We start from the raw sequence: 57,082 nt of genomic DNA, 5'->3' as shown, positions 1-57,082 counted from the left end.
GGAGCGCGACGAGGGTCGGCACCTTGACGACGAAGATCAGGAACACCGAGAGGGGGATGAGCAGCCCGGTGGCTGCCTGCAGGAACGGCATGGCGAGCATGTACCGCGCGAAGAGGCGCTGAGAGCGGGTCGGCAGCGCGCGCCACTCGCCCTTGCGGAGCACCTGGAGAAAGCCCTGATTCCACCGGGTGCGCTGCTTGTAGAACGACTTCAGCGTGCCGGGGGTCTCCTCACGGGTGACGTACTCGGGGCTGTAGGCCACGACGACCTTCTCGCCCTGGCTCGACAGTCGCACACCGAGTTCGCAGTCCTCGGCGAGGCACTCGGCATCCCAGCCGTCGTTGCGCACCAGCGCATCCTTCTTCACGAAGACCGTGTTGCCACCGAGCGGGATGAACCGCGCACCGGCGTGGAAGTGCAGGCGCGAGCGGAACCAGAAGTAGTACTCGAGCACGTTCCGCAACGACCACCAGGTGGTGCGGAAGTTCATGAGCTGGACCCCGCCCTGCACGACGGTCGCGCCGGTCTCGGTGAAGCGGGAGTCGATGTGCCGGAGCAGCTCCGGGTGAACCTCGTCCTCGGCGTCGAACACGCCGATGATCGAGCCGGCGGCGTAGGGGAGTGCGCGGTTGAGCGCTTTCGGCTTGTTCTTGGGCACGCTGTCGTCGACGACGACCTCGATGCGGTCCGGATGCCGCGCGGCGGCGGCGCGCACCACGGCGGTGGTTCCGGGGTCGTCATCTCCGACGATCGCGATGATCTGCACGTCGGGGTGCGTCTGCGCGGCGAGGGCATCGAGCGTCTGGCCCATCACCTCTTCCTCGTGCCGTCCCGGAACCAGGAGAGTGAACGTGTGACGCGGTGCGTGCGGCTCCTTCGAGAACGCGGTGCTGTCGTACGTCGTCTTGGAGCGCCACGCGTAGAGCATCCACCACAGAGTCGTCACGGCGATGATCGTGAGAGTCAGTGCGACGGCAACGAGCCCGCTGTAGCCGACCACGGCCGCCCAGTCCGTGGAGGTCGCGCTCTGCGCCGCGTCGGTCAGGCCGGAGTCGATGACCTCGCGGTTCGGAACACTGCCCGGCGCGGGAGCCTGATCGGGGGCGGGCGTGAGGAGAGGATTCGGTGCCGTGTCGTTCTCGAAGGGCCGAAGCCAGAGGGGAGTCATCACGATGTTGCCTCCTGCGGAGACCGGAACACGAGGAACCGGTAGGTGAAATAGCGGAAGAGCGTCCCGAGGACGAGCCCCACGACATTGCCCGAGATGTTGTCGGCAAGCGTGGAGGTGAGGCCGAGCACGTAGTGCGAGACGAACAGGCAGCCGGACGCGATCAGCAGCCCACCGCCGTTCGCGAGCCCGAAGAGCAGCAGCTCTTTCATGACGGCCGGCCGGCGGGTGCGGCGGAAGGTGAGGTAGCGGTGACCGAGCCATGCGACGCCGGTCGCGACGGTGACCGACACGACCTTCGCCCAGATGACCTGGTCGGGCATGACGGTGATGCGGAGCAGGTTGTAGCCGCCGACGTCGACGACGAAGGCGAGCAGACCGACACCACCGAAGGTGGCGAGCTGAGGGATGGCATCTCTCACCAGAGCGACGATTCGAGACAGCGTGAGAAATGGCGCAGAGGGGGAGAGCGTCATAGCGGCTGTTCGGAGGTCGGCCTCTCACGGATTGGATTAATTCGATGGGCGGAGAAACTCACAGCCTGCTCATAAGCTCGTCTCGACGCATGCCACATCCGGTCTCGACCGCGCAAGGGGGGAGCCTGATGTCGCACCGGCCGCATAGTGTTCACGAGTGAACGATCCCCACCCAGCCCCCTCCGACGTCCTCTGGGCGTGCGTCGAGGAGGGCTTCCATGTCGGCAGCCGCAGCGGCGATTTCCTGGGCTACGTCGACCGCCAGCCGGACGGCACCTACTCCGCCTTCGATGCGCGGTCGCACCTCATCGGCAGCTTCGCCACTCTCGTCAGCGCAACCGCCGCCGTCTCCTCCTCGGACAGTGAGACGTCGGCGGATGCCGGGACAGATGACCAGCGAAGGGGAGTGGTCCAGCGATGAGCACCGAAGACAACGCATTGATCTCGCTCGTCTACACCAGCACGGCGTCCGCGCCGTTCCGGGAGACCGCCCTCGCCCACCTGCTCGATCAGGCCAGAGTCCTCAACGCCGCGCGCGACATCACGGGAATGCTGCTCTACCGCGGCGAACGGTTCATCCAGGTGCTCGAGGGTCCAGCGCACATCGTGCGTCGGCTGGCCCGCACCATCGGTCAGGACGCGCGCCACCGTGACATGAGGATCCTCATGGACGAGCCGATCGAGGAACGACGGTTCGACGATTGGACGATGGGATACCGGAAGCTCCAGGACGATCGTGAGGGGGCCCCGGCGGGGTTCCGCGACTCGTTCGCAGACCTCGAAGACGCCGCCGAGCGCTCGACGACTCTGCGCGCGTTGGCGGAGCTGACCCTGTGGTTCCGGGTGCGGGCCGGCCAGGATCTCGCCGCCTGATCGCTCGCGGCGACGTGCTGCCGTCTCCTAGAGTGAGCGGGTGACTCGCGTTCCCGACACCCGTCCCCGGACGAGTCGCGTCGCAACTCTGGCAGATGACCTCGTGTCACTGCTGGAAGTCAGCTTCTGCGCTCAGTGGTTGATGTTCTGGTTGTCGCGTCCGCTGCGGTGGACGGCAGTGATCACGCTCGCATTGCTCGTCGGCGAGATCGGTGTGCTTGTCGTCATCGGTCAGGTCTTGGTCGCCATCGCCGTCCCGATGGCCCTCGCGGCCGTGATGACGTTGGCCGCCTGCATCGTGGTCGCCGATGCCGTGTTCAGACTGGTCGACCGGAATCGCCTCGTGCTGCTGTCGCGTGATCGGCAGGTATCCATCGATGTCGTGTTCCGACGGAACGGTCATGTATCGCTCGCCGAGCATGCCCGCCTCATCGGCGCGACGAGGGCAGGGGCGTTGCGCACCGACGTCGCCGAGTGGATCAGCACGTTGGATGCGGCGGTCGATGTGCGCACCTGGAACGCCTCCATCGCGGCCCTCTGCGTCAAGGAATTCCCAGAGCTGCACGTGCGCGGCCGAGACGGTATCGGCCGGATTCGCCTCGTCCGGGGGCGGGAGAGCCCTGCTTCCGCTGCTCTCAGTCGAATCGGGTCGGCCGGAAACGAGCCAGTTCCGGCGCAGCCGCCGAGGTCGTGATCTCGGCGGCCACGATACGACCGATCGTCGCAGCGAGACAGACGCCGGGGTGCGCGACGGCGACGTGGACGCCCGGCACGCGTGTGGCACCGATCGCGGGCTCGCCGTCGCTCATCATCGGGCGCCAGCCGACGTCGACGCTCTGCAGGCGCACGTCATCGGCATCTTCGAAGGAATCGACCAGCAGGCGACGCACTGCCTCGCCCGTGCGCGCCAGCGCTTCGTCGGAATCCTCGCCCGAGTATCCGCGCGGCAGGAGGATCGTGCCGTCGGGGCCCTGCCTCGCCTCGAACTCGTCGTTCGCGACGATGCGCGCGATCAGCCCGGGAGGGGCCGAGAGCCGCACCATGATCGCGGGCGCCGACGTCATAGGCAGGTCGACCTCGATCGAGCGGCAGAGCGCGGAAGAACCCGTTCCGGCCGCCACGATGACGTTCTTCGCTGCCAGCACGACGTGACCGAGGTCGACGCCGACGGTCCCTGCGGCCTCGTCCCGGATCAACCGCAGCGCAGGGGCGCCGAACAGGGTCTGTGCGCCGTGACGACGGGCGGCATCGATGAGCTGCTCGGTCACCCGGACAGGATCGATCCATCCCTCCTCCGGGCTGAATCGGGCCCGTACCGGAAGATGCGCGAGGCGTGGCTCGACGTCGATCGGCGGCGCGATGGCCGAGCTGCGTCCGAACTCGTCGCCCCAGGTGAGGGCTCCTGACCAGACCAGCTCGAGCCCGGGAATCTCCGTGCCGAGGCGTCTCCAATCCTCCACCGCGAAGTCCCGAAGTCCGAGAGCGGGTCCGTCGGGGCCGCCGCCGTCACTGATCCACGCGAACGAGTGCCGGGTCGCGCCGGATGCCGGAAGTGCCGCGTCGACGACCGTCACGGCCTCGCCGCGGGCAGCCAGGTGGTAGGCGATCGATGCGCCCACCACTCCGGCACCGATGACGACGCTGTCGTGCAGCTCCCACGGGCGCATGGTCTTCACTTCCCGCTGCGCCCTCCGCGCTTGACCTGGTCGTACGCGGCGAGCGCGGCCTTCCGGGTCTCTCCGAGGTCGACGATCGGCTCGCTCGGCGCGTCCGCCGCCCACTGGGAGATGTACGTGCTCTGCGGATCGAACTTCTTCGCCTGCAGCTCCGGGTTGAACACACGGAAGTACGGCGCGGCATCGGCACCCGATCCGGCGACCCACTGCCAGTTGAACGGGTTGTTGGCCTCGTCGGCGTCGACGAGCGTGTCCCAGAACCATTCCTCGCCGAGACGCCAATCGATCAGCAGATTCTTGATGAGGAACGATGCCGTGACCATCCGTACCCGGTTGTGCATGTATCCGGTGTGCCAGAGCTCCCGCATCCCGGCATCCACCAGGGGGATGCCGGTCTCGCCGTGCTGCCAGGCATCCAGTTGCGGCGGATCGAGCGGCGGCCAGGGGAAGGAGTCGAACTCCTGCCGGAGGTTCTTCGTCGCCAGGTCGGGGAAGTGGTACAGCGTGTGCCAGGCGAACTCGCGCCAGCCGAGCTCGGACAGGAATCTGCCCGCCCCGTCGACGCCGACCGACTCGTGCCACACCGTGAAGGGGCTCACCTCTCCCCAGCGCAGGCGAGGAGACATCAGCGATGTGGCGCCGGCGGAAGGCTCGTCGCGTGTGCGGTCGTAGTGGGGGAGGTCGTCCGTGAGGAACTCCTTCAGGCGTCGGCGCGCGGCCGGCTCGCCCGGTTCCCAGGTCTCGCGCAGCCCTCCCGCCCAGTCCGGCTTCGAGGGGAGCAGCTCCCAGTCTTCGAGGGCGTCGGATGCCGGTGGTCGCGGCACGCCCGGGATCTCGCGGGGCTCGGGGAGGGGAGATCGTGGAGCGGGAAGAGCCCGACAGGCCCGCCAGAACGGTGTGAAGACCGAGTAGTGCGTGCCGCTGCCCGTCGTCACGGTCCACGGCTCGTGGAGGAGCGACCCGGCGAACGACGCCACCGTCACGCCGTCTTCCCGCAGGGCCGACTTGATCCCCGCGTCGACCGCTCGCTCCGGCCCTCCGTAGCGGCGGTTCCAGAACACGGCTCCGGCACCGGCATCCGTCACGAGCTGTCGCACGATGCCATCGGCAGCGCCCCGCCGCAGGACGAGAGTCGCCCCCTTGTCGTGGAGATGTTCGGCGAGCGAGGCGAGCGAATGATGCAGCCACCACCGGGCGGCACCGCCGAGTGGACGGATCCCGTCGGACTCCTCATCGAGAACGAACAGGGCGATGATCGGTTCATCGCGGTCGATGGCGGCGCGGAGGGCCGGGTTGTCCGCCAGCCGCAGGTCGTCGCGGAACCAGACGATCGATGGGGAAGCCATCGCTCCATTCTTGCGGACGCCGCCGACATTCGGGCGCCGCAGCGAAGCTCAGCGCCGCCGGCGAACCTTCTCTTCGCCCGTCGCCCAGAGCGCCCACAGCACGAGCAGCGGCTGCAGGAAGAGGCGTCCGAGGCGGCGGGCATCCGTGTCGAGCCCCGGGGTCGAGCGGCCCGTGCGCCACTGGTGGATGTTGCCGGGAAGAACCGCGACGAAGAAGGCGGCCGTCGCCCATCCGATCCGGTGACGCTCGCGGGGGAGCGCGAGCAGCCCCGTGGCCAACGCGATCTCGGCCGCGCCCGAGGCGATGACGATGTCGTTCTTGTCGAGCTTGGTCACCTCCGCGGCCCAGTCGGGAACGACGACGCGGAAGCCCCTGGTCGACCGGAAGTGCATGATTCCGATCGCGCCGAGCGCGATCGCGAGGATCCATCGGGCGACTGCTCTCATGCCCTCACGCTACGTGATGGGTCGACGTTTCGTCCGAACGGCACTCATACCGGGGAGCGAGAGCATGTCGATACCTCGGTAGCTGTCGGAGCCGGAGACCCGCTTCCTACCGTGAGGGCATGCGCTCACGTCTCCTCCTCGCCTCTGCCCTCGCCATCGTCGTCGCCTCGGCCCTGACCGGCTGCGCGTCCATCGACCCGGGCCCCACGGTCACCCAGGCCCGCGTCATCACCGATGTCTCCGCGGTGGAGCTCGACACGTCCGGCGATCTCACGGTGACGCTGGGGGCGACGCCCTCCCTCACGGTGATCGCGGGCGAGCGGATCATCGACCGCCTCACGGCCGACATCGACGGCGGGGTCCTGCGCCTCGGCATGGACGGCGACGGGATGCTGCGCAGCGGGGAGATCCGTTACGAGCTCACGGTCTCGTCTCTCGAGTCCATGACGGTGCTCGGCTCGGGCGACGCTGTCGCGGACTTCTCCGGGGCGACGGCACCGACGATCACCGTTCGCGGTTCGGGCGACGTCGAGGCCACCGGGCTCCGTGCGGCTGAAGCCGTCCTCACGATCGACGGCTCCGGTGCGATCGCTGTGCGTGATGCCGCAGTGGCCGACCTCCGCGTCCGCATCGACGGCTCCGGGGGAGTCGCGATCGACGGCACGGCGGACGCCCAGCACGTCGAGATCCACGGCGACGGCGGGTACGAGGCGGCGGGCCTCCGCAGCACGGATGCCGTCGTCGCCATCGCGGGAGCCGGTGGCGCAGCCGTGACGGCGGACGGCACGCTCGACGCGACCATCGACGGCAGCGGCGACATCGAGTACGGCGGCCACCCCCGTGTCACGGAGGACGTGTCTGGTTCCGGCGACGTCATGCGTCGCTGAACGCGCACAGCGCACCTGCCACACTGACGGTGTGACCGTCTTCCGCATCGCCATCCTTTTCGTGCTCGCCGCCGCGGCGGAGATCGGGGGAGCCTGGCTCATCTGGCAGGCCGTCAAGGAGGACCGCGGGTGGCTCTTCGCCGTCCTCGGCGTGATGGCGCTCGGTGCGTACGGATTCATCGCCGCGCTGCAGCCCGACGCGAACTTCGGCAGGGTCCTCGCGTCGTACGGCGGCATCTTCATCGCCGGTTCCCTGGCGTGGGGCATCATCGTCGACGGGTTCAAGCCGACCGCGTGGGACTGGATCGGATCCGCCGTCGCGCTCGTCGGCGCGGCGATCATCATCCTCGCGCCGACGGCCTCGAGCACGGCATCCGACGCCGTCGCATAGCGGTCCGGACCGCCTGAGCGGAGCGGTAACCTGGGTACCGACCCAGATGGAGAGTTTCTGTGCCTGAAAACGCCCGGCCGCACGATGGCTTCGCCCTGTTCACCGATCGAAACGTCGTCGCCATGCGCGTCAACGGCGACCTCAAGGATCTCGCCACGACCGTGACGGATGCCGACGAGGTCGAGCCGGTCACGATCGACAGCGCGGACGGGCTGAACATCCTCCGCCACTCGGCGGCCCACGTGCTCGCGCAGGCGGTGCAGCGCATCAACCCGCAGGCGAACCTGGGCATCGGCCCGCCCATCACCGACGGCTTCTACTACGACTTCGGCGTGGAGACCCCGTTCACCCCCGAGGACATCAAGGCCATCACGAAGGAGATGCAGCGCATCGTCCGTGAGGGACAGCGCTTCGTCCGCCGCGTCGTGACGGATGAAGAGGCTCGCGCCGAACTGGCCGACGAGCCGTTCAAGCTCGAGCTGATCGGACTCAAGGGTCCGGGCAAGGAGGTCGCCGAGGGCGCCTCCGTCGAGGTCGGCGAGGGCGAGCTGACGATCTACGACAACACCACGCGTGACGGCGAGGTCGTCTGGAAGGACCTCTGCCGCGGACCGCACCTGCCGAACACCCGCATGATCGGCAACGGCTGGGACCTGACCCGCATCGCCGCGGCCTACTGGCGCGGCAGCGAGAAGAACCCGCAGCTGCAGCGCATCTACGGCACCGCATGGCCGACGAAGGACGAGCTGCGCGCCTACCAGCACCGTCTCGAGGAGGCGGCCAAGCGCGATCACCGTCGCCTCGGCAAGGAGCTCGACCTCTTCTCCTTCCCCGAGGAGATCGGCTCCGGCCTGTCGGTCTGGCACCCGCGCGGCGGCATGATCCGCGGCGAGATGGAGCAGCACGCCCGCAAGCGCCACATCGAGGGCGGCTACACCTACGTGTACACGCCGCACATCTCGAAGGAGGACCTCTTCCTCACCTCGAACCACCTCGTCACGTACAAGGAGGGCATGTTCCCTCCGATCGTCATGGATGAGGAACGCGACGACGAGGGCAACATCACCAAGCAGGGCCAGGACTACTACCTGAAGCCCATGAACTGCCCGATGCACATCCTCATCTACAAGGAGCGTGCGCGCAGCTATCGCGACCTGCCGCTGCGGTTGGCCGAGAACGGCACGGTCTACCGCAACGAGCTCTCCGGCGCGCTGCACGGTCTCACCCGCGTGCGCGGCTTCACCCAGGATGACTCTCACCTCTTCGTCACGCCCGATCAGCTCGAGGACGAGGTCGCGAAGGTCCTGGACTTCATCCTCTCGATGCTGCGCGACTTCGGTCTGACCGACTTCGAGCTCGAACTGTCGATGAAGGACGACGAGAAGTCGAAGTGGATCGGATCGGACGAGTTCTGGGAGTCGTCGACCGATGCCCTGCGCCGCGTCGCCGTGGCATCCGGCCTCAAGCTCACCGAGGTTCCGGGAGAGGCCGCGTTCTACGGGCCCAAGATCGACCTGAAGACGCGCGACGCGATCGGTCGCACCTGGCAGCTCTCGACCGTCCAGGTCGACCCGAACCTGCCCGAGCGCTTCGACCTCGAGTTCATGGACAAGGACGGGCAGAAGAAGCGCCCGATCATGATCCACCGCGCGCTGTTCGGCTCGATCGAGCGGTTCTTCGCGATCCTGCTCGAGCACTACGCCGGCGACTTCCCGGTGTGGCTGTCGCCCGTGCAGGTCGTCGGCATCCCCGTCGCCGAGGACTACGCCGACTATCTCGGCGAGATCATCACCACGCTGCGCGACTCGGGCGTGCGCGCCGAGCTCGACACGTCCGACGACCGGATGCAGAAGAAGATCCGCACGCACACGACCGGCAAGGTCCCGCTGCTGCTGATCGCCGGCGAGCAGGACCGCGCCGCGGGCACCGTCTCGTTCCGCTACCGCGACGGCACGCAGGAGAACGGCGTCCCGATCGCGGATGCCGTCGCTCGCATCCGCGCGGCCATCGACTCGCACGCGCTCGTGCACACCGCCGGGGATCTCGTGTGACCGTTGCGGAAGACGGCGGCCTCTTCGCGGGGGTGCCCGACGAGTTCCAGCGGCTGTGGACCCCGCACCGGATGGCGTACATCCAGGCGGGGCCGGAGCCGCTGCGCGAGGAGTGCCCGTTCTGCGAGGCGCCGAAGCACCCGGATGCCGAGCGGCTGATCGTGGCGCGGGGAGAGACGGCCTACGTGCTGCTGAACCTCTTCCCGTACAACTCGGGCCACCTGCTGGTGTGTCCGTACCGTCATATCGCGACGTACGACCAGGCGACTCCGGAAGAGGTCGCCGAGATCGGCGCGCTCACGCAGGTCGGCATGCGTGTGCTGCGCGAGGTGTCGCGCTGCGACGGCTTCAACCTCGGCATGAATCAGGGCGCCGTCGCAGGAGCGGGCGTCGACGGCCACCTGCACCAGCACGTGGTGCCGCGGTGGACGTCGGACGCGAACTTCTTCCCGATCATCGCGAAGACCAAGGCGCTGCCGCAGCTCCTCGGCGAGGTGCGCGAGGCCGTGGCGAACGCCTGGCCTCAGCGCTAGCGCACCTGGCGCGCGGTGAACTGCATCTGCGGGTTGGCGTAGAACTCCTGCGCCTCGACGAGCTGCAGCTCCCGCGCACCCGACTCGAGGGTGGCCTTGAGCAGGTCGTAGACGCTGGACGCCGTGCGCTCGAGCGCGGACTGCGCGCTGCCGGTCTCGACGTAGTGGGCCGTGAACAGGGCGGCTGTCACATCGCCGGAGCCGTTCGCCTTCATCGGCAGGTGCGGGGTCTGCACGATCCAGGCACCCGCGTCGTCGACGACGAGCATCTCGATCGTGCCCTCCTCGCGGTCAGGACGCTCGACGCTCGTGACGAGGATCGTTCGAGGACCCATCGCCCGCGCCAGGTCGGCGGAGGCGAGGGTCGACTCGAGCGTGTCGGGCTCGGTCTCGGTGAGGAAGCCCAGCTCGAACTGGTTCGGCGTGATGATGTCGGCCACCGGCACCACGCGCTCGCGCAGCAGCACAGGGATGGCCGGCGCGACGAAGCATCCGGACTTCGCGTTTCCCATCACCGGATCGCAGGCGTAGACGGCCTCCGGATTCGCGGCCTTCACACGCGCGACGGCGTCGATGATGACGTCACCGATGCCCTCGCCGCCCTGGTAGCCGCTGAGCACGGCATCCACCTGTCCGAAGACGCCGCGCTCCTCGATGCCGGTGATGACCTCACGGACGTCGTCGGGCGCGATCAGCGGCCCTCGCCACGCGCCGTAGCCGGTGTGGTTGGAGAAGTTCACCGTGTACACGGGCAGCACCTCGACGCCGATGCGCTGCAGCGGGAACACCGCGGCGGAGTTTCCGACGTGGCCGTAGGCGACGGCGGACTGGATGGAGAGGATCTTCATTCTCCGATCCTTTCATTCAGGGCGGACGGGTGTCCGCAGCGGGTGATCATCGGACGGCGGCGACGAGATCGTCGACGAGGGTCGCGGCATCCGCATCGTCGAGATCGTGCACGGTGAGTCGCAGGTGATGCGAGGGTTCGGCGCGGTCGTCGAGAGCGAACTCGTCACCCGTGCGAGCGAGCCAGCCGCGGCGCATCAGGCGCTCGGTGACCGTGCGGGCAGGCTGCGGGAGCTCGACCCACAGACTGAGCCCGTCGGATGACGGTGCGTCGATGCCGTGCACGCGCAGGCGCGCGGCGAAGGCGGCGTTGCGCTCGGCGTAGTGTGCGGCGGCCGCGGCGACCTCGGCCGTGACGGTCTCATCCGTCAGCTGCGTGAGCGCGAGTCGCTGCAGCAGGTGACTCACCCAGGTCGTGCCAGGGCTCAGCCGCATCGCCAGCCGGTCGGCGGTCTCCGCGTCTGTCGCGGCGATCGCGAGGCACATGTCGGGACCGAGGAACTTCGACACCGAGCGCACCAGGGCGAATCGACGATGGCCCGGCCCGATGAGCGACTCGTAGGGGCGCTGCGAGAGCATCGAGAAGTGGTCGTCCTCGATGATGAGCACGTAAGGGTGATCGGCGAGAACGGTGCGGAGCTCGGCGGCGCGCTCGGCGGTGAGGCTCGCGCCCGTCGGATTCTGCGCACGCGGAGTGCAGATGACCGCGCGGACGCCGGCGTCGAGGGCCGCGCGGAGCCCGTCCACCGTCATGCCCTGGTCGTCGACGGGCACGGCGACGGCGCGGTAGCCGCCGAGCCGCACGGTGTGGATGCTGGCGAGGAAGCACGGGTCCTCCAGAGCGACCGCGTCATCTCGCGTCAGGGCCTGCGCGAGGAGGCGCTCGACCGCATCGACGGCGCCGCTCGTGACGGTGATGCGGAAATCCGCATCGAGGTCGGCGGCGATCCACCGGCGTGCCCACTCGTCGAGATCGCGATCGATCACGGGTTCGCCGTAGAGCACGGGCCTGCTGGCGATGTTCATCAGCGCAGGGGACGGATCGGGGATGAGACGCGGATCGGGGTTGCCCGTCCCGACGTCGCGCAGCACGGTGTCGGGCGCGTAGCCCTCCTGAGCGACGGTCTCGTGACCGGCGAGAACGGTGCCGGCGCGACCCCGCGAGACGACCAGACCTGCTTGCGCGAGCTGCCGATAGGCGGCTACGGCGGTGTTCCGGTTGACGCCCAGACGGGCCGCGAGCTCTCGGACCGGGGGGAGCGGGCTGCCCGGACGCAGGATGCCGCGGTCGCGGAGTCCGCGCACGCTGTCGGCGATGTCGGACGCCGTGGTTCCTGTGATCTCTTCGCTCATGCTCCTCGATTCTAGGTCGTATCGGACAGTGCTATGTTTGGCCTAGATCAATCAAGACTTTGGTTCACTCGACAGGAGCCCTTTCATGACCGACCTCCCCACGACCGGATCCTCGCGCGTCAAGCGCGGCCTCGCCGAGATGCTCAAGGGCGGCGTCATCATGGACGTCGTCACCGCCGAGCAGGCGAAGATCGCCGAGGACGCCGGCGCCGTCGCGGTCATGGCGCTCGAGCGGGTGCCGGCCGACATCCGCGCCCAGGGCGGCGTCTCGCGGATGAGCGACCCCGACATGATCGACAGCATCATCGACACCGTCTCCATCCCCGTGATGGCGAAGGCGCGCATCGGCCACTTCGTCGAGGCGCAGATCCTGCAGGAACTGGGTGTCGACTACATCGACGAGTCCGAGGTGCTGTCACCCGCCGACTATGTGAACCACATCGACAAGTTCGGGTTCACGGTGCCGTTCGTCTGCGGTGCGACGAACCTCGGCGAGGCTCTCCGCCGAATCAACGAGGGTGCGGCGATGATCCGCTCGAAGGGTGAGGCCGGTACCGGCGACGTCTCCGAGGCGATGAAGCACATCCGCAAGATCCGTGGTGAGATCGCCGCGCTGACGGCCCTGCCCAAGGACGAGCTGTTCGTCGCGGCGAAGGAGCTGCAGGCACCGTACGAGCTGGTCGCCGAGATCGCCGAGACCGGGAAGCTGCCCGTCGTGCTGTTCGTCGCCGGCGGCGTCGCGACCCCTGCCGATGCCGCGATGATGATGCAGCTCGGTGCTGACGGCGTCTTCGTGGGCTCGGGGATCTTCAAGTCGGGCAACCCCGTCGAGCGCGCGAAGGCGATCGTCAAGGCGACGACGTTCTACGACGACCCGAAGGTCGTGGCCGAGGCCTCGCGCGGCCTGGGCGAGGCGATGGTCGGCATCAACGTGTCGGACCTCCCCGCTCCGCACCGTCTCGCCGAGCGTGGCTGGTAACCCCCGAGTCGGCGTTCTCGCGCTGCAGGGCGACGTGCGCGAGCACGCCGCCCTGCTCGCGGCGCTGGGCGCCGACGTCACCCTCGTGCGGCGCCCCGCGGAGCTCGCGTCCGTCGACGGCCTGGTCATCCCCGGGGGAGAGTCGAGCGTCATAGACAAGCTGTCCCGGATCTTCGGCATGCAGGAGCCGATCCGCGCCGCGATCGCCGCGGGGATGCCCGTCCTCGGTACCTGCGCGGGCCTCATCATGCTGGCCGATTCGGTGGTCGACGCGATCGACGGACAGGAGTCCTTCGGTGGCATTCACGCGGTCGTGCGCCGCAACGCCTTCGGCCGTCAGGTCGAGTCCTTCGAGGCCGAACTCGTCGTGCCCGAACTCGGCGACGAGCCCGTCAAGGCCGCTTTCATCCGCGGCCCCGTCGTCGAATCGGTCGGGCCCGCTGCGACGGTTCTCGCGGCGCTGCCGGACGGACGCGTCGTCGCGGTCGAGCAGGGCGGCTTGCTCGGGCTGAGCTTCCACCCGGAGATCACGGGGGAGAAGCGGTTCCACCTCCGGTTCCTCGATCGAGTCCGCAGCCGCGAGGCCGCTGCCGCCTAGCCCCTCATCAGGCGCCGGACCGCCTCGACCGTACGGATGATGTCATCCGGAGTCGTCGCCCACGACGACATCGAGCACCGGAGCGCTGCTCGGCCCCGCCATTCGGCGCCGGTGACCGCTGACGTGCCGTCGACGAGGATCGCCTGACCGAGTGCTCGGGTCGCAGCATCGGATGCGGCCCGGAACATGACCTGGGTGTAGCCGACGTCGTTGAGGATCTCGATCTGGTCGATCGATGCGAGTCCCGTGGCCATGGCGACGGCGTTGTCGTGCAGACGGTCGATGAGCGCGGCGATGCCGGAGCGACCGAGGCTGCGCATCGCCGCCCAAGCGGGCACCCCGCGCGCCCGCCGCGAGAGCTCGGGCGTCACATCCCACGGGTCGAGCCCGGAGTAGATCAGGTAGTCGCCGCCGGTGCGGAACGCCGCGATCGAGTCGGCGGGGTCGCGCACGATCGCCATCCCGCAGTCGTAGGGCACGTTCAGCGTCTTGTGGGCATCCGTCGCCCAGGAATCGGCCTGCTCCATCCCGGTGGTGAGAGGACGCAGGGTGTCGGATGCCGCGGCCCAGAGGCCGAACGCGCCGTCGACGTGCACCCAGGCTCCGTGGTCCTTCGCGATGGGGATCAGGGCACGGAAGTCGTCGAAGGCGCCCGTATGCACCTCGCCGGCCTGCAGGCAGACGATCAGCGGGCCGTCGGCATCGGCGAGCGCCATGGCCAGCGCATCCGGCCGCATGCGCCCCTGATCGTCGGACTCGACGACGGTCAGCTCCGCACGTCCGATCCCGAGGAAGCGGGCGGCGCGATCGATGGAGCCGTGCCGGTCTGCGCCGACGGCGAAGCGCAACGGGGGAGCACCGTGGAACCCCTGCTCTGCGATGTCCCAGCCCTTACGTGCCATGACCGCGTGGCGCGCGGTGGCGAGACAGGTGAAGTTCGCGAGCTGCCCTCCCGTGACGAAGCCGACGCTGGCGGAGGAGGGAAGCCCGAACAGCTCCAGCATCCACTGTCCGGCGATGCGCTCCAGGGCGACGGTCGCCGGTGTGAGGGTGGATGAGCCGGAGTTCTGGTCCCACGCGGACACGAGCCAGTCCGCGGCGAGAGCTGCGGGGTGCGTGGCACCGATCACGAAGCCGAAGAAGCGTCCGCCGGGGATCGCGACGAGACCGGGGTCGGCGCGCTCGGCCATCGCGGCGATCACGTCCGCCGGATCCACGCCCTCGTCGGCGAGAGGGCCTCCGAAGACGGAGAGCATGTCCTCCAGCGACGCACGCGGCCACACCGGGCGATCGTCTATCGAATCCAGGAAGGTCGAGGCGGCGCGGTGAGCGGCCTCGAGTGCGCGCGCCCGGTCGTCGAGATCATTCGCGTTCATGCGTCAGGACTACACCCGTGCGTTGCTCCGCACCAGGGGTCTGGAGCCGCAGACCGGACGGCCACGGAGCGGGGGCCCGGTTCGATAGAATGGACGACGCCCTGGGTGCGAGCTCCCGGGCGGATACGACGAGCGGAGACTTATGTCCGGGCATTCCAAGTGGGCGACCACGAAGCACAAGAAGGCCATCATCGACTCCCGTCGGGCGAAGTCGTGGGCCAAGCTCATCAAGAACATCGAGGTCGCGGCCAAGCTCGGCGGCGCCGACATGGCCGGCAACCCGACGCTGTTCGACGCGGTGCAGAAGGCGAAGAAGACCTCCGTCCCCAAGGACAACATCGACCGCGCGGTGAAGCGCGGTGCGGGCATCGGCGGCGAAGCCGTCGAGTACCTCTCGATCATGTACGAGGGATACGGACCCAACGGTGTGGCTCTGATGATCGAGTGTCTGACCGACAACAAGAACCGCGCTGCCGCCGAGGTCCGCACGGCTCTCACCCGCAACGGCGGCACGCTCGCCGACCCGGGCAGCGTGGCCTACAACTTCAGCCGCAAGGGCGTCATCGTCGTCGGCTCCGAGGGCACGACCGAGGACGACGTCATGATGGCGGCGCTCGAGGCGGGCGCCGAGGAGATCGAGCCGCACGCCGAGGGCTTCGAGGTCATCACCGAGGCCACCGACCTCGTCGCGGTGCGCACCGCGCTGCAGGAGGCCGGGATCGACTACGAATCCGCCGATGTGGAGTTCGTGCCGAATCTCAAGGTCGAGATCGACGTCGACACCGCTCGCAAGATCTTCCGACTCATCGACGCCCTCGAAGACAGCGAGGACGTGCAGAACGTGTTCACGAACTTCGACCTGACGCCCGAGGTCCAGGCCGAACTCGAGAACGACGACGAGTGAGGCGAGCCTGACGCTCGTCGCCGATCGTCCGGCTTAGCCTGGGGGAGTGAGCTCCTCCCTGCGCGTCCTCGGCATCGACCCCGGTCTCACCCGGTGCGGAGTCGGCGTCGTCGACGTCGACGGGTCGCGCCGAGGCACCCTGGTGCATGTGAGCGTGATCCGTTCCTCGCCTGATGCGGAGATCGGGGACCGCCTTGCCGTCGTCGCCGCCGGGATCCGCGCGGTGATCGCCGAACACAGGCCGGATGCCGTCGCGGTCGAGAGGGTCTTCGCCCAGCAGAACACGCACACCGTGATGGGCACGGCGCAGGCGAGCGGCGTCGCTCTCCTCATCGCCGCCGAATCCGGGCTGCCGGCCGCCACGCACACGCCGAGCGAGGTGAAGGCGGCCGTCACCGGATACGGCTCCGCCGACAAGCGGCAGGTGCAGGCCATGATCGCCCGCATCCTGCGCCTGGATGCGCCGCCGCAGCCGGCCGACGCGGCCGACGCTCTCGCGATCGCCCTGTGCCATGCCTGGCGCCGCGGCGGTGCGGTCGCCACGCAAGGGGCTCTGACTCCCGCCCAGCGGGCCTGGGCCGACGCCGAGCGTGTCGCTCGAACATATCTACGAGCCACGCCCTAGGCTGGTCGGATGATCTCCTCTCTGCACGGTGTCGTCCTGCATACGACACCCGATCAGGTCGTCATCGACGTGGGCGGAGTCGGTTTCTCCGTCGCCGTGCCGACCGATGTCGCGCACACGGCGACCGTGGGGGAGCGCCTCCGACTGCACACCAGCCTGATCGTCCGCGAGGACTCGCTGTCGCTGTACGGTTTCGCCGAGCGCGACGAGCTGGAGATCTTCGGTCTCCTGATCAGCGTCACGGGCGTCGGACCGAAGTCGGCGCTGGGCGTGCTGTCGCACCTCACCGTGGATCAGATCGCCGAGGCCGTCACGGCGGAGGAGGACGCGCCGTTCCGGAGGGTCTCCGGAATCGGTCCGAAGACCGCGAAGCTCATCGTGCTCCAGCTCGCCGGCAAGGTGCACCCCACCGCGGCGCCGAAGCGCGGAACGGCGTCGGCAGGCGACGACGTCGTCTCCCAGGTCGCCGCCGCCCTCGTGGGTCTCGGGTGGTCGGAGAAGGTCGCCACGGAGGCCGCGGCGCAGACGGCCGCCGACGCGACCGAAGCCGAACGCACCTCGGTCTCGTCGCTCCTGCGGCGCACGCTCGCTCTCCTGGGGCCGGCACAGGGAGGCCCGGCGCGTGTCTGACGCCCGCGATGCCACCGAGCCGGTCGACGACACCGAGCTCGCGATCGAGGGCGCCCTGCGCCCCGCCAGTCTCAGCGAGTTCGTCGGTCAGCAGAAGGTCCGCGGTCAGCTGCAGCTGCTGCTCGAAGCCGCCCGCATCCAGAGCCGCCCCGCCGATCACATCCTGCTGGCGGGGCCGCCCGGGCTCGGCAAGACCACGCTGGCGATGATCGTCGCGCACGAGAGCGATCGTCCGCTGCGGCTCTCCAGCGGTCCGGCGATCCAGCATGCCGGCGACCTGGCTGCTCTCCTCTCGAGCCTCGTGCCCGGCGAGGTCCTCTTCATCGACGAGATCCACCGCATGGCCCGGTCCGCCGAGGAGATGCTGTACCTCGCGATGGAGGACTACCGCATCGACATCATGGTCGGCAAAGGCGCCGGCGCGACGAGCATCCCCCTCGAACTCGCCCCCTTCACGCTGGTGGGCGCGACGACGCGGTCCGGTCTGCTGCCCAACCCGCTGCGCGACCGCTTCGGGTTCACCGGCCACCTCGAGTTCTACGAGGAGCACGAGCTCGAGCAGGTCATCGCGCGCTCCGCGGTCGTGCTCGGCGTCGACATCCCTCGCGACTCGCTGGCCGAGATCGCCCGGCGCTCGCGGGGCACCCCCCGGATCGCGAACCGTCTGCTCCGCCGCGTACGCGACTATGCCCTGGTCCACGGCGACGGCTCAGCCACCATGCACGACGTGCGGGCCGCCCTGGAGCTCTACGACGTGGACGCGATCGGTCTCGACCGGCTGGATCGCGCTGTCCTGGAGGCGTTGGTCCGACGCTTCCGCGGCGGACCCGTCGGGCTCAGCACCCTCGCCGTCGCTGTCGGCGAGGAGGGCGAGACCGTCGAGAGCGTCGTCGAGCCGTACCTCGTCCGGATCGGCTTCCTCGGCCGCACTCCGCGGGGCCGCGTCGCGATGCCGGAAGCGTACGCGCACCTCGGGGTGCCGCACCCGGACGGGACGCTTCGCCTTGATGACCTATAATCGCTGGAGACTTCCCCCGGATATCCTTGTGCGCCCAAAGGCTGGTGCGTGCACCTGAGAAAGGCGCTTCCCCCATGCCCATGGAATTCATCCTCTTCGGCCTCCTCGCCGTCCTCCTCGTCTTCATGATCTTCAACACGCGCAAGCGCACGAAGGCGATGAAGGCCGAGCAGGAGGAGAAGGCCACGAAGACCGTTCCCGGCGTCAAGGTGCTGCTCCAGGGCGGCATCTACGGGACGATCGTCGCCTACGACCCGGAGGACCTCGACTCGCCGGCCCTCGTCGAGATCGCGCCCGGAACGATCATCGAGGTCCACAGCCAGGCCATCCTCCGCATCGTCGAGCCGAAGGACGTCGTCGTCGAGGACGCCCTCGTGCAGGAGCCCGTCGTCGACGGGCCGGTCGACGCGGTCGACGACATCGCGGTGAACAAGACCGACGCTCCGGCGATCGAGACGACCGAGGAGACGCGCGCGCGCCTCGAGCGGGACGCAGACGACAAGTAAGACCGCCGCCAGCGCTGCCTCCCGCATCTCCGGCATCTCAGAAAGCTGAACACACGTGGCTTCATCCTCTCCGGTCCGTCACGCCTGGCGGGTCCTCCTCGGCCTGCTCCTCGTGACGGGCGTGCTCTTCGGCATCAACTCGCTGGGCGTCTACGTCATCAAGGACGCCAACGGGGAAGCGGCCAGCTCGTGGGCACCTGAGCTCGCCCTCGACCTCCAGGGCGGCACCCAGATCGTCCTCAGCGCCGAGACCGAGGACGGCGCCGCGCCGTCGGCTGAGCAGCTCGACCAGGCCGCGGCGATCATCCGCCAGCGCGTCGACGCGTCGGGTGTCGCAGAGGCCGACATCACGACCGAGGGCGGACAGAACATCGTCGTCCAGATCCCCGGTGTCGCCGACGAGCAGACCCGGGAGCGGATCCAGTCCAGCGCGCAGCTCGAGTTCCGACCGGTGCTGTACACCGACGCGGCATCCACGTCTTTCATCGGTGAGGACGGCAACGAGACTCCTTTCCCGACGCCCGATCCGAACCTCGAGGCGACGCCCACGGCTGAGCCGACCGACGCCAGTGACCTGGCGTGGATCACCCCGAAACTCCAGGCGGAGTTCCAGGCGTACGACTGCGCGAACCCCGACAACGACCCGGCCCGCGCGCCGAAGGACCAGCCGGTCATCGCCTGCTCGCCGGACGATGCCCAGAAGTTCCTCCTCGGTCCGGCCGAGCTCGACGGCACGGCCATCACGGATGCCACTGCCGGACGTGACCCGAAGTCGGGTGCCTGGCTCGTGCAGCTCACGATGAGCGGGGAGGGCGGCGACGCCTTCGGCGTGGTCAGCACCCGCCTGAACCAGAACCGCATCGACGGTCTCTCGCCGCGCGACCAGTTCGCGTTCGTGCTCGACGGCGACGTGCTCAGCGCGCCGCGGATGAACGGTGTGATCCTCGACGGACGACCGAGCATCTCGGGCAGCTTCACCCAGGAGAGCGCGACGACGCTCGCCGATCAGCTGAAGTTCGGCGCGCTGCCGCTCAGCTTCGTCGTGCAGAGCTCCGACACGATCTCGGCGACCCTGGGCACGCAGCAGCTGCAGATCGGCCTCATCGCCGGCCTCATCGGTCTTGCGCTCGTCGCCATCTACTCGCTCATCGTCTATCGAGCGCTCGGAACCGTGATCATCGCCTCCATCGCGGTGATGGCCGTGCTGACCTACGTGATCATCTGCATCCTGGCCTGGCGACTCGGCTTCCGCCTGTCGCTCGCCGGCGTCGCGGGTCTCATCGTCTCGATCGGGTTCACGGCCGACTCCTTCATCGTCTACTTCGAGCGAATACGAGACGAGCTGCGCGACGGCAAGTCCATCACGGCGGCCGTCGAAGACGGTTGGGGTCGCGCGAAGCGCACGATCTACATCTCGAAGTCGATCAACATCCTCGCGGCCGTGGTGCTCTACATCCTCGCCGACGCCACCGTGAAGGGCTTCGCGTTCACGCTGGGTCTCACGACCCTGATCGACGTGTTCATCTTCGTGATCTTCACGCACCCGGTCATGCAGCTGCTGGCCCGCACCCGGTTCTTCGGCGGCGGGCACAAGCTCTCCGGCCTCGACCCCGAGGCCCTGGGCGCCGTGTATCGCAGCCGCTCGCAGTTCCGCGAGGTGGCGACCGCCACCACCGGACGCGGCGCGAAGAACGCCCGTGCCCGCGGCGAGGCGGATCGCCGGCAGACGATCGCCGAGCGCAAGCGCGCAGAAGCCCTCGCGGGCGACAGACCCACCAAAGCCGACAGTTCTACCGATGGAGCCAGGGAGGGAGACGCCTGATGCCTTCCATGAATGAGTTCGGCAACAACCTGTACTCGGGGAAGACCTCATTCCCGTTCGTCGGCAGGCGCCGTCTGTGGTTCATCATCGCCATCGCGCTCGTCGTCGGCTCCGCGCTCGTGCCGCTGTTCCGCCCGGTGCAGTTCTCGATCGAGTTCACCGGCGGATCGCAGTTCACGGTGCAGGCGCCCGACAGCCGCGACCAGGACACCGCCACCGAGGCCGTGCAGTCCGTGGTCCCGGGCGCTGCCACCAAGGTGGTCGTCGTGAGCGACCGCGACATCCGCGTGCAGACCGACCAGATGAGCGCCGACGAGACGCAGCAGGTCGCTGCCGCCCTGGCCGATGCCTACAAGGTCGACGCGGAGAGCGTCACGTCGTCGTTCATCGGCCCGGCGTGGGGCGAGAACGTCACGCGGCAGTCCCTGTGGGGTCTTGCGATCTTCCTGGCACTGACCTTCCTCATCCTCGCGATCTACTTCCGCACCTGGAAGATGTCGGCGGCGGCGATCCTCGGTCTGCTCGACGTGCTCGTGATCACGGTCGGCGTCTACGCGCTGGCCGGCTTCGAGATCTCGCCGGCGGCGGTGATCGGGTTCCTGACGATCCTCGCGTACTCCTTGTACGACACGACGGTCGTGTTCGACAAGATCCGCGAGAACACGACAGAGGACGGGGAGAAGTCCGCGCGGCTGTTCGGCGAATCGGTCAACCTCGCGGTCAACCAGACGCTCGTGCGATCGATCAACACCTCTGTCGTCGCGGCCCTGCCCGTCGGCGCGGTGCTCTTCATCGGCGCCTTCTGGCTGGGCGCCGAGTCGCTCACCGACATCTCGCTGTCGATCTTCGTCGGCATCCTCGTCGCGACGTACTCGACGCTGTTCGTCGCCGCCCCGCTGTACTCGCTGTTCCGCGAGAACGAGCCGCAGATCAAGGAGCGCGACGCGCGCATCCGCGAGGCTCGCAGCAAGGCGGCCGTCAACGCCTGATCGTCCCTCTCGGCGGGAGCTCGTCCCGCACAACACGCGTAAGATGAGAAGATTCGGGAGGTGAGTGGATGGCGGAGCCGCAGACGGCGTCGCAGGGTTCCAGTCTGCGACGACTGGTGCCCCGCATCTTCTCCCGCGCGTCCAGGATCAACGATCTCGACAACCTGATCCGCACCGTCCGCGCGAATCACCCGCGCGGCGACTTCCCGGTCATCGAGCGCGCATACGCGGTCGCCAAGGAGAAGCACGAGGGGCAGAAGCGGCAGAGCGGCGAGCCGTACATCACGCATCCGCTCGCGGTCGCGCAGATCCTCGCCGAGCTGGGACTGGGTCCGCGCGCGATCGCCGCAGCCCTGCTGCACGACACGGTCGAGGACACCGGCTATGCGCTGACCGACCTCACGGCGGAGTTCGGCGACGAGGTCGCCATGCTGGTCGACGGCGTCACGAAGCTCGACAAGGTCAAGTACGGCGAGAGCGCGCAGGCCGAGACGGTCCGCAAGATGATCGTCGCGATGTCGAAAGACATCCGGGTGCTGCTGATCAAGCTCGCCGACCGTCTGCACAACGCACGCACCTGGGGCTTCGTCCCGCCCGAGAAGGCGGCGAAGAAGGCCAAGGAGACGCTCGAGATCTACGCCCCGCTGGCGAATCGACTCGGCATCCAGGCGATCAAGTCCGAGCTCGAAGACCTCTCCTTCGCGGTGCTGCACCCGAAGATCTACAACGAGATCCACAGCCTCATCGCGCAGCGCACACCGCAGCGCGAGAAGTACCTGGCGCAGGTCGTCGAGGAGATCGACGAGGACCTGCGTGATCTCCGCATCCGTGGAAAGGTCGTCGGCCGCCCGAAGCAGCTGTACTCGGTGTACCAGAAGATGGTCATCCGAGGCCGCGAGTTCGACGACATCTACGACCTGATCGGCATCCGCGTGCTGGTCGCCTCGGTGCGCGATTGCTACGCGGTGCTCGGCGCGATCCACGCCCGGTGGACTCCGCTGCCCGGCCGCTTCAAGGACTACATCGCGACCCCCAAGTTCAACCTCTATCAGTCGCTGCACACGACGGTGATCGGCCCCGCCGGCCGCACGGTCGAGATCCAGATCCGCACGCACGAGATGCATCAGCAGGCGGAGTACGGCGTTGCCGCGCACTGGATGTACAAGGAGCGGATGAACGGCGGCGGCAAGACCGAGGTCCGCGCCTCCGACACCGACATGGCGTGGCTCGCGCACATCTCCGATTGGCAGGCCGAGACGGCCGACCCGGGGGAGTTCCTCGACTCGCTGCGCTTCGAGATCGGCGCGAAAGAGGTCTACGTCTTCACCCCGAAGGGCCGCGTGATCGGCCTGCCCGCCGGCGCGACCCCGGTGGACTTCGCCTACGCCGTGCACACCGAGATCGGCCACCGCACCATGGGTGCCAAGGTCAACGGCCGACTGGTGCCCCTCGAGTCCGAGCTGAAGAGCGGCGACGTCGTCGAGGTGTTCACCTCGAAGAACCCGGATGCCGGTCCCAGCCAGGACTGGCTCGGGTTCGTCGCCAGCACGCGCGCGCGCAACAAGATCCGGGGCTGGTTCACGAAGGAACGCCGCGAAGAGGCGATCGAGCAGGGCAAGGAAGCCATCGCCCGTGCGATGCGCCGCCAGAACCTGCCCCTGCAGAAGCTGATGAACCAGGACTCGTTCGCCGAGGTCGCGCATCAGCTGCACTATGAGGACGTCTCGGCGCTGTACGCCGCCGTCGGCGAGGGGCACGTCTCGACGCAGTCGGTGCTCGAGAAGGTCACCGCGCTCGTCGCCGCGAGCGATCCCGCGACCGGGACCATCGACCTCCCCGGAAGCGTTCCCACACGCGAACCGCGATCGGGCGACTCCGGGGTGCTGGTCCGCGGTGCCGCCGACATCCTCGTCAAGCTCGCCAAGTGCTGCACGCCCGTACCCGGCGACCCGATCGTCGGCTTCGTGACCCGCGGCAGCGGCGTGTCCGTGCACCGCGCGGACTGCGTCAACGTCAAGGCGCTGAGCGCCGAGCAGGATCGCTTCGTCGACGTGTCGTGGGCGCCGACCACGAAGAGCGTCTTCCGCGTGCAGATCCAGGTCGAGGCGCTGGACCGCTCCGGCCTGCTCTCGGACGTGACGCGTGTCCTCAGCGAGCATCACGTCAACATCCTGTCGGCGACGGTGACGACGAACGACGAGCGTCTGGCTCTCAGCCGCTTCGTGTTCGAGATGGGCGACGCCGTGCATCTGGATCGCGTGCTGAACGCGGTGCGCCGCATCGACGCCGTCTACGACGTCTATCGCGTCACGTCGTCCTGACGGCCAGTCGTTCGAGCGCGGCCAGTCCCGCGCGACTCCCCGGCACGCGTGTGAGTATCCGCATCGCGACGGCGGCCTCCGCTGCGAGCCCGGGCTGCACACGGGCCAGATGATCCATCCACGGCCGCACTCGCGGGTCGCGGTGCAGGGTCGTCGCGAGGTCGAGCAGGGTGCGCACCGGCGTCGACACCGCGATGCCGCCGATCATCTGCTGGTCGGACGCGGCGAGCAGAGTGTCGTGGAAGACCAGGCGACCGCTCGTCTGCGGCCGCAGCCGTCGGTCCACCGAGCGCTTCACATGATGGACCGACGGGGGAGTGTCGCCGGCGCCGTGGATCCAGGCCGCCGTCGGTCCCGAGGCTGCGGTTCCCGGGCGCACGAGCGGGGCCAGCGTGCTGGCGCGGACATCCGCGGACTCCACGAGATCGGCGGGCACGTAGGCCTCGCCGAGGTCGACGACGTGGCCGTCGATGCGCGCGGCGCTCAGCTCGGCCGGACTCAGTCGGATCCCGGGCAGATACAGGAACGCGGGGTGCATCCGGCCAGTGTGGCGCAGTGCACCCCGCGTGCGAGTGATCGCGGGCGACCTGTGGAGAACCGGATCAGCCGCCGAGCGCGCTGAGCCAGGTGCGGCGTGCCTCGAGGGCATCGGCCGCGGTCTTCGCGGCCTTCTTGTCGCCGGCCTTCTCGGCCGCCGCCAACTCCGCCTCGAGCTTCTCGATGGCCTCGACCAGCTGCGAGCTCATGTCGTTGGCGCGAGCCTTCGTCTCGGGGTTGTTCTTCTTCCAGTCGACTTCCTCGCGGGCCTTCAGCGCGCTCTCGATCACGCGGAGCCGATCGTCGAGAGCACGTTCCTTCTCGCGGGGGAACACGCGGCCGAGCTCATCCCACTGCTGCTGGATGCGCGTGAGCAGGGCCCGGGCGCGCTTGATGTTCGACTCGTCCGCCACGGCCTTGGCCTCTTCGAGCAGCGCTTCGCGCGCCTCGATCTTGGGACCGGACTCGGCCTCCTCGGCGGCGGCCTGCTCGGCGCGGGCGGCGTACAGCGCGTCTCCCGCAGCCTTGAACCGGGCCCAGAGAGCGTCGTCGACCTTGCGCCCGGCGCGACCGGCGGCCTTCCACTCGTCGAGCAGATTGCGGTATGCGGGGATGCCGTCGGTGCCGCGGGGCGCGAGGGCCTCCGCACGCTCCACCAGACGGGACTTCGCGTCGCGGGCGACCTTGTGTGTGTCGTCGAGCTCGGAATAGAACGCGCGACGCTGCTTGTCGACGACCGCGCGAGCATCCCGGAATCGCTTCCAGAGCTGCTGCGAGAGGCCCTTCGAGAGGCGCGGACCGTTCTGCTGCTGGGCCTGCCAGGCGTCGAACAGCTCACCCAGTTCTGCGGTGACCTGCTTCCACTGCACCTTGCTGAGGTCGCGAGCGGCGATGGCCTCGGCGCGCTCGACGAGGAGCGTCCGCTCGGCGATCGCCTTGTCGACGAGCTCCTTGGCCTGCTGGGCCTCCTGCTCGGTCGCCTCGGACAGCGAAGCCGTGAGCGCGTTCAGGCGGTCGCGGAGTCCCGCGAGATCGCCGACGGCGGCGGCATCCGTCGCCTCGTCGATCAGGTGGCCCGCCTGCTTCGCGAGGTCGCCGGCAGCGGCGCCGCCGGCCTGATGGCGCTGCTCGAGTGCGTGCACCTTGAAGGCGATGTCGTCGAACTTGCGCACGAAGTAGGCGAGTGCCTCGTCGGGGGTGCCGTCCGGGTACTGGCCGACCACGCGCCAGGTGTCGCCCTCGCGCACTTCGACGGTGCCGTCTTCGGATACACGACCCCACTCGGCGGACGACGTCGAGGACGCCGGAACCGGCGCGACCGGAACGGCGGCAGCGGGGGCCGGCACCTTTCGCGGCATCGGCTTGGCCGGGGGTGCGGGAATGGGAGGAGTCGGCTTCGACGGCTCGTTGGCAGACACGGTGATTCTCCTTGCGCGGTAGGGCCCGCGGGAGGCGGAAAGGACGAGGCTCAGCCTAGTACGCCCGCGGGTTCGGGGTGAGGCCGCGGGATTTCACCCCGGACCGTTACCGATCTGTGAGGAGAACGTTCGACGGGCGAAACATCCAGCGTCCTCTCCGGGAAACACGGCGCTCCTATCGTCACGAGAGCGACAGTCCCCCGCGTCGACAGGAGCCCCATGAACGACACCGCATCCACGCCGCACGAGATCATCGTCGTCGGAGCGGGGATGGTGGCCCATCGTTTCGTGGAGAGCCTGCTCAGCCGTGCCGAGGCGGACGTCCGCGTGACCGTGATCGGAGACGAAGGCCGTGCTCCCTACGATCGCGCGGGGCTGACGAGGTTCTTCTCCGGTGCGGGACCCGAGGAGCTCGAGCTCGATCGCTCGGTCTTCGCCGACGCTCGCGTGCGGCTGATCTCGGACGACCGGGTGCTGCGCATCGATCGGTCCCGGCGTACGGTGCGTACCCGGTCACGACGGCGCTACGACTACGACACCTTGGTCCTCGCGACAGGGTCGTACGCTCCGAGAGTCGCGGTCGAGGGCGCGGACCTCCCCGGATGCTTCGTCTACCGGACTCTCGACGACGCCGAGGAGCTGCAGGGTTTCGTCGCGCGGCGCACCCGCATGCTGGGGCGCCCGCTGCGGGGTGCGGTGATCGGTGGCGGGCTGCTCGGGCTCGAGCTCGCCGGTGCGCTCCAGGGGATGGACGTCGACACCACGGTGGTCGAGTGCTCGGACCGGCTGATGCCCGCGCAGCTCGATGCGGCCGGCGGCGGCATGCTGAAGAGTCTGGCCGAGGCACGGGGCCTCACCGTGCGCACGCATGCGCGCACGGTCACGATCGATCCCGATGAGTCGGGCGCCGTCACAGCGGTGGAGTTCCAGGACGGCTCGTTCCTGCGTGCCGATGTGGTGGTGTTCACGGTGGGGGTCCGTCCGCGCGACGAACTGGCACGGAATGCGGGACTGGACGTGCACGCGCGGGGCGGCGTGCTGATCGACGAGGGGTGCTCGACCTCCGATCCCCGTATCCTCGCGATCGGCGAGGTCGCGAGCTTCGACGGCGGCTGCGTGGGATCGGTGGCACCCGGGTACGCGATGGCCGAGGTCGCCGCGACCCGGCTGCTCGGCGGCGAGGCGATCTTCCCCGGATACGATGAATCGGCCGCGCTGAGGCTGCCCGGCGTCGACGTGGCGAGCTTCGGGGACGCACTCGGTCGCACTCCGGGGGCCTTCGACATCGTCCACGCCGATCCGGATGCCGGGGTCTACCGGAAGCTCGTGCTCTCCGACGACGCGCAGACCCTGCTCGGCGCCATCCTCGTCGGCGATGCGAGCGAGTACGGCGCGCTGCGGCCGCTGGTCGGAGCGAAGCTCGGCGCCGATCCCTCCGCCTATCTGCGGGCGCCCGGCGACCACGTCGTGGAGACGCTGCAGAAAGACGGCACCTATTCGGTGATCCCGAGTGTGCCAGGAGGACATGTGACACCGGATGCTCTCATCGCCATCGGACAGATCGCGAAGGACTTCGGACTGCATCCGAGCATCGCGGACGGACACCGGATCGATCTGCGCGGCGCCCGTCTCGAGCAGTTGCCGCGGATCCGGCAGCGTCTGATCGACGCGGGGCTGGAACGGCGTGACACGGCGCCCGCGCCGGCGCCGACCGCGACATCCCACCGCCCCGCGGCGGCCGAGCACTACTCCCTCCAGGAGCGCGCGTGAGGCTCTCGTTCCGGCGCCGGGCGGCCACCGGATCCCGCAGGAGAGCGAATCCGACGCGTGTGGGGCGCGTCGATGTCGTCGGGGGCGGTCCGGGGCCGGCGGATCTGATGACGCTGCGCGCGCACCGTCTGCTGGCCGAGGCGGATGTCGTCGTCGCCGATCGACTGGGACCGGCGGACGAGGTGCGCACGCGTCTGGACTCCGACGTGCTGATCATCGACGTGGGCAAGGGGCCGGGGCGCGATCCGATCCCGCAGGCGCAGATCAACGCGCTGCTCGTCGCCCACGCGCGCGCCGGGATGCGCGTCGTCCGTCTGAAGGGCGGTGATCCGTTCCTCCTCGGCCGCGGCGGAGAGGAGGTGTTCGCCTGCGAGGCGGCGGGCATCCCCGTCTCGGTGACGCCCGGTGTGACCAGCGCGATCTCGGTGCCGCAGGCGGCGGGGATTCCCGTGACGCATCGCGGCGTGGCATCGGCGCTGCACGTCGTCAACGGTCAGGGCCCGTTCACCGGAAGCACCCTCGCGTCGCTCGCCGACCCGTCGGTCACCACCGTCGTGCTGATGGGAGTCGCCGCTCTGCCGCGTCTGGTCGATGCGGCCCGGGGCCACGGCATCCCGGACGACCGGCCGGTCGCGATCGTCGAGAACGGGCACACTCCGCGCCAGCGCACGCTGCGCAGCACACTCGGCGCGGTGCTCGATGAGGCAGCCGCGGCGCACGTGACGAACCCGGCGGTCATCGTGATCGGCGACGTCGCCCGCGCGGGGCTGCTGCTGCCGGCCTCGACGCAGTACGCGGAGAGCGCGATGTGACGACGCCGCGTCGACCGCCCTTCGGCGCGGCGGTGGCCCGACTACTGCGCCGGGGTGTCCGACGGGATCGGCACCGGCGTCTCTGACGGCGCCTCGGAGGGCGAGATCGAGGGCTCGACGGTGGGCGTCGGCGTGGGCTCCGGTGCGGTCACCTGGGCATGCACGACCTGACTGCCGATGGCGGCGATCACGATGACGGCGCCGACGACTCCGGCGATGACGTTGTCGCGTCTGCGACGGCGGATCTGCCCCTCATGCCAGATCGTGCGCGCGGTGTGCAACCGGGTGCGGCGCTCGGCCTGAGCGCGTTCCTGCCTGGTGCTCCTCGAACCGCGTGCGGCCATGCCCCGATCTCCCATCCGTGCGTCTGTGCGCGACGTCGCCTCAGAGCCTACCGTCGGCGGCGGCATGCGCCGGGCGTCACCCCGGTGTCGTGACCCGCCAGTAGCCTGGAGGGATGACGTCCCCTGCCGCGCTGCTCTCCGGGCAGACGCCTCTCGCTGTGCGCATGCGCCCGGTCTCGCTCGCCGAGGTCGCCGGGCAGCGTCACCTCCTGCGAGCAGGTTCCCCGATCGTCGCGCTGGCAGACCCGGAGGCGACGTCACCGGGGGCGGTCTCGATCATCCTCTGGGGCCCGCCGGGCACCGGCAAGACGACCCTCGCGCAGGCCATCGCCCGCTCCTCCGGGCGCCGCTTCGTCGAACTCTCGGCGGTCACCGCCGGCGTGAAGGATGTGCGCGAGGTGATGCAGGAGGCGATCACCCAGCGCGACCTGTACGGCCAGACCACGATCCTCTTCCTCGACGAGATCCACCGCTTCACGAAGGCGCAGCAGGATGCACTGCTGCCCGGCGTCGAGAACGGGTGGGTGATCCTGATCGCGGCGACGACCGAGAACCCGTCCTTCTCGGTGATCTCTCCGCTGCTGTCGCGTTCGCTCCTGCTCACGCTCCAGCCGCTCACCGACGACGACATCGCGCTGCTCGTCGATCGTGCGGTGGACGATGCTCGCGGACTCAACGGCGCGGTCGCGCTGAGCGATGAGGCGCGCTCGGCTCTCGTCCGGCTCGCCTCCGGCGATGCGCGCCGTGCCCTCACCGGTCTCGAAGCGGCCGCGGCCGTCGCCCTCTCGCACTCCTCGGACGCGAAGACCGCCAAGGGCAAGAAGAAGGGCTCCGACTCGAGCTCCGTGCCCTCGGTGTCCGCCGACGACGTCTCGCAGGCGGTCGACAAGGCTCTGCTGCGCTACGACCGCCAGGGTGACGAGCACTACGACGTGATCAGCGCGTTCATCAAGTCGATCCGAGGGTCCGACCCCGACGCCGCGCTGCACTACCTCGCCCGCATGATCGAGGCGGGGGAGGACCCGCGCTTCATCGCCCGGCGGCTCGTGATCTCGGCATCCGAGGATGTCGGGCTCGCCGATCCTCAGGGACTCGTCATCGCGGTCGCGGCAGCCGACGCCGTCGCCTTCATCGGAATGCCGGAAGGACGGATCCCCCTGGCCGAGGCGACGGTGTACCTCGCGACGACGGCGAAGTCCAACGCCGCGTACGTCGGCATCGACGCGGCGATCGCCGACATCCGCAAGGGCGGCTTCGGCCGCGTGCCGGTGCACCTGCGCGACGCGCACTACCCGGGGGCGAAGCGCCTGGGGCACGGCAAGGGCTACGTGTACTCGCACGACAGCGAGTACGGCATCGTGCCGCAGCAGTACCTCCCCGACGAGCTCGACGGCAGGCACTACTACCAGCCGAAGCCTCTCGGAGCCGAGCGCGATGTGGCTGCGCGCCTCGAGCGGATCCGCCGCATTCTGGGCGATCGTTGACGCGACGGGCGATCTGTTAGACTTGACCGGCTCGAAACCGAGTTTTCGGGCATCTCCTCGTTCACACCACACCTTGCTGGCGCCCCGGCGTGCGCTCCAAGGCAGAACGCGGACGATACGTCCGTGAGTCGTGAAAGACGCGACCACGTCATCGGAAGGACAGCTTCGTGACCACGAAGTCCCAGGACCGCCGCAAGGTCCGGCTCAGCCGTGCCCTCGGCATCCCGCTCACCCCGAAGGCCGCCCGCTACCTCGAGAAGCGTCCCTACGCTCCGGGTGAGCACGGCCGCACGAAGCGCAAGGCAGACAGCGACTACGCCGTCCGTCTGCGTGAGAAGCAGCGTCTCCGCGAGCAGTACGGCATCCGCGAAAAGCAGATGCGCAACACCTTCAACGAGGCGCGTCGTCACGACGGCCTGACCGGTGAGAACCTGGTCGAGCTCCTCGAGATGCGTCTCGACGCTCTCGTCGTGCGTTCGGGCTTCGCCCGCACCACGGCTCAGGCTCGCCAGCTCGTCGTGCACCGTCACATCCTCGTCGACGGCCAGCTCGTCGACCGCCCGTCGTTCCGCGTGAAGCCGGGTCAGCTCATCCACGTCAAGGCCAAGAGCGAGGGCACCGAGCCCTTCCAGGTCGCAGCGGCCGGCGGTCACGCCGAGGTCCTGCCTCCCGTTCCCGGCTACCTCGAGGTCGAGCTCGACAAGCTCCAGGCCCGCCTGGTCCGTCGTCCGAAGCGCGCCGAGGTCCCCGTGACCTGTGAAGTGCAGCTCGTCGTCGAGTACTACGCAGCTCGCTGATCCAGCGAGAGAGCGATTCGCAGAAGGCGTCGGGGTGACCCGACGCCTTCTGTCGTTTCCGCCTACGATGGAGAAACCGCGCCTTCGCGGATCAAGGGGCAAGGATGGTGACATGAAGAACGTGCGTTGGTTCCTGGTCGGTCTGGTCGGCGGATTCGTCGTCGCTCACTTCATGAACAAGGACCCGCGTGGTCACGACATCCTCGCCGAGGTCGACGCCCGGATCAACGGATTCACGGCAGCCCTCGGCGACGCCTACCGCGAGCAGGAGGCACGGCTCACGGAGCCGGGCAAGAACTGAACCCTCGCCGCGCCTCGGTGCGGCATCCTCACGCAAGGACATCCGGCACTCTATGAAAACTGCGGAGATCGCGCAGCGTTACCTCGACTTCTTCGAGAAGAACGACCATGTCATCGTCCCGTCGGCCTCTCTGGTCAGCGACGATCCCTCCCTGCTGTTCACGGTCGCCGGCATGGTGCCGATGATCCCGTATCTCACGGGCGTGGTCCCTGCTCCGCATCCGCGCATCGCGGACCTGCAGAAGTGCATCCGCACGAACGACATCGAGGAAGTGGGCCGGACGGCGCGTCACGGCACGTTCTTCCAGATGCTGGGCAACTGGTCGTTCGGCGACTACTTCAAGGAGGGCGCCATCCGCTACGCCTGGGAGCTGCTCACCAGCTCCGAGGCCGACGGCGGATTCGCGTTCGACGAGAAGGACCTCTGGGTCACCGTCTACGAGACCGACGACGAGGCTGAGGCCATCTGGCGCGACATCATCGGCCTGAAGCCGGAGCGCATCCAGCGCCTTGGCCGCGCCGACAACTACTGGAACACCGGCCAGCCCGGTCCGGGTGGTCCGGATTCCGAGATCTTCTTCGACCGCGGTCCGTCCTACGGCAAAGACGGCGGTCCAGCCGTCGATGACTCGCGCTTCCTGGAGATCTGGAACCTCGTGTTCATGCAGGACTTCATCGAGAACATCCGCGGCAAGACCGAGTTCGACATCGTCGGCGAACTGCCGATGAAGAACATCGACACCGGAATGGGTCTCGAGCGCGTCGCGTTCCTCAAGCAGGGCGTCGAGAACATGTACGAGACCGACCAGGTCCGTCCGGTGCTCGATCGCGCGGTCGAGCTCACCGGCCGCCGCTACGGTGCCGTGCACGAGGACGACGTCCGCTTCCGCGTGATCGCCGATCACGTGCGCTCCTCGCTGATGCTGCTGTCCGACGGCGTGCGGCCGTCGAACGAGGGGCGCGGGTACATCCTCCGCCGCCTCATGCGCCGCACGGTGCGGGCCATGCGCCTGCTCGGCGTGGACGAGCCGGTCTTTCCCGAGCTCTTCGCCGCTTCGCGCGATGCGATGAAGGCGGTCTATCCGGTCCTGGAGAACGACTGGTCGACGCTCTCGGCCTCTGCCTTCGCAGAGGAGGAGACCTTCCGTCGCACGCTCGCCTCCGGATCGACGATCCTCGACCTCGCGCTCGATCAGACGAAGCAGAGCGGCGGGAAGACCCTCAGCGGGCCCGAGGCCTTCCTGCTGCACGACACCTACGGGTTCCCGATCGACCTCACGCTCGAGGTCGCCGAGGAGGCAGGGCTCGACGTCGACCGTGCCGCCTTCGACTCGCTCATGCAGGAGCAGCGTCAGCGCGCCAAGGCCGACGCCCGCAACCGCAAGCGTCAGCTCGCCGACGTCTCCGTGTACCGCGACCTGCGCTCGCTCGGCGAGACCGGCTTCGACGGCTACACGGCCCTCGAGGTCGAGTCCCGCATCCTCGGTATCCTCGTCGACGGCGCGGTCGTGCGCAGCGCGTCCGAGGGACAGATCGCCGAGGTCGTCCTCGCCGAGACCACGCTGTACGCCGAGTCCGGCGGTCAGGTCGCCGACAAGGGCACGATCGTCGGTCCCGGATTCGAGCTCGAGGTGCTCGACGTGCAGCGTCCGGTTCCCGGGCTGATCAGCCACACCGTCGAGGTCACGCGCGGCACGGTGGCCGTCGACGACGCCGCGACGACCGTCGTGGACGCCGCCAACCGCCGCGCCGCACGGCAGGCGCACTCGGCGACGCACCTCGTGCACGCCGCGCTCCGCGACACCCTCGGCCCGACGGCCACGCAGGCGGGGTCGCTGAACCGCGCCGGCTACATGCGGTTCGACTTCTCGTGGTCGCAGGCGCTCTCGGGCGAGACGCGCTCCGAGATCGAGGAGATCACCAACCGCGCCGTGCAGGACGCCCTCGAGGTGACTACGCGCATCGTCTCGCTCGACGAGGCGAAGGAGGCCGGTGCCATGGCTCTCTTCGGCGAGAAGTACGGCGATGTCGTCCGCATGGTCGACATCGGCGGACCCTGGTCCCGTGAGCTGTGCGCCGGAACCCACGTCACCACGAGCGCCGAGATCGGCCTGGTCAGCGTCGTCGGCGAATCGTCGGTCGGCGCATCCAACCGCCGCATCGAAGCACTCGTCGGTGCGGACGCGTTCCGCGAACTGGCGGCAGAGCGTGCCCTCGTGTCGCAGCTCACCGCCTCGCTCAAGACGCCGCGCGAGCAGCTGCCCGAGCGCATCGCCGACCTCGCCGCGAGCCTCAAGGCGGCGGAGAAGCGCATCGCGCAGTTCGAGGCCAAGGAGCGCGCCGGACAGGTGCCCGCGATCGCGGATGGCGCTCAGCGTGTCGGAGCCTTCCTCGTCGCAGCGCAGTCGCTCGGCGATGTCGCCTCGGCCGATGACGTGCGCGAGCTCGTGATCGGCGTGCGCGATCGTCTCGGATCCGACGCCGCCGTGGTCGCCCTCGGTGCTGTCGTCAACGGGCGTCCTGTCGTGGTCGTCGCCACGAACGACGCCGCACGCACGGCCGGCGCCAAGGCCGGAGCGCTGGCGAAGCGCGCGGCCGGTGTGCTCGGCGGAGGCGGCGGCGGGCGCGACGACGTCGCCCAGGGCGGCGGCACGGACTCCTCAGCGCTGCCCGCGGCGCTCGAGTCCATCTCTCAGGAGCTGCACGCCGCGTGAGCGGGTTCCGTCGCGGGGTGCGCCTCGGCATCGATGTCGGTCGCGCCCGGGTGGGTGTCGCGCGGTGCGACCCCGATGGGATGCTCGCCGTTCCCGTCGAGACCGTGCCGCGCGACGACCGGTCGATCGACCGCATCCTCGCGATCGCGGGGGAGTACGACCTCCTCGAGTTCGTCGTCGGACTCCCGGTGAACATGCAGGGAGCGGACACGGCGTCCACCACCGACGCCCGCGAGTTCGCGGCGGCTCTGCAGCACCGCAGCGGCGCACCGGTGCGCCTCGTCGACGAGCGCCTGAGCACGGTCACCGCCCACGCAGCCCTGCGTTCCTCTGGGCGATCACAGAAGAAGTCTCGTAGCATTGTGGATCAGGTCGCCGCCGTGGTGCTTCTGCAGCAGGCGATCGACACGGAGAAGAGCACCGGAAACCCGGCCGGTGCCACGATCCCGGTTGACGAGGAGCCCGCCTGAACATGTCCGAACGTGAGAGTGCTTCCCCCCAGCACGATCCGGACGCCCGTCTGGGCGACCTGTTCGAGAACCTTCCCGCCCCCACGCGTCAGATCCCGACCGTCGACAACAGCGCTCCGACGCCGGGGTCGCGCCGGGCGGCGCGAGAGGCGGCCGGCCGCACCCCCGGGGCACAGGATCCTCAGGACGCGGCAGCGACGAGTCCGGTTTCCGAGAACGCCGAGTCTCCGCGGCGTGCAGCGGCAGACGTCGATGCCTTTTTCGGCGCCGCCGCGGCCGAGGAGCCCGTCCTCGCGACCACGGGTGACGGTGTCCCGTCGACCGCATCCGCCCCGAGCGCGGCGGCATCCGATCCCGCACCGCCGCTGGGCGGAGGCTTGGATGACCTGTTCGTGACGCACGATGAGCGCGCGGGCGCCGACCGGCCGAAGAAGAAGCGCCGGACCGGCTGTCTGGTGGCGCTGATCATCGTGCTCGTGATCGTCGGCGGCCTGGCCGCGGGTGGTGTCTGGGCCTGGAACACCTACGGCGACAAGATCAGCGACGCCATGGGCTGGGGCGAGCCGGCGGACTGGGAAGAGGGCATCGCCACCGGCGAGGTGCTCGTGACCATCAAGGAGGGCGACACCGGCGGACCGGTGTCGACCGCCCTGTTCGAGGCCGGCGTCACGAGGACCGAAGACGTCTTCTACGACTACCTCATCAACGAGAACCTGGCCGTGACCTTCTATCCCGGGGTGTACCGGCTGCAGGAGAAGATGACGGCCGAAGCCGCTCTGGCAGCGCTCAAGGACGACGCGAACAAGCTCGAGAACACGGTGTCCGTCGCCGAGGGCGGCACGATCACCTCCTCGCTGCCCGGCATCGCGGAGACCCTCGGCATCCCGATCGAGGACTTCCAGGCCGCGGTGGCCGATCCCTCGGTCTACGGCGTCGCCGCGCAGAGCCTCGAGGGCTGGCTGTTCCCCGCCGTCTACACGTTCGACCCCGAGGTCACGGCGACGCAGGTCATCCAGAAGATGGTCGACCGCACGAGAGAGTCCCTCACCGCCCACGGGGTGCCCGACGCCGATGCGCAGCGCGTGCTGACCATCGCATCGATCATCCAGCGCGAGGGACGCCTGGACGACTTCGCGAAGGTCTCGCGGGTGATCCAGAACCGCCTCGACATCGACATGCTCCTGCAGATGGATTCGACGGCGCAGTACGGCTACGGCTCACTGCACGAAGGCGTCGTGTCGAGCTCTGCCGAGGCGCTCGAAGACGACAACGCGTGGAACACCTACAAGCACACCGGTCTGCCGATCACGCCGATCGCGAGCCCGAGCGACGCGGCCATCGACGCGGCCATGCACCCGGTCGACGGTCCGTGGCTGTACTTCGTGACGATCAACCTCTCCACGGGGGAGACGCAGTTCTCCGAGACCCTCGCCGAGCACGAGCAGGGCATCGAGAAATGGCGTGAGTGGTGCCGTGCGAATCCCGAGGGCGGCTGCTGACACGGTGACCGCGACCCGCCTGGCCGTCTGGGGAGACCCGATCGCGCACTCCAAGTCCCCGGCCCTCCACGCCGCGGCCTACGACGTGCTCGGGCTCGACTGGGAGTACGACCGTCGGCAGGTGAACGCGGCCGGGTTCGCCGAATCGCTCGGCGGACTCGACGCCACGTGGCGCGGCCTCTCCCTGACGATGCCGTTGAAGGAGGAGGCGTTCCGCGCCGCGACGACGCGCGACGCGCACGCCGAACTGACCGGCGCCGTCAACACCCTGCTCTTCGGCGACGACATCGCGGGATACAACACCGATGTCGGCGGGATCGTCGACGCCCTGGCCGAGGCCGGAGTCACGACGGTACGCAGCGTCCGCATCCTCGGTGCGGGTGCCACGGCGGCATCCGCTCTGGTCGCTGCGGCGGAGCTCGGAGCCGAGCGGGTGGAGGTGTCGGCGCGACGGCCCGAACGCGCGGCGGGACTCGTCGTGCTGGGCGATCGCCTCGGCGTGACGGTCGAACCGCGCGCGCTCGACGACTCCGCCCTCGATGCGGACCTGACCATCGCGACGCTGCCGAGCGGTATCGCGCTGCCTCCGGAGATCTCCGGACCGCTGGCGGCGCGGGGCGGCACGCTCTTCGACGCGGCCTACGCACCGTGGCCATCGGCTCTCGCCGTGGCGTGGGGCGGCGGGCGTGTCGTCTCCGGTCTCGGGATGCTGCTGCACCAGGCCGTGCGTCAGATCAGGATCTTCCGTCACGGCGACCCTCTCGTGTCCCTACCCGGCGAGGCGGACGTGGTGGCCGCGATGCGTTCCGTGCTCTGAGCCGGACGGCGCGCGACGAAACGCGGCGCGAGGCAGGTCCGATCGCATGGGAGACTGGAGCAATGCTCCGCGTGCTCACGGCCGGCGAATCGCACGGCCCAGAACTCATCGCCGTCATGGAGGGTCTGCCCTCCGGCGTCCCGGTGTCCTCCGAGGCCATCCAGGCCGATCTCGCCCGCCGCAAGCTCGGCTACGGTCGCGGCTCGCGCATGAAGTTCGAGCAGGATGAGCTGACGATCTCCGGCGGAGTGCGGCATGGCAAGACGCTCGGCAGTCCGATCGCCCTGCGCATCGGCAACACCGAATGGCCGAAGTGGATCGAGGTCATGAACCCCGAGCCCATCGAGCTGACCGACAAGTCGCGCGGTCGCAGCGCCCCGCTGACGCGTCCCCGTCCCGGTCACGCCGACCTCGTGGGCATGCAGAAGTACGACTTCGACGAGGCGCGTCCGATCCTCGAGCGCGCGAGTGCGCGCGAGACCGCCGCCCGCGTCGCGCTCGGCGCGATCGCCCGCTCGTTCCTCGGCGAGCTCGGCATCCGCCTCGTGAGTCACACCCTGTCGATCGGCCCCGTGCAGGTGCCGGCGGGCTCGGACCTCCCGACGCCGGACGACGTCCAGACGCTGGATGCCGATCCGCTGCGGTGCTTCGACCCGGCGACGTCCGCGCTGATGGTCGCCGAGGTCGACGACGCGAAGAAGCACGGCGACACACTGGGCGGCATCGTCGAAGTGCTCGCCTACGGCCTCCCGCCCGGACTCGGGTCGCACGTGCACTGGGATCGTCGCCTGGACGCCCGCCTCGCGCAGGCGCTGATGAGTATCCAGGCCATCAAGGGCGTCGAGGTCGGCGACGGCTTCGAGACCACTCGTCGACGCGGTTCTGCCGCGCATGACGAGCTCTTCGCGACCGCGGACGGCATCTCCCGCGGCTCCGACCGGGCCGGCGGCACCGAGGGCGGTATGTCCACCGGAACCGTCCTCCGCGTCCGGGCGGGGATGAAGCCGATCGCGACCGTTCCGCACTCGCTGCGCACGATCGATGTGGCGACCGGTGAGGACGCGACAGCGCACCACCAGCGCTCCGACGTCTGCGCCGTGCCTGCCGCGGGAGTGGTGGCCGAGGCCATGGTCGCCGTCGAGCTCGCGAACGCCGTGCTCGAGAAATTCGGCGGCGACAGCATCGGAGAGACGCGCCGCAACCTCGAGGGCTACCTCGCCGGCATCCCGGCGGAGCTGCGCACCACACCCGCGTCCGAGGCGGCGCTCATCGCGCATGACGAGCGAGGCTGACCCGCTCACGCTGGTGCTGGTCGGCCCGATGGCGGCCGGCAAGACCAGCGTCGGCAGGCGTGTGGCACGTCGGCTCGGCGTCGCGTTCATCGACACCGACAAGCGGATCGTCGCCGAGCACGGACCCATCCCCACGATCTTCGCGGACCACGGAGAGTCCCATTTCCGCGCGCTCGAGCGCGCTGCCGTGGCCGCTGCCCTCTCGGAGGGCGGCGTGGTCTCGCTCGGCGGTGGTGCCGTCACGGATCCCGGCACGCGGGAACTGCTGCGACAGCATCCGGTCGTCTTCCTCACGGTGAGCCCTGAGGCGGTGGCCGACCGGATCCGCGGGGGAAACCGTCCGCTGCTCGCCGGGGAGGATCCGGTCGAGCGCTGGATCCGGATCTTCGACGAGCGCCGGGACTGGTACGACGAAGTGGCCTCGACGACGTTCGACACGTCGCGGCGGCCGATGCAGAGGATTGCCGACGAGATCGTGGCATGGAGAAGAGAGCAGCGATGAGCACGACCACCATCAGCGTGACCGGGAACGACGCCTACGACATCACGATCGGGCGAGGTGTGCTCGACCGGGTGTCGGCCGCGCTCGCGCCGACCGTGCGCAAGATCCTCGTCGTGCACCCGCCGACCCTGGCCGCTCGCGCCGCCGAGCTGCGGGAGCGACTGCTGGCCGACACGGAGAACGGGCCGCGAGAGGTGCTGCTCGCCGAGGTCCCGGATGCCGAGCAGGGCAAGCGCATCGAGGTCGCAGCGTTCTGCTGGCAGGTCATGGGTCAGGCGGACTTCACCCGCAGCGACGCCGTCATCGGCTACGGCGGGGGAGCGGTGACCGACCTCGCCGGCTTCGTCGCGGCCACGTGGCTGCGCGGTGTGCAGCTCGTGCAGGTCCCGACGACCGTCCTCGGTCTCGTCGATGCCTCGGTCGGCGGCAAGACCGGCATCAACACCGCCGAGGGCAAGAATCTCGTCGGGGCGTTCTGGGCTCCGAGCGCGGTGGTGGGCGACCTCGACGAGCTCGGCAGCCTCAGCCCGAACGAGGCGACGGCCGGCTTCGCCGAGGTCGTCAAGGCCGGCTTCATCTGGGCCCCCGAGATCCTCGACATCATCGAGGCCGACCCGGCACGGGCCGTCGACACGACCACGGAGGAGTTCCGTCGTGCGGTCGAGCTCGCGATCGACATGAAGGCGAAGGTCGTGTCCGACGACTTCCGCGAGGCCGGGCTGCGCGAGATCCTCAACTACGGCCACACGCTCGGCCACGCGATCGAGCACGCCGAGCGGTACAAGTGGCGGCACGGAGCGGCGATCTCGATCGGCATGCTGTACGCCGCGGAGCTCTCCCGGCTCGCCGGACGTCTGTCGGATGCCGCCGCGGAGAGGCACCGGACGATCCTGGAGTCGCTGGGGCTGCCCACCTCGTACCGCGCCGGTGCCTGGCCGCAGCTTCTCGCGACGATGCAGCGCGACAAGAAGAGCCGTGGCGGCATGCTGCGCTTCATCCTGCTCGACGACATCGCGAAGCCCACGGTGCTGCAGGCACCCGACGAGTCCCTGCTCTTCGCCGCCTACCAGGAGGTCGGCGCGTGAGCATCGTCATCCGTCGGGTGCGCGCCGACGACTGGGAGCGCGTACGGGACCTGCGTCTCGAAGCCGTGCGCGACCCCGACGCGGCGATCGCCTTTCTGCACTCGTACGAGGCTGAGGCGGCGCATCCCGCCGCGTTCTGGCAGGACAGGGCGGCGAACGCCGCCGACGGCGATGCCGTGGCGCAGTTCGTCGCCGAAGCCGACGGCGAATGGATCGGCACGGTCACCGTGATCCGGTGGAAGGACGGCGACACGGATCACCACGGGCGCACGGTGTCTCCTGCGCGCGGCGACGTCGTGGGGGTCTACGTGCGGCCGCAGAGCCGGGCGGCCGGCGTCATCGACGACCTCCTCGGTGCGGCGGCCGACTGGGCCGCCGGCCTCGGAGACGGAGCGCTGGCGCTGGATGTGCACGTCGACAACCGCCGGGCGCAGGGCGCGTACCGTCGAGCCGGCTTCGCAGATACCGGACTGCGGTTCACGGGATCGATCGGTCCGGAGCTCGAGATGAGCCGCTCGCTCGCGGCCGCGGATAGTGTGGCACCGTGACTGCGAACCGCCGCCTTCTGCTGGTGAACGGCCCGAACCTCAACCTGCTCGGCACGCGCGAGCCCGAGGTCTACGGCACCGCCACCCTCGCCGATGTGGAGCGCCTCGCCGCCGAGGCCGCCGCATCGCTCGGGTACGAGGTGCGCGCCATCCAGAGCAACCACGAAGGCATGCTCATCGACGCCATCCACGAGGCGCGGTCGGACTGCGCCGGCATCGTGATCAACCCCGGCGGGCTCACCCACACGTCGGTGGCCCTCCGCGACGCGCTCACGGGGGTCTCGCTGCCGTTCGCCGAGGTGCACATCTCGGACGTGTACGCGCGGGAGGAGTTCCGTCACCACTCCTACCTCCACGACGTCGCCGCCGTTCGCGTCGTCGGGCATGGCGTCGAGGGGTATGCGGAGGCCGTGAGGGAGCTCGTCGCGCAGCTCTGAGGGGCTCCGTTTCCGGACCCGGACGGCGCATCCCGTAGAATCGACTGTCGGCCTGCCTGTATCACGCGGCAGAGGCCGGCCCCACAGACTCAGGAACGGAACTCTCAGCGCATGGCATCTACCGCAGACATCAAGAACGGCGTCGTTCTCAGCATCGACGGACAGCTCTGGAACGTCATCGAGTTCCAGCACGTCAAGCCCGGCAAGGGTGGCGCGTTCGTGCGGACGAAGCTCAAGAACGTCGTGTCGGGCAAGGTCGTGGACCGCACCTACAACGCCGGCGCCAAGATCGAGATCGAGAACGTCGATCGCCGCGACTACACCTACCTGTACGCCGACGGCGACAGCTTCGTCTTCATGGACACGTCCGACTACGACCAGATCACCGTGGGTGCGGCGACCGTCGGAGACGCGAAGAACTTCCTGCTCGAGAACCAGCAGGTGACGATCGCACTGAACAACGGCAACCCGCTGTACATCGATCTGCCGGCATCCGTCATCCTCGAGGTGACCTACACCGAGCCCGGCCTGCAGGGCGACCGCTCCTCGGCCGGCACGAAGCCTGCGACGGTCGAGACCGGATACGAGATGCAGGTCCCGCTGTTCGTCGAGACCGGCACGCGCATCAAGGTCGACACGCGCACCGGCGACTACCTCGGCCGCGAGAAGTAAGGCGTGAGCGCCCGCACGAAGGCGCGTAAGCGCGCTCTCGACATCCTGTTCTCCGCCGATGTGCGCGGTGACGATCTCGCCGTGGCCCTCGCCGCCGAGGCGAAGCGCGCCGCGAACGAGCCCTCTCGCGAGGCTTCCTGGCTCTACGCCAGGGAGATCGTCGACGGCATCATCGATCAGCGCGACGAGATCGACGAGCAGATCACCACCCACAGCCGCGACTGGAAGCTCGATCGGATGCCGGCGGTCGACCGGGCGCTGCTCCGCATCGGCGTCTGGGAGATCCTCTCGAACGACGAGGTGCCCACGGCCGTGGCCATCGACGAGGCGGTCGAGCTCGCCAAGGAGTTCTCGACCGACGACTCCGGTGCCTTCGTGCACGGCGTCCTCGCCCGGGTGGCCCGCTCCGCCTGATCGGCCCGCGTGCTCTCACGCGTCATGTCGGATGCCATGGGAAGGATGCCGGCATGCCCGCACCTCACGTCGACCTCCGCGATCTGATGCAGATCACGGATGCCGGTGGGTACGCGCGCGGGCTCGCGTACTTCCGTGAGGGCAACGTCGTCGATCTCGACTGGGATGAGGATCAGCAGCAGCTCGAAGGCCATGTGAAAGGCAGCCGCGACGCGCTCTACCTCGTCGAGGTCGGGTTCGTGGCGTCGAACGGCAAGAGCCACGTCCGCTCGACCCGATGCTCGTGCCCGGTGCGATCGGGATGCAAGCACGTCGTGGCCGCGCTGCTCGCCTCCAATGTGCACGAGTACGCGCAACAGGCCGGGGCGAGGGTCGCAGAGCCCGTCGCCGAGGCTCCCGCAGCCGTCCGCCCCGCACCGCCCTCCTGGCGCGCGCTCATCGACCCGGCTGTCGCCGCGCAGGTGCAGCCGCTGGCGCTCGGGGTCGAGCTCCGGCACCGTGAACCGCGCGGCGACAATCATTGGGCACCTCGCGCGGTGCGACCCGCGACGCCCAGAGACCTCGCCCGAGCGACCGGCGAGCTGCTTCTGGCGATCCGCCCCCTGATGCGGAGCCATCAGACCGGGGCATGGATCCAGGGGCATGCCGGCTGGGACGTGGTGCGTCGGGACTCCGCGCAGTTCGGACGTGCGCAGAACCGCTGGTTCGGCGACCTGCTCAGCATCTCGCGCGATTCGCTGCTCTCGGGCAACTCGGGAGACTGGCTGGTGGTGGATCAGATCGAGTCCGGGCTGCTCTGGGGGCATCTCCGAGCGGGTGCGGCCCTCGGCATCCCGCTGGTGGCGAGCCAGAGGAACGCGACCGTGCATCTCGCCGAAGCCGCGGAACTCTCGGCGACGATCACGCGCGCGGAGGACGGCGCGCTGACGGTCTCCGCCGCCGCCACGATCGACGGGCAGGAGGTGGCGCCGGCCGCCGTGCATCCGATCGGACGCTCGGGCGTCTACTCGGCCGTGTTGATCGGCAGCCGGATGCAGATCACTCTCGCGGAGACGCCGCTCAGCGAGCAGATGCGCGCCCTGCTGGAAGCGCGGGATGCCATCGTCGTGCCGCCGCAGGAGGAGGAGGCGTTCGTCACCGATGCCTACCCGCTGCTCGCGCGACGCACGGCTGTGCAGACGGTCGGCGATGTGTCGCTGCCGGCGATCCCCGCTCCCGAGCCCGTCCTGCACGTCGCCTTCGAGCGCGGCGACGTCGTCAGCTACTCGTTCCTGTGGGCCTATCGCGGCTTCGGAACGGTGCCGTTCGCCGCCGGCTCCGGTGCCGTGCGCGATCCCGAGGCGGAGGCGGTGCGTCGCTCCGAGCTCGAGGCCGTGTGGCAGGAGCACACGACGAAGCGGTTCACGCCGTCGGGCTCGTTCCACGACATCGACGCCGCGGCGTTCGTCGCGCAGATCGTGCCGGCGTTCGAAGCCGTGGGCGTCACGGTCGAGACGACGGGAACCCGCAAGGAGTACCGCGAGCTCACCGGTGCACCCGAGGTCACCGTCTCGACCGTCGAGACGACGGATGCCGACTGGTTCGATCTCGGCATCATCGTGCGGATCGACGGCAGGAGCATCCCGTTCGGTCCGCTGTTCACCGCGCTCAGCCGCGGCAAGAAGAAGCTCCTCCTGTCCGACGGCGGCTATTTCACGCTCAGTCACCCCGCTCTGGACCGTCTGCGGGAACTGATCGACGAGGCCGGCGAACTCGCCGAATGGGAGACCGGCCCGCGCATCAGCCGCTATCAGACCGACCTCTGGGAGGAGTTCGAGGATCTCGCCGACGAGGCGCAGCCGGCGGTGAGCTGGCGCTCGACGGCAGAGGGTCTCCGTCAGGCCACCGGTGTCCCCGAGACGGCCGTGCCTGCGGGTCTTCGTGCGGAGCTGCGTCCGTACCAGAAAGCCGGATTCGATTGGCTGGCCTTCCTGTGGAAGCACCGGCTCGGCGGAATCCTCGCCGACGACATGGGGCTCGGCAAGACACTGCAGCTGCTGACCTTCATGCAGCACACGCGAGACGCGGGGGAGACCCGGCCGTTCCTCGTGCTGGCTCCGACCTCGGTGCTCGGCACGTGGAAGACGGAGGCCGCGCGGTTCACCCCCGACCTCCGGGTGGCCATCGTCGACACCACGAGCGGCACGCGCCGCGGGAGTCTGGCCTCGGCTGCGGCATCCGTCGACGTCGTGGTGAGCTCGTACACCGTGGCCCGACTCGATGAGAAGGAGTTCGGCACGGTCGAGTGGGCGGGCCTCGTCCTCGATGAGGCCCAGTTCGTCAAGAACCCGAAGACGAAGCTCCATCGGGCGATCGCGACGTTCCACGCCGATGTCACCTACGCGGTCACCGGAACGCCGATGGAGAACAGCCTCTCCGATCTGTGGTCGCTGCTGAAGCTCGCGGCCCCGGGTCTGTTCCCCTCCGCGCGGAAGTTCCGCGATCGCTACATCCAGCCGATCGAGAAGGGCAAGGTCCCCGAGAACGAGGAGGGCGGCGAGTACCGTCAGCGCCGTCTCGCGCAGCTCCGCCGCCGCATCCGCCCGTTGATGCTGAGGCGCACGAAAGAGCTCGTCGCCGCCGATCTGCCGCCCAAGCAGGAGCAGGTGCTCGAGGTCGAGCTCAGCGCCGCTCATCGGTCGCTCTACGACGTGGTGCTGCAGCGCGAGCGGCAGAAGGTGCTCGGCCTGATCGACGATCTCGACCGCAATCGCTTCATCGTCTTCCGCTCCCTGACGCTGCTGCGCATGCTGAGCCTCGCTCCCGGCCTCGTCGACGAGGAAGACGCCGACATCGGATCGAGCAAGCTGGACGTGCTCCTGGAGAGGGTCGCCGAGCTGCGGGCCGAAGGCCACCGGGCCCTGGTGTTCAGCCAGTTCACCTCGTTCCTCGACCTCGCCGCCGCGCGCCTCGATGCCGCCGGCATCCCGTACGCGCATCTCGACGGATCGACGCGTCGTCGGCAGGATGTCGTCGACGGTTTCCGGGCCGGCGAGCAGGTGGTCTTCCTGATCAGCCTGAAGGCCGGTGGCTTCGGACTGACCCTGACCGAGGCGGACTACGTCTTCCTGCTCGATCCGTGGTGGAACCCCGCCGCAGAGGCGCAGGCGATCGACCGCACCCACCGCATCGGTCAGACCAATCAGGTCTTCGTCTATCGAATGATCTCGGCAGGCACGATCGAGGAGAAGGTGCGCGAGCTGCAGCAGCGCAAGGCGCGTCTGTTCACCGCCGTCATGGATGATGACGAGCTGTTCGCGCAGTCGCTGACCGCCGATGACATCCGCGGACTGTTCGACGACTAGCGCGGTGGGGGCGTCGTCTGCTCCGGCGCCGTGAACAGGACGGCATCGGGCATGGCCGCCGCGACGGCGGGCTTCAGCTCCTGGCGACGGCGGTTCCTGGCGACGAGCCAGACCACAGCGGCGATGACGGCGGCGATCAGCACGAGCCAGGGGAGACCCACGCCGACGGCGATGAGCATCGCACCCCAGAACGCCCCGAAGCCGTTCCACCCCACGACCAGAGCCTCGCCGAAGTTCTGCGGAGCCGTCACCGGGGCGACGTACTCGGAGGAGAGATGGAGCGTGATGGTCGACATCGCGACCTGGTCCTCGAGGGCGCGGGACTGCGCCTCGAGGGATTCCAGCTCGGTCTGGCGCTCGGCGATCGCCGTCTCGAGCTCGATCAGGTCCGACGTCGCGGACGCCGTGCCGAGCCACTCCGTGTAGCGGGCGATCGAGGCACGGAGCGTCGTGATCCGTGCGGCGAGGTCGCGCTGGACCGAACCGACCTCGGTCGACTCGAGTGAGGTCTCCTTCACCTCGCCGAGGCTGCCGAGGTCGCTGCGGACCTCCTCGATCACGTCCGCGGGGATGCGCAGCGTGAGCTCGGCGCTCGCCTGACCGCCGTCCTCGGCAGAGCGCTCGGTGCGGCCGCTCACGCGTCCACCGGCATCCGACACGATCGTCGTGGCCTCTCCCGCAGCGGCGACGGGGTCGTCGGCGACGATCGAGATCCGGCCGGTGATTACGACAGCGGAGTCCTGATCCTCGCCCTCCGCAGCTGCCTCTGCATTCTGGGCCGGTGCCTCATCCACGCTCGTCGCGTCACTTCCTCCCGACCCCAGGGCAGAGCATCCGACGAGGCCGATGGCCGTGATCGATGCCACCGCGAGAACGGTCAGGAGTCTCCGTGTCGTGTTCATAGCGGCAGGTTAGTGAGGGGACTCCGGTGGGACGCCGGGAGTTCGGTCACGATCCGATCAGGGTTCCGTAACGACTGGGCAACGCCGTACGGCATGACCGACGACTCGGGTATTCACGGCCCGTCTCCGCCGGCGCCCAGGAGGCCCTCGGTAGAATCGGACGGTTCACTTTCGAGAGGAATGCAATGCGGATCACGGGACTCGGCCACGCCGGGATGTTCATCGAGACGCGGGGCGGCAACATCATCTGCGACCCCGTGCTCGGACCGTCCTTCTTCGGATCCTGGTTCCCGTTCCCCGACAACCGCGGGCTCGACTGGGAGCGCTTCGGCCGCGAGGCCGACTTCCTCTACATCTCGCATCGGCATCGCGACCACTTCGACCCGAAGCTCCTCGAGCGCTACATCCGCAAGGACATCGAAGTCCTGCTGCCGGAGTATCCGATCGACGACCTCGAGCAGGACATCCGCGCACTGGGCTACACGAATATCACCTACGCGCCGGCGGGACAGATCATCGAACGCGGTGACCTCAAGATCATGATCACCCCGCTGCGCGCCCCGAGTGACGGGCCGATCGGCGACTCGTCGCTCAGCGTCGACGACGGCACGGCCTCGGTGCTGAATCAGAACGACTCCCACCCGCTCGACCTCGAGAAGCTGCTGAGCTTCGGCAAGCCCGACGCCTACTTCACTCAGGTCTCCGGTGCGATCTGGTGGCCCATGGTCTACGACCTGCCGCTCGACGCCAAGCAGAACTTCGCGAAGCTCAAGCGCGACGCGCAGAACAAGCGCGCGATGTACTACATCGAGAAGGTCGACGCCACGCACGTCTTCCCGATGGCCGGTCCGCCGATGTTCCTGCGCGACGACCTGTTCGACTTCAACGGCGTCGGCAGGAACGGCGAGTCGATCTTCACCGACCAGAAGCAGTTCCTCGCGCACATGAAGGAGCTCGCCCCGCAGTACGACGGACACCTGTTCGTCCCGGGAACCGTGGTGACGGTCGAGGGCGCGTCCGTGAGCACGGAGCAGTCCCTCTACACCGAGGCCGAGATCGCGCACATCTTCGACGAGAAGTGGGACTACCTCGAGTCGCAGCGGGCGAGCCGACAGCAGGAGATCCACGACGAGGAGGCCTCTCGCGCCGAGATCATCCCGCCGGCGGAGATGCTCGAGACACTGAAGCAGTGGTGGGAGCCGCTGTTGAAGAAGTCGCGCACGATCCGCCTCGGCGTCGGCGGCAACGTGCGGTTCAAGATCGGCGACCTCGACATGGTCGTCGACTTCCCGCGCGCCAAGGTCCGAGAGTACGCGGGGGAGGAGTGCATCTACTGGTACACGATCCCCGCCGATCTCGTCTCCACGAACATCCGCGACCGCGAGATCGACTGGTCGAACTCGATCTTCCTCTCGATGCAGTTCCAGGTCGGCCGCAGCGGCAAGTTCAACGAGTTCCTCACGACGTTCCTGAAATGCCTCTCGGTAGACCGCATCGAGTACGTCGAGAACTGGTACCAGGAGCAGACCGACCAGACGGAGGATGCCGAGATCGGCGACTGGATCGTGCAGCGCCGGTGCCCGCATCTGCGCGCGGACCTCACGAAGACCGGCAAGGTCGACGAGGACGGCGTCCTCACCTGCAGCATGCACGACTGGAAGTGGGACCTGAAGACCGGCCGGTGCCTGTCGACGAGCGGTCACCCGATCCGGTCGACCAAGATCGACGACGTCACCGACCCGGTGCTGCAGGAGGCGAGCTGACCGGGCGGCGCCCGGCACTCCGATAGACTGAGCGGACAAGCAACCTTTAACACCGTCCTGTGAGGCGGAGAAGGGAGCGGCTGATGAGCACGCGCACTGTGCTGCACGAAGCCGACGTATCGCGGGCACTGACCCGCATCGCGCATGAGATCCTCGAATCGAATCGAGGGGCTGAGAACCTCGTCCTGCTGGGCATTCCGACCCGGGGCGTCACTCTCGCCCATCGCCTCGCGCGGCTGATCGGCGAGATCGCGCAGACCTCGGTCGCGGTCGGGGCCCTGGATGTCACGCTCTTCCGCGACGACCTCGCGAAGCACCCGACGCGGTCTCCGCATCCGACCGAGATCCCCGACGGGGGGATCGACGGCAAGACCGTCGTTCTCGTCGACGACGTGCTGTTCTCCGGCCGCAGCATCCGTGCCGCCCTCGATGCGATCCAGTCGATCGGCCGCCCCGCGGTCGTCCGCCTGGCCATCCTGGTCGACCGCGGTCACCGCGAGCTCCCGATCCGGCCCGACTTCATCGGCAAGAACATCCCCTCCGCCCGCACCGAACGGGTCAACGTGCGCCTCCTCGAGAACGACGGGGCCGAGGAGGTGACGATCGGAGAATGAGACACCTCCTCGACACCCGCACCCTCGCGAAGGCCGAAGCCCTCCGGATCCTCGACATCGCCGAGGACATGTCCGACACCCAGTCGCGTGAGGTCAAGAAGCTGCCGACGCTCCGCGGCAAGACGGTCGTGAACCTCTTCTTCGAGGACTCGACCCGCACGCGGATCTCGTTCGAGGCCGCGGCCAAGCGCCTCTCCGCCGACGTCATCAACTTCGCCGCCAAGGGGTCCAGCGTCTCCAAGGGTGAGAGCCTGAAGGACACGGCGCAGACCCTGGAGGCTATCGGCGCCGACGCGGTCGTGGTGCGGCATCCCGGCTCCGGCGCCCCGCAGACCCTCGCGACGAGCGGCTGGATCTCGGCCGGCGTGGTCAACGCCGGCGACGGCACGCACGAACATCCGACCCAGGCGCTGCTCGATGCCTTCACGATCCGCAAGCGCCGGTTCGGCGCCGACAGCCGGGGGCGCGATCTCGCCGGACTCCGCATCGTGATCGTCGGCGACGTGCTGCATTCGCGGGTGGCCCGCTCGAATGTCTGGCTGCTCACGACGCTCGGCGCCGAGGTCACGCTCGTCGCTCCTCCCACGCTCGTCCCGCAGAACGTGTCGCTCTGGCCGGTCCGCGTCGTCTACGACCTCGACGAGGCCCTCGCGGAAGGGCCGGATGCCGTGATGATGCTCCGGATCCAGCTGGAGCGGATGAATGCCGCGTATTTCCCGACTGAGCGGGAGTATTCGCGGCGCTGGGGTCTCGACGCACGGCGTGTGGCGGGCCTCCCGGACGGTAGCATTGTGATGCACCCCGGACCCATGAACCGCGGGCTGGAGATCTCCTCCGAAGCAGCCGATTCCGCCCGTTCCACGGTGCTGGAGCAGGTGACGAACGGAGTGTCCGTCCGCATGGCGGTGCTGTACCTGCTGCTGGCAGGAGAACGAGACGACGAACGAGGGGGAGACCTGTGAGCGAGACCCTCGTCATCACCGGTGCACGACTGCTCGGTGCGGACAGCGCCGACATCATCGTCGACGGCGGTGTCATCACCGAGATCGGCGCCGGCCTCAGCCGCGCGGGCGCGCGGGTCATCGACGCACAGGGACTGGTGGCCCTGCCCGGACTGGTCGACCTGCACACGCATCTGCGCGAGCCCGGCTACGAAGCGTCCGAGACGATCCTCACCGGCACCAGGGCCGCCGCGGCGGGCGGGTTCACCGCGGTCTTCGCGATGCCCAACACCTCTCCGGTGGCCGACACGGCGGGCGTGGTCGAGCAGGAGCTCGCCCTCGGCGAGGCCGCCGGCTACGCCACGGTGCAGCCGATCGGGGCGGTGACCGTCGGGCAGAAGGGCGAGCGCCTCGCCGAGCTGGGGGCGATGGCCACCTCGCGCGCGAAGGTCCGCGTCTTCAGCGACGACGGCTTCTGCGTGTTCGATCCGCTGATCATGCGCCGCGCCCTGGAGTACGTGAAGTCGTTCGACGGAGTGATCGCGCAGCATGCGCAGGACCCGCGTCTCACCGAGGGCGCTCAGATGAACGAGGGCACGGTGTCGGCCGAGCTCGGCCTGGCCGGCTGGCCCGCGGTGGCCGAGGAATCGATCATCGCCCGCGACGTGCTGCTGGCCGAGCACGTCGGTTCGCGTCTGCACGTCTGCCACCTCTCGACAGCCGGGTCCGTCGACATCATCCGCTGGGCCAAGAAGCGCGGCATCGCGGTCACCGCCGAGGTCACGCCGCACCACCTGCTGCTGACGGACGAGCTCGTGCGCGGGTACGACGCCCGCTACAAGGTGAATCCTCCGCTGCGTCGTCAGGAAGACGTCCTCGCCGTGCGCGAGGGACTCGCCGACGGCACGATCGACATCGTGGCGACCGACCACGCCCCGCACCCGAGCGAGCACAAGGCCTGTGAATGGCAGGCCGCGGCCAACGGCATGGTGGGCCTCGAGAGCGCTCTGCGCGTCGTGCATCAGTCCATGGTGCAGACCGGCCTCATCGGCTGGTCCGACGTCGCGCGGGTGATGAGCGCCGCTCCTGCCCGCATCGGGCGACTGGCCGGGCACGGAACGCCTCTCGAAGTCGGCAGCGCCGCCCAGATCACGCTCTACGACGCCTCGGTCGACGGCGTGTTCACCGAGGCCGACCTGCACGGCCGCAGCGTGAACTCGCCGTACCTCGGCCGCGCACTGCCCGGTCGCGTCGAGTTCACCGTGCACGGCGGCACGCTCACGGTCGACGGCGGAGCCGTGGTCGAGGAGCTGAACGCATGACCCGCGAACTCGCCATCACCGTGATGATCGCCCTCGCGGTGGTCGTCCTGCTCGCGATGTTCTTCGCGTGGCGACGACGTCTCCGCCGGGATTCCGGCCTCACCGCGCCCCTCGGCGTGCCGGAGCATGCCGAGGTCGTGCGACGAGACGAGGTGCTCTACGTCTCGACGACGCGCCACGACCAGCCGCTGGAGCGCCTCGCGGTCTCTCCGCTCACGTACCGCGCCCGCGGTGAGCTGGCGGTCACGGACCGTGGCGTCGCGCTCTGCCTCGACGGCTCGCCGACGGTCTTCCTGCCCTCCTCGCGTCTCGTGCAGGTCGACAGGGCCACTGTCACGATCGACCGGGTGGTCGAGCCCGGCGGTCTCATCCGCATCTCCTGGAGCACCGACGACGACACCGTCGTCGACTCCTACCTGCGCCTCGCGACGGGCGACCCGAAGAACCTCATCTCTGAACTGCAGCGGCTCGTGCCCGTCTCCGACGCCAGCGCCGCCCCCGACACAGGAGCCATACGATGACCTCCCTGCCCGAAACCGCCGTGCTCGTCCTCGAAGACGGCACCATCCACACCGGTCGCGCCTACGGCGCGCGTGGACGCACCCTCGGCGAGGTCGTCTTCGCCACCGGCATGTCCGGCTACCAGGAGACGATCACCGACCCGTCGTATGCCGGACAGATCGTGCTGCAGACCGCGCCGCACATCGGCAACACCGGCATGAACGACGAGGACGCCGAGTCCCGTCGCATCTGGGTCGCGGGCTACATCGTCCGCGATCCCTCCCGCGTCGTCTCGAACTGGCGCGCGAACGCCTCACTGGAGGAGATCCTCGTGCAGGACGGGATCGTCGGCATCAGCGGCATCGACACCCGCTCGATCACCCGTCACATCCGCTCCGCGGGCTCGATGCGCGGCGGCATCTTCTCGGGTGCGGACGCGACCCTCGACCCCGAGGAGCAGCTGCGCATCGTGCGCGAGGCACCCGCGATGGCCGGCCGCAACCTCTCCGCCGAGGTGTCGGTGGATGTCGCGACCGTGACGACGGCGATGGGGGAGCGGCTCGGCAACCTCGCCGTTCTCGACCTCGGTGTGAAGCAGGCGACGATCGACAACCTCGCGGCGCGAGGCTTCGAGGTGCATGTGCTCCCGCAGAACGTGACGATAGACGAGATCCGCTCCATCGATCCGGTCGCGGTGTTCTACTCCAACGGGCCCGGCGACCCCGCGGCATCCGGCGATCACGTCGAACTGCTGCGCTCCGTCCTCGACGACGGACTGCCGTTCTTCGGCATCTGCTTCGGCAACCAGCTGCTCGGCCGCGCCCTGGGGCTGGGCACCTACAAGCTGCCGTTCGGGCACCGTGGCATCAACCAGCCCGTGCTCGACAAGACCACCGGGCGGGTGGAGATCACCGCCCACAACCACGGCTTCGCCGTCGACGCTCCCCTCGAGGGCTCGTTCGACAGCCCCCACGGCTACGGCAAGGTCGAGGTCAGCCACGTCGGCCTCAACGACAACGTCGTGGAGGGTCTCCGGGCCCTCGACATCCCGGCGTTCTCGGTGCAGTACCACCCTGAGGCCGCCGCCGGCCCGCACGACGCCAACTACCTCTTCGATCGGTTCGCGACGATGGTCCGCGAGAACAAGGACAGCAAGTAATGCCCAAGCGCGACGACATCTCCTCCGTCCTCGTCATCGGCTCCGGCCCGATCGTGATCGGCCAGGCCTGCGAGTTCGACTACTCCGGCACCCAGGCGTGCCGCGTGCTCCGCGAGGAGGGTGTCCGGGTCATCCTGGTCAACTCCAACCCGGCCACGATCATGACCGACCCCGACTTCGCCGACGCGACGTACATCGAGCCGATCACCTGGCAGGTCATCGAGACGATCATCGCCAAGGAGCGCCCCGACGCGATCCTGCCGACACTCGGCGGGCAGACGGCGCTCAACGCGGCGATCGAGCTGCACAACCACGGGATCCTCGAGAAGTACGACGTCGAGCTGATCGGCGCGAGCTTCGAGGCGATCAACAAGGGCGAGGACCGTCAGATCTTCAAGCAGCTGGTGCTCGACGCCGGCGCCGACGTCGCCGACTCGCGGATCGCGCACACGATGGACGAGGTCCTCGCGGCCGCCGACGAGCTGGGCTACCCGCTCGTCGTGCGCCCCAGCTTCACGATGGGCGGCCTCGGTTCCGGCTTCGCGTACGACGAGAACGACCTCCGCCGCATCGCCGGCGCGGGCCTGCGCGACTCGCCGACCACCGAGGTGCTCCTGGAGGAGTCGATCCTCGGCTGGAAGGAGTACGAGCTCGAGCTCATGCGCGACACGGCCGACAACACGGTCGTCGTCTGCTCGATCGAGAACGTCGACCCCGTCGGCGTGCACACCGGCGACTCGATCACCGTGGCACCGGCGCTCACCCTGACGGATCGCGAGTACCAGAAGCTGCGCGACATCGGCATCGACATCATCCGCGCGGTGGGCGTCGACACGGGTGGCTGCAACATCCAGTTCGCGGTGAACCCCGAGAACGGGCGCATCATCGTGATCGAGATGAACCCGCGCGTCTCGCGTTCGAGCGCTCTCGCGTCGAAGGCCACCGGCTTCCCGATCGCGAAGCTGGCCGCGAAGCTCGCGCTCGGCTACCGCCTCGACGAGATCCCGAACGACATCACCGGAGTCACGCCGGCGAGCTTCGAGCCCACCCTCGACTACGTCGTGGTGAAGGTGCCGCGCTTCGCGTTCGAGAAGTTCCCCGCCGCGGATGCCACGCTCACCACGACCATGAAGTCGGTCGGCGAGGCGATGGCCATCGGCCGCAACTACGCCACCGCTCTGCAGAAGGCGCTCCGCTCGCTGGAGAAGCGCGGTTCGAGCTTCCACTGGGGCGCGGAGGATCGCACGGTCGACGAGCTCCTCGAGATCTCGAAGATCCCCACCGATGGCCGCATCGTCACCCTGCAGCAGGCGCTCCGCAAGGGCGCGACGGTCGAGCAGGCCTTCGACGCGACCGCGATCGACCCGTGGTTCATCGACCAGATCGTGCTGATCAACGAGGTCGCCGAGATCGTGCGCACCGCGCCCGAACTGGATGCCGCCACGCTGCGCTACGCGAAGGAGCACGGCTTCTCCGACGCCCAGCTCGCCCAGCTGCGCGGCACGACCGAGCCCGAGGTGCGCGGTGTGCGTCACGGTCTCGGCATCCGCCCGGTGTACAAGACGGTCGACACCTGCGCGGGGGAGTTCCCGGCTCTGACGCCGTACCACTACTCGAGCTACGACTTCGAGACCGAGGTCGCACCCTCCGAGCGCACCAAGGTCGTCATCATCGGCTCGGGTCCGAACCGCATCGGCCAGGGTGTCGAGTTCGACTACTCCTGCGTGCACGCCTCGTTCGCGCTGTCGGATGCGGGCTTCGAGACCGTCATGGTCAACTGCAACCCGGAGACGGTCTCGACCGACTACGACACCTCGGACCGCCTGTACTTCGAGCCGCTGACGCTCGAAGACGTGCTCGAGGTGCTCGACGCGGAGGCCGCCAGCGGCACGATCCTCGGCGTGGTCTGCCAGCTCGGCGGACAGACGCCGCTCGGACTCGCGAAGGGCATCGAGGCGGCCGGGTACACCGTGCTCGGCACCAGCCCCGCCGCGATCGACCTCGCCGAGGAGCGCGAGCTGTTCTCGCGCCTGCTCGACGACGCCGGCCTCATCGCTCCGCGCAACGGCACCGCGATCGACGTCGACGGTGCGGTGCGCATCGCCGAGGAGATCGGCTACCCGGTGCTCGTGCGTCCGAGCTTCGTGCTCGGCGGTCGCGGCATGGAGATCGTCTACGACACCGCGTCGCTGCGCGACTACTTCGTGCGCACGGCCGGGGAGGTCATCATCGAGGAGGGCAAGCCCCTGCTCGTCGACCGCTTCCTCGACGATGCGATCGAGCTCGACGTCGACGCGCTGTACGACGGCACCGACCTGTACATCGGCGGAGTGATGGAGCACCTCGAGGAGGCCGGGATCCACTCCGGGGACTCGAGCTGCACGCTTCCCCCGGTGTCGCTCGGCCGCTCCGACGTCGATCGCGTGCGCGAGGCCACCCTGGCCATCGCCGAAGGCGTCGGGGTACGCGGTCTGCTGAACGTGCAGTTCGCGATCAGCGCCGGTGTGCTCTACGTGATCGAGGCCAACCCGCGCGCGAGCCGTACCGTGCCCTTCGTGTCGAAGGCCCTCGGCATCCCGATGGCCAAGGCCGCGAGCCGCGTGATGACGGGCTCGACGATCGCCGAGCTGCGCGCCGAGGGCATGCTCCCGCAGCAGGACGGATCGCGCGTCCCGCTCGATGCCCCCGTCTCGGTGAAGGAGGCCGTGCTGCCGTTCAAGCGCTTCCGCACGGCGGACGGCAAGACGGTGGACTCGATCCTCGGGCCGGAGATGCGCTCCACGGGCGAGGTCATGGGCATCGACCGCGACTTCCCGACGGCATTCGCGAAGAGCCAGGCAGCCGCGTACGGCGGCATGCCCACGTCGGGCACCGTGTTCATCTCGGTGGCCGATTCCGACAAGCGCGCCGTGATCCTGCCCGCGCACCGCCTGCAGCAGCTCGGGTTCACGATCGTGGCGACCGAGGGCACCGCCGAGATCCTCTCGCGCAACGGCATCGCGGTGACGGTGGTCGAGAAGTACAGCGAGACGCAGGACTCCGGAGCCGAGAACATCGTCGACCTCATCAACGCGGGTGCGATCGACATCGTCGTGAACACGCCCTCCGGTGGTGCGGCGCGTGCGGACGGCTACGAGATCCGCGCAGCGGCCGTCGCGGCCGACAAGGCGCTCTTCACCACGATGGCGGTGCTGGGTGCGGCCGTGAGCGGAATGGATGCCGCGCACGAGGGCTTCCAGGTGAAGAGTCTGCAGGAGTACGCGATCGATCGGGCGGCAGCGCTGTGAGTCGGAGCTTCGGTGAGAGGGTCCGCGGGGCGCTGGACGCCCGCGGTCCCCTCTGCGTCGGCATCGACCCGCATGCCGAGCTGCTCGCCGCGTGGGGCCTCGGTGACGACGCCGCCGGGGTGCGCGAGTTCGGTCTGCGCACCGTCGACGCCGCCGCGGGACGCGTCGGCGTCGTGAAGCCGCAGGTCTCGTTCTTCGAGCGCTTCGGGTCGAAGGGCATCGCGGCGCTGGAGGACGTGCTCGCAGCGGCACGCGCCGCCGGGCTGCTCGTCATCGCCGACGCCAAGCGCGGCGACATCGGCTCGACCATGGACGACTACGCCCGCGCCTGGCTGACGCCCGGCGCCCCCCTCGAAGCGGATGCGCTCACGGTGAACCCGTTCCTGGGTGTCGGCGCGCTCGACGGCACGTTCGCCCTCGCGGCGAAGCACGACAAGGGCGTGTTCGTGCTCGCGGCGACCAGCAACCCCGAGGCCGAGAGCGTGCAGCGCGCGACCGGTGCCACCGGCCTGACGGTGTCGGCGGAGATCGTGGGCGAGGTGTCGGCGCGCAACGCGGGCCTGATCGAGCCCGGGGCATGGGGGAGCTTCGGATTCGTCATCGGTGCGACGGTCGACTGGGATCAGGCAGGCATCACGTCGTTCGGCCCGATCGCACCCATCCTGGCGCCCGGTTTCGGCACCCAGGGTGCGACCCCCGCCGACCTCCGCGCACGCTTCGGCTCGATGGCGGCTGCCGTGATCGCCAGCGAGAGCCGCAGCATCCTCTCCGCCGGTCCGGAGGGACTCGCCGCAGCCATCGAGGCACGGGTCGCCGAGTACCGGGAGGTCGTCGGTGTCTGAGCCGCGTCGGACCGTCCCCGAGGTCGACCGCGCAGCGGCTGCACGCCGAGCCGTGGAGCGTCGACGCGCCAGGGCATCGCTCAAGCGCGACCTCACCATGCGCGTCGTGACGCCGCAGACCGTTCTGCGCCGTGCGACCGCGGATGCCGAGTCGGTCGAAGGGTCGATGCGCATCACGGACTTCCTGCTCGCCCTCCCGGCCATCGGCGCCGGCAAGCGCGACCGGGTGCTGCAGGATCTGCACATCTCGCCGGTCAAGCGCCTCGGCGGTCTGGGGGCCCGTCAGCGCGTCGTGCTCGAAGAGTGGCTCGACACCCGGTTCCCGGTGCTCGAACCGCGGGATGCCCGCGGCAGGCTGCTCGTGCTGGCCGGGCCCACCGCGGTGGGCAAGGGCACCGTCGCGGCGCACATCCGCGAGCACAACCCCGAGATCCACCTCTCGGTGTCGGCGACGACCCGGCCGCCGCGTCCCGGCGAGGTCGACGGCGTGCACTACTACTTCGTCGACGACGCCGAGTTCGATCGACTGATCGCCGACGACGAGCTGCTCGAGTACGCCGTGGTGCACAACCGCTCCCGGTACGGCACTCCGCGGGCGCCGATCGACGCCGCCCTCGCCGACGGCAAGACCGTTCTCCTCGAGATCGATCTCCAGGGCGCGCGCCAGGTGCGGCGCGCCG

Annotated in this window: 55 protein-coding genes (1 of these 55 cut by a window edge); 42 read left to right on the top strand and 13 right to left on the bottom strand. The window is 69.1% G+C overall.

Going from position 1 to position 57,082, the window contains the following annotated elements; genetic code table 11:
• Window positions 1-1,168 carry the 5' portion of a glycosyltransferase gene (locus DW306_RS17165; RefSeq protein ID WP_136056844.1) on the bottom strand. 296 nt of this gene lie to the left of the window's left edge, so only the first 1,168 of its 1,464 coding nucleotides appear in the window; the start codon lies at window positions 1,166-1,168; its stop codon lies beyond the left edge, outside the window.
• The gene (locus DW306_RS17160) at window positions 1,168-1,590 is read right to left on the bottom strand and encodes a GtrA family protein (RefSeq protein WP_240747246.1); all 423 of its coding nucleotides are present in this window, start codon (window positions 1,588-1,590) and stop codon (window positions 1,168-1,170) included. Before DW306_RS17160 ends, DW306_RS17165 begins: the two co-directional genes overlap by 1 nt.
• 211 nt (window positions 1,591-1,801) lie before the next feature.
• On the opposite strand from DW306_RS17160, the gene DW306_RS17155 reads away from it, so the two are divergent.
• Together DW306_RS17155 and DW306_RS17150 are read left to right on the top strand one after the other, a co-directional pair.
• Window positions 1,802-2,065 carry a hypothetical protein gene (locus DW306_RS17155; protein ID WP_240747245.1) on the top strand — a complete coding sequence of 88 codons (264 nt, stop codon included), beginning with the start codon at window positions 1,802-1,804 and terminating at the stop codon, window positions 2,063-2,065.
• Entirely contained in the window at window positions 2,062-2,517 is a 456-nt protein-coding gene (locus DW306_RS17150; RefSeq protein WP_136056803.1) for a BLUF domain-containing protein, read from the top strand. The genes DW306_RS17155 and DW306_RS17150 overlap by 4 nt, the downstream gene beginning before the upstream one ends.
• Window positions 2,518-2,623: 106 nt before the next feature.
• On the opposite strand, the gene DW306_RS17145 is transcribed toward DW306_RS17150, so the two are convergent.
• The 4 genes from DW306_RS17145 to DW306_RS17130 all read right to left on the bottom strand — a co-directional run bounded on the left by DW306_RS17145 (window position 2,624) and on the right by DW306_RS17130 (window position 5,986).
• Complete coding sequence (locus tag DW306_RS17145; protein ID WP_136056802.1) at window positions 2,624-3,082, bottom strand: hypothetical protein; 459 nt, start codon at window positions 3,080-3,082, stop codon at window positions 2,624-2,626.
• 70 nt (window positions 3,083-3,152) lie between these two features.
• Window positions 3,153-4,184 (bottom strand): FAD-dependent oxidoreductase, encoded by a 1,032-nt coding sequence (locus DW306_RS17140; RefSeq protein WP_240747251.1) that lies wholly within the window; start codon window positions 4,182-4,184, stop codon window positions 3,153-3,155.
• 5 nt (window positions 4,185-4,189) lie between these two features.
• The gene (locus DW306_RS17135; RefSeq protein ID WP_136056800.1) at window positions 4,190-5,539 is read right to left on the bottom strand and encodes a deoxyribodipyrimidine photo-lyase; all 1,350 of its coding nucleotides are present in this window, start codon (window positions 5,537-5,539) and stop codon (window positions 4,190-4,192) included.
• Window positions 5,540-5,587: 48 nt separating this feature from the next.
• Window positions 5,588-5,986: a hypothetical protein gene (locus tag DW306_RS17130; protein ID WP_136056799.1), complete on the bottom strand. Its 399-nt coding sequence runs from the start codon at window positions 5,984-5,986 to the stop codon at window positions 5,588-5,590.
• Window positions 5,987-6,105: 119 nt separating this feature from the next.
• Between DW306_RS17130 and DW306_RS17125 the strand changes: the two genes are divergently transcribed.
• From DW306_RS17125 to DW306_RS17110, 4 genes are all read left to right on the top strand, one after another.
• Window positions 6,106-6,873: a DUF2807 domain-containing protein gene (locus DW306_RS17125; RefSeq protein ID WP_136056798.1), complete on the top strand. Its 768-nt coding sequence runs from the start codon at window positions 6,106-6,108 to the stop codon at window positions 6,871-6,873.
• A gap of 31 nt (window positions 6,874-6,904) precedes the next feature.
• Entirely contained in the window at window positions 6,905-7,264 is a 360-nt protein-coding gene (locus tag DW306_RS17120) for a YnfA family protein (protein ID WP_136056797.1), read from the top strand.
• 122 nt (window positions 7,265-7,386) lie between these two features.
• Window positions 7,387-9,315, top strand: a complete 1,929-nt coding sequence (thrS, locus tag DW306_RS17115; RefSeq protein ID WP_240747250.1) for a threonine--tRNA ligase — start codon at window positions 7,387-7,389, stop codon at window positions 9,313-9,315.
• On the top strand, window positions 9,312-9,848 hold the full coding sequence (locus tag DW306_RS17110) for an HIT domain-containing protein (protein ID WP_136056795.1): 537 nt from the start codon (window positions 9,312-9,314) through the stop codon (window positions 9,846-9,848). The genes thrS and DW306_RS17110 overlap by 4 nt, the downstream gene beginning before the upstream one ends.
• Here the strand turns inward: DW306_RS17110 and pdxY are convergent.
• On the bottom strand, window positions 9,845-10,696 hold the full coding sequence (gene pdxY / locus DW306_RS17105; RefSeq protein WP_136056794.1) for a pyridoxal kinase PdxY: 852 nt from the start codon (window positions 10,694-10,696) through the stop codon (window positions 9,845-9,847). The two genes, DW306_RS17110 and pdxY, sit on opposite strands and share 4 nt — an antisense overlap.
• Window positions 10,697-10,742: 46 nt before the next feature.
• Window positions 10,743-12,047 carry an aminotransferase class I/II-fold pyridoxal phosphate-dependent enzyme gene (locus tag DW306_RS17100; RefSeq protein ID WP_136056793.1) on the bottom strand — a complete coding sequence of 435 codons (1,305 nt, stop codon included), beginning with the start codon at window positions 12,045-12,047 and terminating at the stop codon, window positions 10,743-10,745.
• A gap of 85 nt (window positions 12,048-12,132) precedes the next feature.
• On the opposite strand from DW306_RS17100, the gene pdxS reads away from it, so the two are divergent.
• Both pdxS and pdxT read left to right on the top strand, forming a co-directional pair.
• Window positions 12,133-13,026, top strand: coding sequence for a pyridoxal 5'-phosphate synthase lyase subunit PdxS (gene pdxS / locus DW306_RS17095; protein WP_136056792.1), 894 nt, complete (start codon window positions 12,133-12,135; stop codon window positions 13,024-13,026).
• Window positions 13,016-13,624, top strand: coding sequence for a pyridoxal 5'-phosphate synthase glutaminase subunit PdxT (gene pdxT, locus DW306_RS17090; protein ID WP_136056791.1), 609 nt, complete (start codon window positions 13,016-13,018; stop codon window positions 13,622-13,624). Before pdxS ends, pdxT begins: the two co-directional genes overlap by 11 nt.
• Here the strand turns inward: pdxT and DW306_RS17085 are convergent.
• Window positions 13,621-15,000 carry an aminotransferase class V-fold PLP-dependent enzyme gene (locus tag DW306_RS17085; protein WP_136056790.1) on the bottom strand — a complete coding sequence of 460 codons (1,380 nt, stop codon included), beginning with the start codon at window positions 14,998-15,000 and terminating at the stop codon, window positions 13,621-13,623. The genes pdxT and DW306_RS17085 overlap by 4 nt on opposite strands.
• 142 nt (window positions 15,001-15,142) lie before the next feature.
• On the opposite strand from DW306_RS17085, the gene DW306_RS17080 reads away from it, so the two are divergent.
• The 8 genes from DW306_RS17080 (at window position 15,143) to DW306_RS17045 (ending at window position 23,815) form a co-directional block, all read left to right on the top strand.
• On the top strand, window positions 15,143-15,904 hold the full coding sequence (locus DW306_RS17080) for a YebC/PmpR family DNA-binding transcriptional regulator (RefSeq protein WP_136056789.1): 762 nt from the start codon (window positions 15,143-15,145) through the stop codon (window positions 15,902-15,904).
• A gap of 46 nt (window positions 15,905-15,950) precedes the next feature.
• Window positions 15,951-16,529, top strand: a complete 579-nt coding sequence (gene ruvC, locus DW306_RS17075) for a crossover junction endodeoxyribonuclease RuvC (protein ID WP_136056788.1) — start codon at window positions 15,951-15,953, stop codon at window positions 16,527-16,529.
• Between the two features lie 9 nt (window positions 16,530-16,538).
• A complete protein-coding gene (gene ruvA / locus DW306_RS17070; protein ID WP_136056787.1) occupies window positions 16,539-17,159 on the top strand; it encodes a Holliday junction branch migration protein RuvA in 621 nt (206 codons plus the stop codon).
• Window positions 17,152-18,177, top strand: a complete 1,026-nt coding sequence (gene ruvB / locus DW306_RS17065) for a Holliday junction branch migration DNA helicase RuvB (protein WP_136056786.1) — start codon at window positions 17,152-17,154, stop codon at window positions 18,175-18,177. Before ruvA ends, ruvB begins: the two co-directional genes overlap by 8 nt.
• Before the next feature lie 74 nt (window positions 18,178-18,251).
• Window positions 18,252-18,683 carry a preprotein translocase subunit YajC gene (locus DW306_RS17060; protein ID WP_342670864.1) on the top strand — a complete coding sequence of 144 codons (432 nt, stop codon included), beginning with the start codon at window positions 18,252-18,254 and terminating at the stop codon, window positions 18,681-18,683.
• A gap of 55 nt (window positions 18,684-18,738) precedes the next feature.
• Window positions 18,739-20,505: a protein translocase subunit SecD gene (secD, locus tag DW306_RS17055; RefSeq protein WP_136056785.1), complete on the top strand. Its 1,767-nt coding sequence runs from the start codon at window positions 18,739-18,741 to the stop codon at window positions 20,503-20,505.
• On the top strand, window positions 20,505-21,494 hold the full coding sequence (gene secF / locus DW306_RS17050) for a protein translocase subunit SecF (protein WP_136056784.1): 990 nt from the start codon (window positions 20,505-20,507) through the stop codon (window positions 21,492-21,494). Before secD ends, secF begins: the two co-directional genes overlap by 1 nt.
• 68 nt (window positions 21,495-21,562) lie before the next feature.
• Window positions 21,563-23,815: a bifunctional (p)ppGpp synthetase/guanosine-3',5'-bis(diphosphate) 3'-pyrophosphohydrolase gene (locus DW306_RS17045; protein WP_136056783.1), complete on the top strand. Its 2,253-nt coding sequence runs from the start codon at window positions 21,563-21,565 to the stop codon at window positions 23,813-23,815.
• On the opposite strand, the gene DW306_RS17040 is transcribed toward DW306_RS17045, so the two are convergent.
• Both DW306_RS17040 and DW306_RS17035 read right to left on the bottom strand, forming a co-directional pair.
• A complete protein-coding gene (locus tag DW306_RS17040; RefSeq protein WP_168429350.1) occupies window positions 23,802-24,353 on the bottom strand; it encodes a type IV toxin-antitoxin system AbiEi family antitoxin in 552 nt (183 codons plus the stop codon). The genes DW306_RS17045 and DW306_RS17040 overlap by 14 nt on opposite strands.
• A 64-nt stretch (window positions 24,354-24,417) precedes the next feature.
• Window positions 24,418-25,770, bottom strand: coding sequence for a DUF349 domain-containing protein (locus DW306_RS17035; protein WP_136056781.1), 1,353 nt, complete (start codon window positions 25,768-25,770; stop codon window positions 24,418-24,420).
• Between the two features lie 219 nt (window positions 25,771-25,989).
• Here DW306_RS17035 and DW306_RS17030 point away from each other — a divergent pair, with 219 nt between their 5' ends.
• The gene (locus DW306_RS17030) at window positions 25,990-27,540 is read left to right on the top strand and encodes an FAD-dependent oxidoreductase (protein WP_205814200.1); all 1,551 of its coding nucleotides are present in this window, start codon (window positions 25,990-25,992) and stop codon (window positions 27,538-27,540) included.
• Window positions 27,537-28,352, top strand: a complete 816-nt coding sequence (cobA, locus tag DW306_RS17025; RefSeq protein ID WP_240747244.1) for a uroporphyrinogen-III C-methyltransferase — start codon at window positions 27,537-27,539, stop codon at window positions 28,350-28,352. Before DW306_RS17030 ends, cobA begins: the two co-directional genes overlap by 4 nt.
• A gap of 41 nt (window positions 28,353-28,393) precedes the next feature.
• Here the strand turns inward: cobA and DW306_RS17015 are convergent, their stop codons facing one another.
• Window positions 28,394-28,696, bottom strand: coding sequence for a hypothetical protein (locus DW306_RS17015; RefSeq protein ID WP_240747243.1), 303 nt, complete (start codon window positions 28,694-28,696; stop codon window positions 28,394-28,396).
• 113 nt (window positions 28,697-28,809) lie between these two features.
• On the opposite strand from DW306_RS17015, the gene DW306_RS17010 reads away from it, so the two are divergent.
• The 15 genes from DW306_RS17010 to DW306_RS16940 all read left to right on the top strand — a co-directional run bounded on the left by DW306_RS17010 (window position 28,810) and on the right by DW306_RS16940 (window position 45,071).
• Window positions 28,810-30,180 (top strand): replication-associated recombination protein A, encoded by a 1,371-nt coding sequence (locus DW306_RS17010; RefSeq protein WP_136056778.1) that lies wholly within the window; start codon window positions 28,810-28,812, stop codon window positions 30,178-30,180.
• A gap of 167 nt (window positions 30,181-30,347) precedes the next feature.
• The gene (gene rpsD, locus DW306_RS17005) at window positions 30,348-30,977 is read left to right on the top strand and encodes a 30S ribosomal protein S4 (RefSeq protein ID WP_136056777.1); all 630 of its coding nucleotides are present in this window, start codon (window positions 30,348-30,350) and stop codon (window positions 30,975-30,977) included.
• Between the two features lie 112 nt (window positions 30,978-31,089).
• On the top strand, window positions 31,090-31,278 hold the full coding sequence (locus tag DW306_RS17000; RefSeq protein ID WP_136056776.1) for a hypothetical protein: 189 nt from the start codon (window positions 31,090-31,092) through the stop codon (window positions 31,276-31,278).
• Between the two features lie 52 nt (window positions 31,279-31,330).
• Complete coding sequence (gene alaS, locus DW306_RS16995) at window positions 31,331-33,991, top strand: alanine--tRNA ligase (protein ID WP_136056775.1); 2,661 nt, start codon at window positions 31,331-31,333, stop codon at window positions 33,989-33,991.
• Complete coding sequence (gene ruvX / locus DW306_RS16990; protein ID WP_136056774.1) at window positions 33,988-34,461, top strand: Holliday junction resolvase RuvX; 474 nt, start codon at window positions 33,988-33,990, stop codon at window positions 34,459-34,461. The genes alaS and ruvX overlap by 4 nt, the downstream gene beginning before the upstream one ends.
• Window positions 34,462-34,463: 2 nt before the next feature.
• Complete coding sequence (gene mltG / locus DW306_RS16985; RefSeq protein WP_136056773.1) at window positions 34,464-35,960, top strand: endolytic transglycosylase MltG; 1,497 nt, start codon at window positions 34,464-34,466, stop codon at window positions 35,958-35,960.
• 4 nt (window positions 35,961-35,964) lie between these two features.
• On the top strand, window positions 35,965-36,777 hold the full coding sequence (locus DW306_RS16980; protein ID WP_136056772.1) for a shikimate dehydrogenase: 813 nt from the start codon (window positions 35,965-35,967) through the stop codon (window positions 36,775-36,777).
• Window positions 36,778-36,839: 62 nt separating this feature from the next.
• Window positions 36,840-38,069 (top strand): chorismate synthase, encoded by a 1,230-nt coding sequence (aroC, locus tag DW306_RS16975; protein ID WP_136056771.1) that lies wholly within the window; start codon window positions 36,840-36,842, stop codon window positions 38,067-38,069.
• Window positions 38,053-38,571, top strand: coding sequence for a shikimate kinase (locus DW306_RS16970; protein WP_136056770.1), 519 nt, complete (start codon window positions 38,053-38,055; stop codon window positions 38,569-38,571). The genes aroC and DW306_RS16970 overlap by 17 nt, the downstream gene beginning before the upstream one ends.
• Window positions 38,568-39,656 (top strand): 3-dehydroquinate synthase, encoded by a 1,089-nt coding sequence (aroB, locus tag DW306_RS16965; RefSeq protein WP_136056769.1) that lies wholly within the window; start codon window positions 38,568-38,570, stop codon window positions 39,654-39,656. The genes DW306_RS16970 and aroB overlap by 4 nt, the downstream gene beginning before the upstream one ends.
• Window positions 39,653-40,204 (top strand): GNAT family N-acetyltransferase, encoded by a 552-nt coding sequence (locus DW306_RS16960; protein ID WP_136056768.1) that lies wholly within the window; start codon window positions 39,653-39,655, stop codon window positions 40,202-40,204. The genes aroB and DW306_RS16960 overlap by 4 nt, the downstream gene beginning before the upstream one ends.
• A complete protein-coding gene (gene aroQ, locus DW306_RS16955; protein ID WP_136056767.1) occupies window positions 40,201-40,641 on the top strand; it encodes a type II 3-dehydroquinate dehydratase in 441 nt (146 codons plus the stop codon). The genes DW306_RS16960 and aroQ overlap by 4 nt, the downstream gene beginning before the upstream one ends.
• A 111-nt stretch (window positions 40,642-40,752) precedes the next feature.
• Window positions 40,753-41,313 (top strand): elongation factor P, encoded by a 561-nt coding sequence (gene efp / locus DW306_RS16950; protein ID WP_136056766.1) that lies wholly within the window; start codon window positions 40,753-40,755, stop codon window positions 41,311-41,313.
• A gap of 3 nt (window positions 41,314-41,316) precedes the next feature.
• Window positions 41,317-41,727, top strand: coding sequence for a transcription antitermination factor NusB (nusB, locus tag DW306_RS16945; protein WP_136056765.1), 411 nt, complete (start codon window positions 41,317-41,319; stop codon window positions 41,725-41,727).
• 53 nt (window positions 41,728-41,780) lie between these two features.
• Entirely contained in the window at window positions 41,781-45,071 is a 3,291-nt protein-coding gene (locus tag DW306_RS16940) for a DEAD/DEAH box helicase (protein WP_240747242.1), read from the top strand.
• Here the strand turns inward: DW306_RS16940 and DW306_RS16935 are convergent.
• The gene (locus tag DW306_RS16935) at window positions 45,068-45,973 is read right to left on the bottom strand and encodes a DUF4349 domain-containing protein (RefSeq protein ID WP_136056764.1); all 906 of its coding nucleotides are present in this window, start codon (window positions 45,971-45,973) and stop codon (window positions 45,068-45,070) included. The genes DW306_RS16940 and DW306_RS16935 overlap by 4 nt on opposite strands.
• A gap of 185 nt (window positions 45,974-46,158) precedes the next feature.
• Here DW306_RS16935 and DW306_RS16930 point away from each other — a divergent pair, with 185 nt between their 5' ends.
• The 9 genes from DW306_RS16930 to mihF form a co-directional block, all read left to right on the top strand.
• Window positions 46,159-47,736, top strand: coding sequence for a Rieske 2Fe-2S domain-containing protein (locus DW306_RS16930; RefSeq protein WP_136056763.1), 1,578 nt, complete (start codon window positions 46,159-46,161; stop codon window positions 47,734-47,736).
• A gap of 83 nt (window positions 47,737-47,819) precedes the next feature.
• A complete protein-coding gene (gene pyrR / locus DW306_RS16925) occupies window positions 47,820-48,350 on the top strand; it encodes a bifunctional pyr operon transcriptional regulator/uracil phosphoribosyltransferase PyrR (RefSeq protein ID WP_136056762.1) in 531 nt (176 codons plus the stop codon).
• On the top strand, window positions 48,347-49,312 hold the full coding sequence (locus DW306_RS16920; RefSeq protein WP_136056761.1) for an aspartate carbamoyltransferase catalytic subunit: 966 nt from the start codon (window positions 48,347-48,349) through the stop codon (window positions 49,310-49,312). The genes pyrR and DW306_RS16920 overlap by 4 nt, the downstream gene beginning before the upstream one ends.
• Window positions 49,309-50,613: a dihydroorotase gene (locus DW306_RS16915; RefSeq protein ID WP_136056760.1), complete on the top strand. Its 1,305-nt coding sequence runs from the start codon at window positions 49,309-49,311 to the stop codon at window positions 50,611-50,613. Before DW306_RS16920 ends, DW306_RS16915 begins: the two co-directional genes overlap by 4 nt.
• Window positions 50,610-51,134, top strand: a complete 525-nt coding sequence (locus DW306_RS16910; protein WP_136056759.1) for a hypothetical protein — start codon at window positions 50,610-50,612, stop codon at window positions 51,132-51,134. The genes DW306_RS16915 and DW306_RS16910 overlap by 4 nt, the downstream gene beginning before the upstream one ends.
• A complete protein-coding gene (gene carA / locus DW306_RS16905; RefSeq protein WP_136056758.1) occupies window positions 51,131-52,273 on the top strand; it encodes a glutamine-hydrolyzing carbamoyl-phosphate synthase small subunit in 1,143 nt (380 codons plus the stop codon). Before DW306_RS16910 ends, carA begins: the two co-directional genes overlap by 4 nt.
• On the top strand, window positions 52,273-55,560 hold the full coding sequence (carB, locus tag DW306_RS16900; RefSeq protein ID WP_136056757.1) for a carbamoyl-phosphate synthase large subunit: 3,288 nt from the start codon (window positions 52,273-52,275) through the stop codon (window positions 55,558-55,560). Before carA ends, carB begins: the two co-directional genes overlap by 1 nt.
• Window positions 55,557-56,402, top strand: coding sequence for an orotidine-5'-phosphate decarboxylase (gene pyrF / locus DW306_RS16895; RefSeq protein ID WP_136056756.1), 846 nt, complete (start codon window positions 55,557-55,559; stop codon window positions 56,400-56,402). The genes carB and pyrF overlap by 4 nt, the downstream gene beginning before the upstream one ends.
• A partial coding sequence (mihF, locus tag DW306_RS16890; RefSeq protein WP_136056755.1) for an integration host factor, actinobacterial type occupies window positions 56,395-57,082 on the top strand: 688 nt, incomplete at its 3' end. The genes pyrF and mihF, both read left to right, overlap by 8 nt.

This window comes from Microbacterium sp. K24, assembly GCF_004794465.1.
Lineage (GTDB): Bacteria > Actinomycetota > Actinomycetes > Actinomycetales > Microbacteriaceae > Microbacterium.
The sequence above is the reverse complement of the archived record's forward strand: the minus strand, read 5'-3'. Positions and strand labels throughout refer to the sequence as shown.

Coding starts and splice junctions, on each gene's coding strand:
- DW306_RS17150 (WP_136056803.1), top strand. CDS start 2,062: ATGAGCACCGAAGACAACGCATTGATCTCGCTCGTCTACACCAGCACG.
- DW306_RS17140 (WP_240747251.1), bottom strand. CDS start 4,184: ATGCGCCCGTGGGAGCTGCACGACAGCGTCGTCATCGGTGCCGGAGTG.
- DW306_RS17135 (WP_136056800.1), bottom strand. CDS start 5,539: ATGGCTTCCCCATCGATCGTCTGGTTCCGCGACGACCTGCGGCTGGCG.
- DW306_RS17130 (WP_136056799.1), bottom strand. CDS start 5,986: ATGAGAGCAGTCGCCCGATGGATCCTCGCGATCGCGCTCGGCGCGATC.
- DW306_RS17125 (WP_136056798.1), top strand. CDS start 6,106: ATGCGCTCACGTCTCCTCCTCGCCTCTGCCCTCGCCATCGTCGTCGCC.
- thrS (WP_240747250.1), top strand. CDS start 7,387: ATGCGCGTCAACGGCGACCTCAAGGATCTCGCCACGACCGTGACGGAT.
- pdxY (WP_136056794.1), bottom strand. CDS start 10,696: ATGAAGATCCTCTCCATCCAGTCCGCCGTCGCCTACGGCCACGTCGGA.
- DW306_RS17100 (WP_136056793.1), bottom strand. CDS start 12,047: ATGAGCGAAGAGATCACAGGAACCACGGCGTCCGACATCGCCGACAGC.
- pdxS (WP_136056792.1), top strand. CDS start 12,133: ATGACCGACCTCCCCACGACCGGATCCTCGCGCGTCAAGCGCGGCCTC.
- DW306_RS17085 (WP_136056790.1), bottom strand. CDS start 15,000: ATGAACGCGAATGATCTCGACGACCGGGCGCGCGCACTCGAGGCCGCT.
- DW306_RS17080 (WP_136056789.1), top strand. CDS start 15,143: ATGTCCGGGCATTCCAAGTGGGCGACCACGAAGCACAAGAAGGCCATC.
- ruvA (WP_136056787.1), top strand. CDS start 16,539: ATGATCTCCTCTCTGCACGGTGTCGTCCTGCATACGACACCCGATCAG.
- DW306_RS17060 (WP_342670864.1), top strand. CDS start 18,252: ATGCCCATGGAATTCATCCTCTTCGGCCTCCTCGCCGTCCTCCTCGTC.
- secF (WP_136056784.1), top strand. CDS start 20,505: ATGCCTTCCATGAATGAGTTCGGCAACAACCTGTACTCGGGGAAGACC.
- DW306_RS17045 (WP_136056783.1), top strand. CDS start 21,563: ATGGCGGAGCCGCAGACGGCGTCGCAGGGTTCCAGTCTGCGACGACTG.
- DW306_RS17040 (WP_168429350.1), bottom strand. CDS start 24,353: ATGCACCCCGCGTTCCTGTATCTGCCCGGGATCCGACTGAGTCCGGCC.
- DW306_RS17030 (WP_205814200.1), top strand. CDS start 25,990: ATGAACGACACCGCATCCACGCCGCACGAGATCATCGTCGTCGGAGCG.
- DW306_RS17015 (WP_240747243.1), bottom strand. CDS start 28,696: ATGGCCGCACGCGGTTCGAGGAGCACCAGGCAGGAACGCGCTCAGGCC.
- DW306_RS17010 (WP_136056778.1), top strand. CDS start 28,810: ATGACGTCCCCTGCCGCGCTGCTCTCCGGGCAGACGCCTCTCGCTGTG.
- DW306_RS17000 (WP_136056776.1), top strand. CDS start 31,090: ATGAAGAACGTGCGTTGGTTCCTGGTCGGTCTGGTCGGCGGATTCGTC.
- alaS (WP_136056775.1), top strand. CDS start 31,331: ATGAAAACTGCGGAGATCGCGCAGCGTTACCTCGACTTCTTCGAGAAG.
- mltG (WP_136056773.1), top strand. CDS start 34,464: ATGTCCGAACGTGAGAGTGCTTCCCCCCAGCACGATCCGGACGCCCGT.
- aroC (WP_136056771.1), top strand. CDS start 36,840: ATGCTCCGCGTGCTCACGGCCGGCGAATCGCACGGCCCAGAACTCATC.
- DW306_RS16970 (WP_136056770.1), top strand. CDS start 38,053: ATGACGAGCGAGGCTGACCCGCTCACGCTGGTGCTGGTCGGCCCGATG.
- aroB (WP_136056769.1), top strand. CDS start 38,568: ATGAGCACGACCACCATCAGCGTGACCGGGAACGACGCCTACGACATC.
- efp (WP_136056766.1), top strand. CDS start 40,753: ATGGCATCTACCGCAGACATCAAGAACGGCGTCGTTCTCAGCATCGAC.
- DW306_RS16940 (WP_240747242.1), top strand. CDS start 41,781: ATGCCCGCACCTCACGTCGACCTCCGCGATCTGATGCAGATCACGGAT.
- DW306_RS16935 (WP_136056764.1), bottom strand. CDS start 45,973: ATGAACACGACACGGAGACTCCTGACCGTTCTCGCGGTGGCATCGATC.
- DW306_RS16930 (WP_136056763.1), top strand. CDS start 46,159: ATGCGGATCACGGGACTCGGCCACGCCGGGATGTTCATCGAGACGCGG.
- pyrR (WP_136056762.1), top strand. CDS start 47,820: ATGAGCACGCGCACTGTGCTGCACGAAGCCGACGTATCGCGGGCACTG.
- DW306_RS16920 (WP_136056761.1), top strand. CDS start 48,347: ATGAGACACCTCCTCGACACCCGCACCCTCGCGAAGGCCGAAGCCCTC.
- DW306_RS16910 (WP_136056759.1), top strand. CDS start 50,610: ATGACCCGCGAACTCGCCATCACCGTGATGATCGCCCTCGCGGTGGTC.
- carA (WP_136056758.1), top strand. CDS start 51,131: ATGACCTCCCTGCCCGAAACCGCCGTGCTCGTCCTCGAAGACGGCACC.
- carB (WP_136056757.1), top strand. CDS start 52,273: ATGCCCAAGCGCGACGACATCTCCTCCGTCCTCGTCATCGGCTCCGGC.